Source organism: Porphyrobacter sp. MBR-155, from assembly GCF_040547625.1.
GTDB lineage: Bacteria > Pseudomonadota > Alphaproteobacteria > Sphingomonadales > Sphingomonadaceae > Erythrobacter.
In genome coordinates this window covers 57,144-111,192 of the sequence record NZ_JBEPQB010000005.1, presented here as the reverse complement: position 1 = coordinate 111,192, position 54,049 = coordinate 57,144, and the positions used below count along the sequence as shown (strand labels likewise).

Below are 54,049 nucleotides of genomic sequence, written 5' to 3'. Positions count from 1 at the left end.
CGAATAGGCGCGCGCCGGATCGTCTGACGGCTTGCCCGCCATCAGCGCCGCGCCTTGGGCAAGGCAGTTCATCAACAGCGTGCGGTGATGCGCCGGGTCCAGTTCATCCCCCGGCGCGATGCTGGCGATGAAATCGACCGGGATCAGGTGCGTGCCCTGATGCAGCAGTTGGAACACGGCATGCTGCGCGTCGGTGCCCACCCCGCCCCATGTCACCGGCGCGGTCGGCCCGTCCACGGGGGTGCCATCCACGGTCACGCTTTTGCCGTTGGATTCCATCTCCAGCTGCTGAAGATAGTCGGGCAGCAGCGCGAGGCGTTCATCATAGGCGAACACCGCGCGGGTCTGGCAGCCCTTTAACCGGGTGTAGAACTGATCCACAAACGCCGCGAGCAACGGGGCATTGGCGCGGCCTTCGGTGTTGCGGAAGTGATCGTCGACCGCCTTCGCGCCGGCCAGCATCGCGCGGAATTCATCCATCCCCACCGCCAGCGCAATCGGGAACCCGATCGACGAAAACAGCGAATAGCGCCCACCCACGCTTTCGGGGAACGGCAGCACGCGGGTTTCATCGACGCCCCATTCCACCGCCTTTTCGGGCGCAGCGGTCAGCGCGATCACCCGCCCGCCGGGGTCTTCCACACCGTTATCCGCCAACCACTTCAGCGCGCTGTTCGCATTGGTCAGCGTTTCGATGGTGGTAAAGGTTTTGGACGCGAGCGCGATCAGCGTCGTTTCGGGGTCGCAGGCAGCAAACGCCTGTTCCAGCGCGAGGCCATCAATGTTCGACACCACATGGACATCGACCAGCGCCAGATCGCGGGTCAGCGCGTCAATCGCCAGCGCCGGGCCGAGCGCCGATCCGCCGATGCCAACCGCGATGCAGTGGCGAATTTCGCCCAGCGCACCTTCATGGATCGCCTCAACCAGCATCCCCATGCGCGCGAGCAGCGCTTCGGCTTCTTCGACCTGCGCAGGCGTGCCGCTGCCGCGCAGCGCGCCGTGGGTCGCGGCGCGGCCTTCGGTGACATTGACGATCCCGCCATCGAAGAGCGCATCGCGCGCAGCCGCAAACCCGCGCGCCTCGGCCAAAGCCTCAAACGCGGTCAGCGCGGCATCATCCAGATGGGTTTTGGAAAAATCGATCCTCATGCCCGTTTCCGCCGCGCTGCCGGGCGCGATTGGCCAGCTGATTTGCTGGGTCAAGGCTGCGGGCCGCGCCGGATCAGCGGCGAACAATTGGCCGAGCGTGCGCGGTTCCAGCGAACGCAGCCGCGACCAGGCCTCGCCCACTGCTGGCTTGCCGTTTGCTTCGCCCGATCCGTTCATCACTGTTCTCCTTTGCGCAGGTGTGCGGAGCCGAGTAAGGGCATGGGCGATGGATGTTAAGACCCAATCTCTCGGCAATGTGTTGCCCGATAATGCCGACGCGGCGGCGCCTGCGCGCGATAGCTGGGGCAGTTTCGTCTGGTTCCTGGCCAAACTGCTGCTGGTGGTGCTGGTGTTTCGCACCCTGGTGTTCTCGCCGTTTTCGATCCCGTCGGAAAGCATGCTGCCCCGCCTGATGAACGGCGATTACTTGCTGGCGGCCAAGTGGCCCTATGGTATTTCGCGCCATTCGTTGCCCTTTGATCTGCCACTGCCCGATGGCCGCCTGTTCGCCAGCACGCCCGAACGCGGCGATGTGGTGATCTTCAAACACCCGGTCGACGGACGTGATTATATCAAGCGGGTGATCGGCCTGCCGGGTGATGCGGTGCGCATGGTGGGCGGGCAGGTGGTGCTGAACGGCACACCGATACCGCACGAACCTATGGCTGATGCGCTGATTGCCGAATCGCCCAATACCGGGTGCGCATGGGGCCGCGCGCCTGTGCAGTTGGATGATGGCAGCGCGGCCTGCCGCTACGCCCGTTTCCGTGAGACTTTGCCGGGCGGCAAAAGCTACGAAGTGCTCGATTTCGGGATGACCCCGGCTGATGCGCTTGCCCCCGTCACAGTCCCGGCGGGCGCGCTGTTCGTGATGGGCGACAATCGTGACAATTCGCGCGACAGCCGCTTTCCGGCAGCCGCAGGCGATGCGGTGGGATTTGTTCCGCAAGACCTGCTGGTGGGCCGCGCCAGCATCATCGTGTGGTCGACCGATGGCAGCGCCGATTGGGCAAATCCGTGGACCTGGTTCACCGCCGCACGCTGGCACCGGATCGGAGACGCACTGTGAGCGCGCTTGACCCGGCGACGCGTGAATGGCTCGAAGCACAAGGCTTTGCCGTGACGGATGAGGCCGCCTGGATCGAGGCGCTGACCCACGGCAGCTTCAACGGATCGGGCGGCGCGGCGGCGGTAACTTCCAAAGATTACCAGCGGCTTGAATTTCTGGGCGACCGGGTGCTTGGCCTGTCGGTGGCGAGCTGGCTATTCCGCGCGGGCGACGCGCCCGAAGGCAAGCTGTCACAGCGGCTCAACGCGCTGGTCAGCGGCGCCACTTGCGCACGGATTGCCCGCGCCATCGGCCTGCCCGCGCATATCCGGTTGGGCAAGCAAGCGCGCGATGATGGCGGGGCGGATAGCGACAAGATCCTTGGCGATGTGATGGAGGCGCTGATCGGCGCGTGTTTTGTCCAGCACGGGTTCGATACCGCGAAGGCGGTCATCTACCGCCTGTGGGCGAGCGAGTTGGAAGGCGACTTGGGCAGGTCGAAACATCCCAAAAGCGCGCTGCAGGAATGGGCCGCAGGCAACCGCCGCGCCACCCCCGTTTACGAAGTGGTGGGGCGCAGCGGGCCTGACCACGCGGCGCGATTTACCGTGCGGGTCAGCGTCCGCAATGTCGGTGAGGCCGAGGCCACCGCCACCAACAAGGGCGAGGCTGAAAAGCTGGCCGCGAAGGCTTTTCTGGAGCAATTCGGTTGAATGATTTAGTGAATTTGCCACATCGAAACCGACAGGTTTCGCAAGGCCAAGCGGCCGCCCGCAGCCGCTTTGGAGCGAAGCGGAAAATCAGCGGCGAGGAAGTCATGAAATGACCAAACAAAAATGTGGCATGATCGCCGTGATTGGCGCGCCCAATGCGGGCAAATCAACTTTGGTGAACCAGCTTGTCGGCCAGAAGGTCGCCATCACCAGTGCCAAGGCGCAGACCACCCGCGCGCGGATGCTGGGGATTGCCTTGCACGAACTGGCAGGCACGCGGGTGCAGATGATTCTGGTCGACACCCCCGGCATCTTTGCCCCGCGCCGCCGGTTAGACCGCGCGATGGTAAGCGCCGCGTGGGAAGGTGCCGAGGCGGCGGACGCGGTGCTGCTGTTGGTCGATCCGATCAAGCAACGCCGCCACGAATTGGAGCCGCTGCTGGAGGCGTTGGCGAACCGCCCTGAACGCAAGATTCTGGTGCTCAACAAAGTCGACCGCGCCAAGAAAGAACCCCTGCTGGCGCTGGCGCAGGAACTGGCGGGCAAGGTCGATTTTGCCGAAATCTATTTCGTTTCCGCGCTGAATGGGGACGGCGTGCCCGAGTTGAAAGACGCGCTGGCGGGCATGATGCCCGAGGCTGAATGGATGTATCCCGAAGATCAGGTGTCAGACGCTTCAGAACGCCTGCTCGCCGCCGAAATCACCCGCGAACAGCTTTACCAACAGCTCCACGAAGAACTGCCCTATGACAGCGCAGTGCGGCCCGAAAGTTACACGGTGCGCAAAGACGGCAGCATCGAAATCCACCAGCAGATCGTGGTCGCCCGCGAAACCCAGCGCGCCATCGTGCTCGGCAAAGGCGGCGCGCGGATCAAGGCCATCGGCGAAGCGGCGCGCAAGGAATTGTGCGAGGTGCTGGGAGTAAAAGTGCACCTGTTCCTCCACGTCAAACAGTCGGAAAACTGGGCCGAGGACAAGGAGATTTTCGAGGAAATGGGGCTGGATTGGGTGCGGTGATGGGGTCGTGACTATGCCGAACCAGAGCCAAAACTCATTGGAGCGCTACATCCGAAAGACATCGGTTTACTTCATCCGTAGCGCATACGCGGTCGAGGTTACGCCTTGGACCACGAAAACCGATGTGGAAGCAGCCCTTTTTTTGCGGGGTGTGATTGTTTCAGCGCACGCGAGTATCGAAACACGCCTTGCTGAAGCCTGTGACCGCTTTGCTCAGTTTGAGACGGCTCAAGAGACCGTCAAAATCCCCTATTCCTTGAAAGACAAAATAAGCTACCTTCAACGCTTCTTTCGCCAACCACCTTTCGATAGCCATAAAATGACGGCTGAACGTTTCTTTCAAAGAGTTTTATCGGGAGCAGAGCTTCGGCATCAGATTGCCCACGCTAGAATGGAAGTCACAGATATCAGGTGGGGAGTGGATTTTTACGACTTCGTCACCCCCAAGAAGATGCCAACCGAATGCCGGCACTTGCGTCTATCTGTTGATGTGCTTGAAAAGGAAGCTTGGAGAGCAGCCCGCTTAAGCCGAATTTGTCAAATGCTATTGGGGCACTTGGACAGTCTTGATATTCTACCACCCTTCATTCCAGACGACTTCAACCGTCGATCAAAGGCTGCGTTCGAGCAGTCGATGCAGTGAAAAGCGTCGAAATAATCACCCCCGCCCCAGCTTCTCCATCCCTACTTCGTCATCGCGAGGCCCGCAGGGCCGTGGCGATCCATTAATCGAGGCGTACATTCAGCGGCCAAATTGCCACGGATCGCCGCATCCCCCGGCCCAAGTCCGCCGACCGCGTCTCCGGCGTAAAGCCTGTCCTCAAAGCCAGCCGCCATCGCGGAGCATTCAAACGGTCACACCCGCATCGGCATCAGCACATAGAGCGCCGGGCTTGCCTCGTTTTCGCGGATCAGCGTCGGCGCGCCTGCGTCGGCCAGATGCAGTTCGACCGTGTCGGCATCGATCTGGCCAAGGATGTCCTTGAGGTAATTGGCGTTAAAGCCGATCTCCAACGCTTCGGCGCGGTATTCTGCTGCCAGTTCCTCAGCCGCGGTGCCGTTATCGGGCGATGTCACCGACAGCGTGACGCGGTCCTGATCCAGCCCGATCTTGACCGCGCGGGTTTTCTCCGTCGCGATGGTCGCCACGCGGTCAACACCGGCGAAAAACAGTTTCGGATCGACTTTGAGCAGCTTGTCATTGCCGGTCGGGATCACGCGGCTGTAATCGGGGAAGGTGCCGTCGATCAGCTTGCTGGTCAGCACCACCCCGCCTTCACCGCCCATGGTGAAGCGAATCTTGCTGGCCGACAGGTCGATCAACACGTTACCATCGAGCGCTTCTTCGAGCAGCTTGCGCAGTTCGCCCACGGCTTTGCGCGGCACGATCACATCGGGCATCCCGGCGGCGCCTTCGGGCCGCGCCAAGGTGAACCGCGCGAGCCGGTGGCCATCGGTGGCGGCGGCTTTCAGCAGCGGTTCGTTTTCATCGGTCACGTGCAGGAAAATGCCGTTGAGGTAATAGCGCGTTTCCTCGGTCGAAATCGCGAAGCGGGTGCGGTCGATCAATTCAGCCAGCACGCGCGCGGGCAGTTCAAAACTGGTCGGCAGGTCGCCTTCGACGATCACCGGGAAATCATCGCGCGGCAGAGTCGGCAGTTTGAAGTTCGAACGGCCCGCCTTGACCTCAAGCCGGTTGTCGCTGGTGGTCAGGCTGACCTGACTGCCTTCGGGCAGTTTGCGCGCAATATCGAACAGCAGATGCGCCGACACGGTAATCGCGCCTGCCTGTTCGACCGACGAAGCCGACATTGATTCGACCACCTGCAGATCAAGATCGGTCGCCATTACGCGAACATTGCCGCCGTCGCTGGCGTCGATCAGCACGTTCGACAGGATCGGAATGGTGTTGCGCCGTTCAACCACCGACTGCACGTGGGAGAGGCACCGCAGCAGGGTCGCGCGTTCAATCGTGGCCTTCATCGCTTGTCCCTATCGTTCCCTTGTGTGGCAGAAGGACGAAGGAATCGCCCTCAAGCGCCAGAAAGTGCGTAAAACCTTAGCGCCGCTGACAATACGGGCAAGTTGGCGGCTTTGCGAGGGGCGTTTCCGCTGGGGATAAGGGGCCAAAACACCGCCCGCTGATCAGCCCAGCATCGCCATCCCGCCGTTTACGTGCAGCGTTTCACCCGTGACATAGGAGGATTCGCGGCTGGCAAGAAACGCAACCGCAGCGCCGATCTCGCTGCCTTCACCCATGCGGCCCATCGGAATGCGGCCATTGATCGCGGCCTGTTGTTTTTCATCGAGCGCTGAGGTCATCGCGGTGCGGATGAAGCCGGGGGCGACGCAGTTGGCGGTGATCCCGCGGCTGGCGACTTCCTGCGCAAACGCCTTGGTCATGCCGGTCAGGCCAGCCTTGGCCGCGCAATAGTTCATCTGGCCCGGATTGCCGGTCGCGCCGACCACGCTGGTGATGTTGATGATCCGCCCGAACCGCGCCTTCATCATCGGCTTGGCCGCGGCGCGCATCAGGCGGAACGCGGCTTCTAGGTTGATGCGGATCACCTGATCCCATTCATCATCCTTCATCCGCATCCCCAGATTATCACGCGTGATCCCGGCGTTGTTGACGAGGATGTCCATCGTGCCGAGCGTATCGAGCATCGCCGGGATCAGTTCTTCGACCTGAGTAGCGTTCCCCAGATCGCAGGTAATCTCGACATGGCCATCGTGATCGTGATGCGGATAGGATTCGTTGAGTTCATCGCGAAACGCCCGCAGTTTGGCCGCGTTTGATCCCGACAGCGCAAGCCGCGCGCCCTGGCTGGCGAGCGCGTGGGCGATCGACGATCCGATCCCGCCGCTCGCACCAGTGACCAGCGCATTCATGCCCTTGAGTGAAAACATCACACCAATTCCTTCGCAAACGCTTCAATATCCTGCATCGTCACCAAGCTTGCAACCTGCGCTTCGCGGTCGATCCGGCCAACCATCGGGCCGAGCACCTTCCCGCCCAGTTCGACGAAGCTTTCCACCCCATCGGCGCGCATGGCAAGCACGCTTTCGCGCCAGCGCACCCGGCCAGTGACCTGTTCGATCAGCAATCCGAGTTCTACTTCGGGATCGGTGACGCGCGCGGCGGTGACGTTGGCATAGAGCGGCAGGGTGAAGGCCGCGGGCGGGGTTTGGGCCAGGGCCTCAGCCATGCGTTCGGCGGCGGGTTGCATCAGCGCGCAGTGGAACGGCGCGGACACCGGCAGCAGGATGCCGCGCTTGATCCCGAACTCCTTGACCAGCGCGACGGCGCGCTCAATCGCCGCGGTGTGGCCGGAAATCACCACCTGCGAAGGATCATTGTCGTTCGCTACCTCACAAACGCTGATTGCGCCTCCCGCGTGGGGCCCCTGCGCCGCGGCCTCAGCCAGCGCCTTGGCCTGATCAATATCCGCCCCCAGCAGCGCCGCCATTGTTCCTTCGCCCACCGGCACGGCGGATTGCATCGCCAGCCCGCGCAGTTTGAGCAGCCGTGCGGTGTCGGAGAGGCTGAACGCACCAACCGCACACAGGGCGGTGTATTCGCCCAGCGAATGGCCCGCGACGCAGGCGCCGTGTTCGGTCAGTTGCACACCGAAATCGCGTTCCAGCACCCGCAATGTCGCCATCGCGTTGGCCATGATCGCAGGCTGCGCATTTTCGGTGAGGGTCAGGTCGGCTTCCGGCCCTTCGCGCATCAGTGCTGAAAGCTTTTGCGACAACGCCTCGTCCACCTCGCCAAACACCTCGCGCGCGGCCGCGCTTGCGTTGGCGAGATCTGCCCCCATGCCGATTTTCTGGCTGCCTTGACCCGGAAAAATAAACGCGCGCATCATGTGATCCTGTGCTGGTTTTTGGCCCCATTCTTGGTTTGGGGCGCGCGGTTAAGTCCGCGCGGGCGGGCTGGCAAGTCCGAAGGGCACAACCCTGTTGGCAGAATTGTGCCCGATCAACGCGCGCCCCAGATAGGGAATGCCCGCGCGCGAACACCAGAAACGGGCGATATCTTCTTCGTTCTGGCCGAATTCGACATAGTTTTCGGGCACGTCGGTGATCGCGCCCAACCGCAGCCCGGCAAGCCGGGGAAGCGTTCCGGCGAGATGAAAAAACATCCGGTCGATCGCGTAAAGGTGTTCGGACACCTCCTCAACCATCACCACATGGCCGGTCAGGTCAGGCATCAACGGCGTGCCCGCCAGCATTGCCAGCGTGATGAGATTGAACGCGGCAGCAGGCGTGGTGCCATCCAGGCTCGGTTCAATCCCGCTGGTATCCCCGCCGAGCCAGTCCAGCACCCGCCGGATCGCCGCGCGCCCACCTTCCGAACGCGCGCTGACCGGCATCGAGCCATGGACGCTCTGCCCGATTCCGGCGCGGTAGAGCGCCGCCAGCAGGTATCCGCAATCGGAAAAGCCGACATAAGTCTTGGCCCGCGCGGATGCGTTCATCTGTGCAACCGCAGCTTCGGCAATGCGGTTTGAACCGTAACCGCCCTTGGCAAACCATACGACATCGAACGCCGGATCATTGGCGCATTCGAGCAGCGCGGTCAGTCGCCGCAGATCATCCCCGGCAAAATGCCCGGCCCGTTCAAAAGACTGATCGTGAAACGTCACGCGGTGCGAGGGATATTCCGCCGCCACCAGCGCCAAGAGCGCATCGCGGTGCTCATGGGTGATCGGGGTCGCAGGCGCACAGATCGCGATATTCGTCATGCGCGGCAACCTATGGCGCTTGTCAGTGATGGCGCAAGTCAATAACCACGCCTGCTATGGATAACGGGATCGAGCCAGGGACGCAGCCGGAGCGCCCGCTATTCTTTTGCGGCATTGGCGGATCGGGGATGCTGCCGCTGGCGCAGATTGCGCGCGGGCTTGGCTATCGGGTCGCCGGATCGGATCGCAGCCGCGATCAGGGCCGCACGCCTGAAAAATTCGCATGGCTGGACGCCAATGATTTCGCGCTGTTTCCGCAGGATGGCAGCGGCATTACCTCCTCAGATCAAGTGTTGATCGCGTCAGCCGCGATTGAGGACAGCGTGCCCGAAGTCGCCCGCGCGCGCGAACTTGGCTGCGCACGATTGAGCCGGGCGGAGCTGCTATCGCAGTTGTTCAACCGCGCCGCGTGCTCGATTGCGGTTGGCGGCACCTCGGGCAAATCGACCGTCACCGGGATGATCGCGTGGATCATGCACCACGCCGGACGCGATCCCACGGTGATGAACGGCGCGGTGATGAAAAACTTCATTACGCCTGCCGATACCTATGCCAGCGCAAAAATCGGGCAAGCCGATATGTTCGTGAGCGAGGTCGATGAAAGCGATGGATCGATTGCGCTTTACCGCCCAACCATCGGCGTGCTGCTGAATGTCAGCCTCGACCACAAGAGTATCGAGGAACTGCGCGTTCTGTTCGGGGATTATATCGCCGCATCGCAAACAGCGGTAATCAATCTCGACAGTCCCGAGGCTGCTGCGCTTGCGGCGCGCGCGCGCTCCGCAGTTACCTTTGGCATCACCGCGTCCGGTGCCGACATTACCGTGGAGCCGGATTCGATCGAACAGGGCGCATTCGGCATTCGCGCAGTCGTGATCGACAACCGCAAGCGCGAGGTGCTCCCGCTGATCCTGCCGATGCCGGGCCTGCACAATCTTTCGAACGCGCTGGCAGCGATTGCCACGGCGAGCGCCGCCGGGATCGGCGTTTCCCAGGCCGCCTTTGCCTTGCGCAGTTTTGCAGGATTGGCGCGGCGATTCGATGTGACCGGCACCAGTGCGCAGGGCATCACGGTGATCGATGATTTCGGCCATAATCCGGAAAAATGCGCGGCCACCTTGCGCACGCTGAAGGCGACGCCCGGACGGGTGATCGCGTTTTTCCAGCCGCATGGCTATGGCCCGCTGCGCCAGATGGGGGCGGAACTGGCGCAGACCTTCGCCCGCGAATTGGGCGCGGATGACCTCACGATCCTGTGTGATCCGGTCTATTTCGGCGGGACGGTTGATCGCAGTGAAGGCAGTGAACGGATCGTCCAACTGATCGCGCAGGCCGGCGGTAAAGCCGAACACATCCCGGCGCGCGAAGATTGCGCGCAACGCATCATCGCCATTGCCCAGCCCGGCGACCGGATCGTGGTGATGGGCGCGCGCGATGATACGCTGACCCAGTTCGCCCAATCAATCCTCGCCCGCTTGCCATGACGCTTTATCGAAATGCGGTGCGCCACGCATGGCGGATGATTGCGGCGTTGGTGATTGCGGTGCTGTTGGTGGTGGGGGTTGACCGGTTTTACGGCCATTCCACCATCGCCTTTGCAGCGGCGATCATGCTGCTGTTGATCGCCAATGCCCCGATGCTGCGGTTTAACTGCCCGCAATGCGGCAAGAACGCGTTCTTCCGGGGAATCCTGGTTGTCCTGTGGCCCAATCGGAACTGCACCCGCTGCGGGCATGATCTGGATACTTAACCGACCGGCCGAAACCACGGGTTCCGGCACCATCACAAAGGCTATTTTTCGAGCGTCAGGCGCCCTTCCCCCTCCCGCGCGATCGCCCGCTGGTATGCGGGGCGCGCGGTCAACCGGGCGCGGTAATCCTTGAGGCTTTGCGGCACGCCATCATCCAGCCCCACGCTTTCAGCCAAAACCAGCGCATAGCCGACGCAGATATCGGCCACGGTAAAGCGATCAGCGCACAGGAATTCGCGGGCTTGAAGCCGCTGTTCAACCTTCACCAACCGCTTGTGGAACCACTTGGCATAGGCGTGCCCAGCCTCGGCCCAGCCCTTGTCCTTCTCGAAGATGGCAAACCGCATATAGACCGTCTGCGGAAAGGTGATCGTGGCATCGGCGTGGTATGTGTAATCGCAATATTCGCCGTAATCGCGTTCCCCCGGCGCGATGGCCAGCGGGGTGTAACCATCGCGGGTGGCAAGGTAATGCGCGATGGCGCAGCTTTCGGTCATCCGCGTGTCGCCATCCACCAGCAGCGGCACGGTGCCCAGCGGGTTCAGTTCCAGAAACTCTGGCGCCAGATAGCGCGGCGGAAACGGCAGGATGTTGAGGTCGATATCGACACCCGCTTCCTCTGCGGCCCATGTCGCGCGCAGGCCGCGTGACCGGGCGCAGGTGTAAAGGGTTGGCTTTGTCATAAGTGCAGACCTAATGCCCCTCACCAGCGCCGACACCCAGCACTTTGTGCAGGATAAAGGCAATCGCTGCGCCCAACACCAGCCCGATCGCCGCCGACAGCGCGGCATAGGTCAGCCAGCCTGCCACCCCGCCCAGCGCCCCGGCAGCAGCGGCCACAGCGCCCTCTGCCCCGTGGATAATGTCATAAATCGCATGGAAGCCCACTTCGTGGGTGCCGTGGACGATGATCCCGCCGCCAACCCACAACATCGCCGCCGTGCCCACCACCGACAGCGTGGTCAGCAGCCGGGGCACGAACCGCAGCAGGAAATGGCCGATGGACTGCTTCCAGCCATCCACCTGTCTGGTCAGGTGCAAGCCGATGTCGTCGATCTTCACGATCACCGCCACAGCGCCGTAAACCGCGACGGTCACGACGATGGCGACAAGCGCCAATGCCAGCCCGCGTTCCCACCACACGTCAAGGTCAATCGCCGCGAGCGTGATTGCCATGATTTCCGCCGACAGGATGAAATCGGTGCGGATCGCGCCGCCCACCCGCTCGTTTTCGAACGCCACCGGATCGGTGATTTCGTCCTCAAGCGTTACCCCGTGTTTGGCCTGCCCCAGCTTTTCCAGCACTTTTTCAGCGCCTTCGTAACACAGGAACGCCCCGCCGATCATCAACAGCCAGATGATCGCTCCCGACAGAAACTCCGACAGGATCAACGCGCCCGGCAGCAGGAACAACAGCTTGTTTTTCAGGCTGCCCTTGGTGATTTTCCAGATGATCGGCAATTCACGCGCCGGTGAAAGCCCGGTGACGTAACCCGGCGTGACCGCCGCATCATCGATGACAACGCCTGCGGTCTTGGTGCCAGCCTTGCCCGCAGCAACGCCGATATCGTCAATTGAGGCCGATGCCGCCTTGGCGATCACCGAAATATCATCCAGCAGCGCAACCAGTCCTGTAGGCACGTTCCATCCCCCTCAACGCGAATCGCGTTATCCAAACCCTGCGCCTGCCCGTCCGCTTCATCGCCGACAAGTCTTGCAATCACCAACGAAAGCTGTAAGGGGCCGCGCTTCGCATGGGAACCGCCCAGCGATGTATCGAAGAAAGCCGGAGGGGCCCCGTTCAGTCGGAACGGATCAGCCAGCGATCGGCAGGGAAGTGAAAGGACGCGAGATGGCTCTTTACGAGCACGTCTTTCTCGCACGTCAGGATCTGAGCCAGGCTCAGGTTGACGCGCTGGCAGCGCAAGCTACCGAAATCATCGAAGCCAACAGCGGCAAGGTCACCAAGACCGAAACCTGGGGCCTCAAATCGCTCGCCTACAAGATCGAGCGTAACCGCAAGGCGCATTTCGTGTTGCTCAACATCGATGCCCCCGGCTCGGTGGTTGCAGAGCTTGAACGCCAGACCCGTATCAACGAAGACATCATCCGCTACATGACCATCCGCGTGGACACCCACGAGGAAGGCCCCTCGGTAATGATGCGCAAGAACGACCGCGAGCGTAAGCGCCGCGAAACCCGTGAGGAGCGCGACTGATGGCCCGCCCGTTTTTCCGCCGCCGCAAATCCTGCCCGTTCGCGGCCAAGGATGCCCCCCAGATCGATTACAAGGACGTGCGCCTGTTGCAGGGCTTCATGTCCGAACGTGGCAAGATCGTGCCATCGCGCATCACCGCCGTTTCCGCCAAGAAGCAGCGCGAGCTCGCCCAGGCGATCAAGCGCGCGCGCCAGATCGGGCTGCTGCCCTTCATCGTGAAGTAAGAGGAGAAAGAACATGGATATCATTCTCCTCGAACGGATCGAGAAGCTTGGGTCGATTGGCGACGTTGTCAGCGTGAAGGACGGCTACGCCCGCAACTTCCTGCTCCCGCAGAAAAAAGCGCTGCGTGCCAACGACGCCAACCGCAAGGTGTTCGAAGCCAACCGTGATCGGCTTGAAACCGAAAACGCCGAACGTCGCGCCGGTGCTGAAAAGCAGGGTGAAGCCGTGGCAGGCGCAGAAGTGGTGCTGATCCGCGCCGCATCGAATGCGGGCCAGCTGTATGGCTCGGTCAGCGTGCGCGACATCGTTGCCGGCCTTGCCGATCAGGGTCACACCGTTGACAAGCGCATGGTCATCCTTGGCGCGCCGATCAAGAATATCGGTATGCACAATGTCACCATTGCCCTTCACCCCGAAGTGCGCGTGACGGTGAAGGCCAATGTTGCGCGGTCGGACGACGAAGCCAAGCTGCAGAGCGAAGGCGTGGACGTTCTGGCGCAGATGTTCGAAGACGAACAGCGCGAGATCGAAGAACAGGCCGATGCCACCCGCATCGACACCAGCCTCGAACCGGGTGAAATCCCCGCCGAATTGCTGGAAGAACGTGACGGCGACGACGCCTGATTGCTGGCGGCCTCAAGGCCACCACACATCACGCCACACATAACAAGGGCGCGGGGATCGGATCGATCCTCGCGCCCTTTTTGTAAACGGGGTTGGCCCGCGTCCAGCCTGACTTTGAACTTTCCCTTCAAGGAGCTATGCTGCTGCCATGATCGATATTCCCAGCATTCTCGCCCAGCTGCAGCAGCATTATGACCAATCCGTGCGCACCTTGCGCGACGATGTGATCGCCTTTGGCCGGGCAGGCACGATTCCGCCGCAGCGCAAGCGTGAGGATGGCAGCTATTCCTATCCGCAGATCACCTTGCGCTATGCCGGAATTGGCGCCCCGGTTGATCGCAGCCGGGCGTTTGGGCGGCTGGAAATGCCGGGCACCTACGCGACCACCATCACCCGGCCCGATCTGTTCGCCGGATACCTCACCGAACAGCTGCAACTGATCGCCAGCGAATACGAAATCGAAGTTTCGGTGGGCCGTTCGCGGCAGGAAATCCCGTTCCCCTACGTGCTTGATGGAGAGGCGGGTGCGGCGATGGTCGGCATTTCCGCGCAGGACATTGCGAAACACTTTCCCTCGACCGATCTTGCGCTGATCGGCGATGAGCTTGCCGACGGGATCGAGCTTGACGACGCGCGCGACATGCCGCTGTCGCTGTTCGATGGCCTGCGGACAGATTACTCGCTCGCACGGCTCAAGCACTATACCGGCAGCGAAGTCAGCGATTTTCAGGACTTTATCCTGTTCACCAACTATCACCGCTATGTCGATGAATTCGTGAACTGGGGCGCGCAGCAGATCGGCACGGATGGCTATGTCGCGCTGACCGGGGCAGCCGGGCTCGATATCCGCGAACCCGCTGCGAACGCGCAGGATCAACTCAACGACACCGCGTGGCGCCGCCACCAGATGCCCGCCTATCACCTGATCCGTGAGGATGGGCGCGGGATTACGCTGGTCAATATCGGCGTCGGCCCATCCAACGCCAAGACGATCTGCGATCACCTCGCGGTGCTGCGTCCGCATGCGTGGCTGATGATCGGCCACTGCGGGGGCTTGCGCTCCACCCAGAAGATCGGCGATTTCGTGCTCGCCCACGCCTATTTGCGCGATGATCACGTGCTCGATTCGGTGTTGCCACCCGAAATCCCGATCCCGCCGATTGCCGAAGTGCAACAGGCCTTGGCCGGGGCGGCAGAGGCGGTTTCTGGCACGCAGGGGGCCAATCTCAAACAACGGCTGCGCACCGGCACGGTGGTGACGACCGATGATCGCAACTGGGAATTGCTCTATTCCAGCAGCGCCAAACGTTTTTCGCAAAGCCGCGCGATCGCCATCGAAATGGAAAGCGCCACCATCGCCGCGCAGGGTTATCGCTTCCGGGTGCCCTACGGCACGCTGCTATGCGTCAGCGACAAGCCGCTGCATGGCGAAATCAAGCTGCCGGGGCAGGCCAACCAGTTCTACGAAGAAGCCATCGCCGCGCACCTGCAAATGGGCATCGTGGCGTGCAAACGCCTGCGCGACGAAGGCGACCGGCTGCATTCACGCAAATTGCGGGCGTTTAACGAGCCGCCGTTTCGGTGAGTATGGTCAGGCGACCGCCGTTGCCTCCAACTCGATCATAATCGCGGGGTCATACAACCGCGCCACTCCTAATAGAGTGCAGGCAATCTGCGCACCTGCCTCTATGTGCAACGCAGTCGTCTGCTCCGCAGTCGCCATGAAGGCATCAACATCGGTGGTGTAGATATTCATCCGCACAAGATTGGCCGGAGTCATACCCGCCGCGTCAAGCGCATCCACGAGGCAGGCCCACGCTGCCTTGTATTGCGCCACGATATCGCCCGGATGCAGCGCCGCGCCGTCCGCGTCCGAAGCGGTCTGCCCGGAGAAATAGACCGTGCGGCTGGCCCCGCTGACCTCTACCGCATGGTTCAACCCAAAGTGCTGAAGCCACGGCGTCGGATTGTGAGTTTTGATCTGCATTTTTCTGTCCCCTCCCTGTCAAATATCATGCCAGACCTAACCCGTCCCCTTGGTCTTGGTCTGCCCATCCTTGGCATTGGCCGCGATGAAATCCACAATCATCCCGGCGATATCCTTGCCGGTCGCGCTTTCGATGCCTTCCAGACCGGGCGACGAGTTCACCTCCATGATCACCGGGCCGTGATTGCTGCGCAGCATATCGACCCCGCACACGTTCAGTCCCATCCGCTTGGCCGCGCGCACTGCGGTTGAGCGTTCTTCGGGGGTGATCTTGATCACATCCGCGCTGCCGCCGCGGTGGAGGTTTGAGCGGAAATCATCGGGCGCGCCGGTGCGCTTCATCGCGGCGACCACCTTGCCCCCCACCACCAGCGCGCGGATATCGGTGCCGCCCGCTTCCTTGATGAATTCCTGCACCAGAATGTTGACGTTGGCCCCGCGAAACGCCTCGATCACCGATTTGGCGCTGCTCATCGTTTCGGCCAGCACCACGCCGATGCCTTGGGTGCCTTCGATCAGCTTGATCACCACCGGCGGGCCTTTGACCGCGCGAATGATCTCCTCTGCCTGCTTGGGGTCGTTCGCATAGGCCGTCAGCGGCAGGCCCAGCCCATGCTTGGCGAGAATCTGCAAAGACCGCAGCTTGTCGCGGCTGCGGCCAATCGCGACGCTTTCGTTCAAAGACCAGCTTCCGCGCATTTCAAACTGCCGCAGAATCGCGAGGCCATAATTGGTGATTGATGCCCCGATGCGCGGGATCACCGCGTCATAGGCCTCAACCGGCGCGCCATTATAGAACACCTGCGGCCGGTGGCTGGCGATGTGCACGGTGCAGCGCAGCGTGTTGAGAATGTCGAGCGTATGACCGCGCGCCTCCGCCGCCTCTTTCAGGCGCCGGTGCGAATAAAGATTGGCATTGCGCGCCAGCATCGCGATTTTCATGGGATACCTTTCAGTTCCGGCATTCTACCGGACGTTGCGCCCCTTATCCCCAATTGCCGGTGATTGCAGCCACGAATGTCCGCTATCAACCACCATCCTTCGTCTTAGTGCGGTGCGCCCGATCAGCATCGGGAATTGCATCTGGGAACGATCCGCCAGGCTGATTTCCGCCCGGAAGGTGAGATTACCGATGGTCAGCGGCGTCTTGATGACAAACCGTTCCTGCCGATCGCCATTGGAACTGGTGATGCCGCGAATATCGACGTGCACCGCCTCGCATTGGTGGCGCACGCCGCCCCAATCGACCGCGAACCGGACGAAGCGTTCGCCGTCACGCGAAAAATCGTCGAGCACGATGGCCTGCAACGACGAAGTGCGCGCGCCGGTATCGATCTTGGCCGGAATATCGTTCAGCCCAAGTTCGGGCAGGCTGACAAGTTCGCGCCAACCCACCACCGGCAATGTGCGAAGGCCGTTCAAGGCAGGATCGCCATCCCGTCTCCGCCTTCGCCAACCTTGAGGCGGCGCAGCACCATGCCGCTGGCGTAATCAACCTCGGCCACGGTATCGCTGGCGGTTTCAGCAACGTAGATGCGCTCCCCGTCAGCCGACCACAGGATCGTCACCTGAAACCGCGCCTGCGCTCCCTCAGCGCCGGCAACGGCGATGGTGCGGATCACTGTGGCACTGGCGGTGTCGATCACGCTGAGGCTGCCATCCTGCAGATCAGAGGTGATCGCCACATCGCCCTGCGGCCTTACCGCAATGCGCAGCGGGAACCGCCCGGTCGCCGCCGTCTCGCGCACTTCCATCGTCACCGGGTCAAGCGCGAAAGCCTGATTAGAACCGCGCGCGGATACCCATAGCGTGCTGCCATCGGGCGAAAGCGCGATGCCCTCGGGCTGTTCGCCCACCGCCACCGACAACGGCGCGCGACGGGTCAGCAGATCAACCCGCGTGACGGTGCGCGAGCCAAGATCAGTCGTCCATGCAATGCGCGCATCGGGCGACACGGCGAGCATATGGCTGCCGTCTTTCCCGGTGCCGAATTCAAACAACTCGCGTGCATCGTCCAAGGGATTGCGAATCCAGAATAGTGATCGCCGCCCCTCAGCCGTCACATAGAGATCGCCGTTATCGTGCCAGACGATCCCGTGCGGGCGGGCATTGTCACCCAGTTCGATGCTGACCGCAGGTTCAAGACTGCCGGTGTCGAATATGTCCACGCTCGTCCCGCCATAACAGGCGAGCGCGACGTGGCGGCCATCGGGCGAGGTCGCGAGTTCGTGCGGGTTGGTGCAGCTGGGCAGGCGCAACACTTCCTTGCCGGTGGCCAGGTCGACCTTTGACAGGGTGTTGCCGCGCTTGGCCGCGACAAACAGCGTGGGCGGCATTTCCCCCGCCGCCGCCGCTGTCTGCGCAACCTCGGCCATCGGCGCGCAGGCGGTCACCGCCAGCAGCGCGCCCGCCGCGATGATGCCGCCCCCGCTACGCATCACCAGCCCGCCTTCTCGCCCTTGTTCTGTTCTTCCAGCCATTTCATCAGCGGGGCAAAATATTCGACCATCGCGGTGCCGTTCATCTGCCGTTCGCCAGTGAAGGCTTCGAGCGCATCGGGCCACGGCTTGGACGCGCCCATTTCGAGCATCGCGTTCAGCTTCGCGCCGACATCCTTGTTGCCATAGAACGAACAGCGGTGCAGCGGCCCTTCCCATCCGGCGGTATCGCAGGCGGCCTTGTAGAACTGGAACTGCAACAACCGCGCGAGGAAATAGCGGGTGTAGGATACGTTGCCGGGAATGTGATATTTCGCGCCCGCATCGAACCCGTCGGCGCTGCGCTCAACCGGGGGGACAACGCCCTGATATTCAGCGCGCAGGTCGTTCCAGCCGGTGTTGGTCGCGGTTTCGGGGATGCTGCCATCGAACAGCCCCCAGCGATAACGATCCAGCAGCAGGCCAAACGGCAGGAAAGCCACCTTGTCCATCGCCTGACGCAGCAACAGCCCGATATCCTTGTCGGCGCTGGGCACCTGATCGGGTTTCAGCATATCGATCTGCACAAGATATTCGGGCGTGATCGACAGCGCGATCATATCGCCGATCGCTTCATGGAAGCCATCATTCGCGCCGTCCATATGCAGCAGATCCTGCTGGTTATAGGCGCGCTGGTAGTAATTATGGCCAAGCTCGTGGTGGATGGTGGTGAAGTCGTCGGCGTTCTGTTTGATGCACATCTTGATGCGCAGATCATCGACATTGTCGATGTTCCAGGCCGAGGCGTGGCACACCACTTCGCGGTCAGCCGGCTTGGTGAATTGGCTGCGTTCCCAGAAGGTTGCAGGCAGCGGCTCGAAACCCAACGAGGAGAAGAACTGCTCGCCCACCTTGGTCATGCCAACCGCGTCAAGGTTCTTCTGCGCGATCAGATCGGTCAGGTCATAGCCGATATCGCCTGCGCCTTCGGGGGCGACCAGCGGATAGATATTGCCCCATTCCTGCGCCCACATATTGCCGAGCAGATCGGCGCGGATCGGGCCGGTGCGCGGCTGCACTGCGTCGCCATACTTGTCGTTCAACTTCGCGCGAACATAGGTGTGGAGCGCGATATAGAGCGGTTTGACCTCCTGCCACATCCGCTCGGTTTCGGCAGCGAATTGATCCGGGCTCATGTCATAGCCCGAACGCCACATCGCGCCCAGATCGGCAAAACCAAGCTCCTTTGCGCCTTCATTGGCGATGCCGATCATGCGGGTGTAATCTTCGCGCATCGGCGCGCCGACATTGTCGTGCCAGCTCGCCCACATTTCCTGCAGCTCTTCGGGCGACCGTTCGAGATTGCCCATCTCGGCCTCGATATCCGATCCGTTGATCGGTTCGCCGTTCAACGTCCCCTTGCCGCGCCCATAGGCAGACCCCAGTCGGGTGGCGATATCGTTCATTTCCTCAGCCGCGCCGGGGGTGCCAGGCGCGGGCATGGAAATGCCGTTGCGCAGCATATCCAGCTTGCGCGCGGTTTCATCGTCCAGCCCGGCGACCTGCGCATAGCGTGCGGCCTCGTTGGCGTAGGCGACCCGCTTCAAGGTCAGCTGCGCGCCATATTTGGCCGCCATCACATCGCTGTCATGGTTGATATAGGTCGCGTTGAGCCACGAGATATGCCCATATTCTTTCGAAAACGCAGCAAGGTCCGCCTCAACTGCGGCGATCCACGCCTGCGCGCCTGCGGGCGTAAGCGGATATTGTGCACTTGTTTGTTCGGCAGTGTCCGGCGTTGCTTGCGCGGCGAGCGGCGTGGCAGCGGCAATCGCAAGTGCGGCAGCAGCGCCCTTGAGCATCGGGCGCAGCAGCGGGGTAGAAAGTTTCATGGCAGGGGTTCCCATAAGTCGATTCAATGACAATGGGACGCGGTGTGGACTGCCACGCCGCCTGAATCAAGCCATCAGAAAGCGCACAATCCCCTCACCCAGTTCAGGCTTGGTCGCCGAATCGAGGTGCCCGCCGGGGATTTCGGCATAGGTCGCGTTGGCCAGCAGCGCGGCGAGATCCTGCGAAGAGCCATTATCCTCATCCCGATCGCCGCTAATCACCAGCGCGGGGCAGGTGATGTTGGCAAGAGTGGCAAGGTCAAGATCCTCAAACGCGCCCAGCAACAGCCGCGCCGCCGTCCGGTCAACGCCTTGGGATTTGAGGAACTGGCGCGATAACCACGCCGGATCATCACGGGTGATGGTGTCGAATTCGTCGATCACGCGGGTAAAGAACCCCGCGCGCCGTTTCCAGTCGGCCAGGCCCGATACACCCATCCCGGCGATTACCAGACGGCGCGGGGCGAACACGCCAGTGGCGCAGCCATGCACCGCCGTGCGCGCGCCCAGCGAAAAGCCGCCGAGGTCATATTCACCCTCACCCAGCCCCAGATGATCGATCAGCGCGGCTATATCGCGCACCAGCACTTGGCGTGGGTAGGCAGCCGGATCGTGCGGGGCATCGCTATCGCCGTGCACCCGGAAATCGGGCATGATCACCCGAAACCCAGCCGCTGCCAGCCGCGCATCGTGGCCCCACTTGATCCAGTTCATCTGTGCGGAGGAAAACAGCCCGTGCAACAGGATGACAGGCCGGCCCTCGCCCGCCGTGTGGACGGCGATGCGGGTGCCGTCGAAGGAGGCGAAGTGATCACTACGGATGTTCATGCCAGCCCCACAAACTGCACCCATTCCTGCGCGCTACGCGGCTGTTCGTCCATAACCTCTGCGCCTTCCGGCAAACCAATCCAAGGCTGCTTACTCTTGACCCAAACGTGCGCAGCCGGAACGAAGGACGCGCTATTGTCGAGTGTTCCACATCTCAGGCTTGCCATTCCTTCCCGAGAATCGTTCGTCGCGTAGATCCGCGCCTTGCACTTCGCACAACCAAAGATACGCGAATGCGCGCCGCTTGGTTGGCGATATTCGCCCGTGTCGAGTTCGCCAGTAATTTCTAGGTCGGAGAGCGTAAACAACATGTGTTCGGAAAACGCGCTACCCGTGCGGCTCTGACAATCGGTGCAATGGCAAGCATAGGGATTGAGGCGCACACCGGGATTGAGTTTGTAACGCACAGCGCCGCATAGGCACCCTCCCAGCAATTCGCCCTTCATCGCCGCGCCAACCCCTGCTGCTCCATCCGCCATTTGACCATGTCGATCCGGTCCTGCCCGAAAAACGGTTCGCCTTCGAACACCAGTGTCGGCACGCCCCAATGGCCCGCTGCTTCCAGCGCGGCCTGATTGGCGGCGATTTCTGTGTCGAGCGCATCCGGCTCAGCCGCGACCTCGGCTTCGAGCTTCGCCCAGTCCAGCCCGGCGCGCGCGGCTGCATCGGCAAGGTGCGAACCCTCGTGCCAATCCACCGCCCCGCCCCAGATCAGCTGCGCGGCCTCATGCGCGAACACCAGCCCCTTGCCCTGCCGCGCGGCGGCCTGCGCAAGACGGGTGATCCGGCGGATATAGGGTTGTTCGGCGGCAATCTTGCGGGTCGCCATGTCCTGAACAATCGGATCGGGGCGCGGCGGGCCGAAGGGAATGCCATGGAACTGCGCCACACGAAACATATCGCGCATTGTGTAGCCCAGCCAGTTCGGGTGGTTGCGCTCAAAGAAATCGGGCTGACGCAGCGCCAGCGGATAGACCGGGCGCAGCGCAATTTCGAGGTCATATTCCTCGGTCATCGCGCGATACCGCCCGACCGACAGATAGGAATAGGGCGAGCGGAAGCTGAAATAAAGTTCGGCGTTCAATGTCATGCGTGTGACCTCACCGGAAAAAACATTGCGTGCCTGCATACAGCATCGCCACCGCATCGACTTCAATAAAGCCACCGATCCGATCCCCGAGCGCAAATTCTTCGCCAAGGGTGCTGTCAGCGACCGGCGCGAACCCCGGCGCGGCCTGCGCCGCGCTGCGCGGGCTGCCCAATTGCACATTGCCTGCCACACGGACGGTTCCGCTCGCCGGGGCATCGCCATCCTGCGCGCCGTGCCAGTTCCAGCCGACCAATCGGCCTTGCTGGAAATGCGCGGTCAACCCGCCGGCAAAATCGGTAAAGGTGATCGGCCCCGCGCCGCATTCGTCGTTGGAACCGGTGCGCAATGGCGCGCCCAGCGCCCGCGCGAGCGCGGCCTCAACCTCGGCCTGACCGGCAGCGAAAAAGAACGCCTCCGGCCCAGCGGCCAGCCCTTCGGAACGCAGTTCGACGACATTGGCGGGCACAGCCTGCACCGCCACGTCGCCCTGCTGCCGTTCAGCCGGGCTCGGCACATCGCCGCTGTCACAGCCAGCAAGGGCGAGCACGCCAGCAAGGGTAACAACAGCAAGCCGCATCGTTTACGCCTTCTTCAAATGCCGCCGTCCTAGCAGTTCCGCAATCTGCACCGCGTTGAGCGCAGCGCCCTTGCGCAGGTTGTCGGACACGCACCACAGGGTGATGCCGTTTTCGACCGTCGGGTCTTCGCGCACGCGGCTGATGAAGGTCGCGGCGTCGCCGACGCATTCGACCGGGGTGATATAGCCGCCGTCCTCGCGCTTATCGATCAGCATCACGCCGGGGGCTTCGCGCAGGATATCCATGGCTTGCTCAGCGCTGATCTCGTTTTCGAACTCGATATTCACCGCTTCGGAATGGCCGACGAACACCGGCACCCGCACGCAGGTGGCGCTGAGTTTGATCTTGGGGTCGAGGATCTTCTTGGTTTCGACCATCATCTTCCATTCTTCCTTGGTCGAACCATCATCAAGGAAACTGTCGATGTGCGGGATCACGTTGAAGGCGATCTGCTTGGTGAACTTGGAAGGCTCCACCGGATCACCGACAAAGATCGCGCGGCTCTGCTGGAACAGTTCGTCCATGCCCGCCTTGCCCGCGCCGGACACCGATTGGTAGGTCGAGACAACCACCCGCTTGATCGTGGCGAAATCGTGCAGCGGCTTCAATGCCACCACCAGCTGCGCAGTCGAACAGTTGGGGTTGGCGATGATATTGCGCGCGGTGTAGCCATCGATCGCGTCGGGGTTCACTTCGGGCACGATCAGCGGCACGTCCGGGTCCATGCGGTAAAGCGAGGAATTGTCGATCACGATGCAGCCCGCAGCCGCCGCCTTGGGCGCATATTCCTGCGCCGGGCCGGAACCTGCAGCGAACAGCGCGATGTCCCATCCGGCCCAGTCGAAATGCTCGATATTCTTGCATTTGAGCATCTTGCCGGTGTCACCGAATTCGACTTCGCTGCCGACCGAACGACTCGATGCGACGGCTGCCACCTCGTCGCACGGAAACGCGCGCTCGGCGAGCACCTGCATCATTTCGCGCCCAACATTGCCGGTCGCGCCGACCACTGCCACCCGGTAACCCATCTCGACTCCTGACCATCATTTCCGCCAGCCCGTCACCCTGAACTTGTTTCAGGGTCTATCCAGCCGCACACACCGAGGCTCTATGGTGCGGGATGGATGCTGAAACAAGTTCAGCATGACGAATAGCTATGTTTTGCCTCGCACCTATTCCGGCGGCGTCACCCCGTGGCTTTCCAGAAAGCGGAAAATACTGTTCCAGACGTGCGGCCCGACCTTCTCTCCCGACACGCGGTGGGTGTAGCCGGGATAGAGCATCATTTCGAACGGCACGTTGTTTTCCTGCAGCACGCCGATGAGTTCCGACGAGTTTTCAAACACCACATTGTCATCCGCCATGCCGTGGATCAGCAGCAACGGATCGCTGATTTTCGTGGCATCGGGAATGGCGCTGGCCTTTTCGTAAGCCTCTGGCACCTCACGCGGATCACCCATGTAGCGTTCGGTATAGTGGGTGTCGTAAAGTTCCCACCGCGTCACCGGCGCGCCCGCGATGCCCGCCGCATACAGGCCGGGGTCAGCCTGCAACTGTTTCAGCGTCATATAACCGCCATACGACCAGCCGTAGATCGCGATCTTGGCCGGATCGACGAAATCGAGGCCTTTCAGAAACTCCGCCCCCGCCTTCTGGTCGCGCACTTCGACCCCGCCCATCGCGCGGTAGATCGGCTGTTCAAAGTCCACGCCGCGATTGGCCGATCCGCGATTGTCGAGCACGAAGTAGATATAGCCCTTGTCGACAATCGCCTGTGCCAGCGCCCCGCCCCAGCCTTTCGTCACCATCTGCGGCCCCGGCCCGCCGTAATGGCTGAAGAACACCGGATAGCGCTTACCCGGCTCCATCTTGGGTTTGATCATCATCCAGTGCAGCGGGGTTCCATCCTCAGCGGCAATCGTGCCGTATTCGGGGGTGGTGCGCCCGGCGAGGAAGGGCGCATAGGGATGTGTCCCCGCAACCGCGTTCTCCTCGATCCAGGCGACGCGCTTGCCGTCTGGCGTCACCAGATAGGACTGCGGCGGTTGATCGGGCTTCGACCGCGTGATGTAGAGCATTCGCGCTGCCCCATCCATGCCTGCCGCATTGGTGAAGGCGGGGTCGGTGAGCAGTTCGGTTTCGCCCGTTCCATCCAGCCGCGCGCGATAAATCTGTTGGGTGAGGACGCCCGCCGTCGCCTGATAGGTGAAGGTTCCCGCCGCCTGATCAACCCCGACCAGCGCGGTGGTGGGCGATGTGCCGCGCGTCAACTGCGCCCACTGCCCATCGGCATAGCGATAGAAATGCCCATAGCCGCTGCGCTCGGACCACCACAGCAGGCTGCCGTCCTTGAGGAAGCGGTAATTGTCCGACAGGTTCACCCAGTAATCGGGGCGCGCGGCTTTTTCGGTGAACAGCACCATGCTCGCGCCGGTCGCCGGGTCAACCCGCAGCACATCGATCCGCGTCTGAGCGCGATCCTGCCGCTGGACATAAATCGCGCTGCCATCGGGCGCCCAATCGACGCGGGCGACGTAAATATCGAGATCGAGGCCGAGATCGACCTTCACCTGACCGCCCCCATCCGGGTTCATCACGAACAGTTCAACCACGGCATTATCGGTGCCCGCCGCCGGGTAGCGTTGATCGAACACCTTGGTGCCCTTCGCCCCGATCGCCGCACGGGTGACGATACCGACGCTGGCTTCATCGGTGCGCTGAACCACGATGCGGCTGTCATCGGGCGACCACCAGTAACCCGCCAGCCGCGCCATTTCTTCCTGCGCAACGAATTCGGCTTCGCCCCAGCGGATGGTGTCGCCTTCCTGCGGGGTGATCGGCACAGCCTCACCGCCCACCGGGCCGACCCACAATCGCCGGTCGCGCACGAAACTGACTAAACCGCCCCGGCTCGACAATTTGGGGTTGAGTTCGGTGCCCTCGGTATCAGTCAACTGGGTGACGGTGCCATCCAGCCTAGCGAGAAACAAATCTCCGTCCAATGGCACCAGCACGCCAGAACCGTCGCTGGCCCACTGATAGTTGATGATCCCTTTCAGACTGCCAACCCGCGCGCGTTCACGCTGCATCTTTTCGTCTTCGGACAATTCGCGGCCGCTGCCCAAGCCTTGCGAATCGACCAGCATCCGCCATTCGCGGGTTTGGATGTCAAAGCCCCACAGATCGTAGCGGTCGCGATCATCGGCGCGGTTGCGCAGCAGGGTGAGGAAGCGGCCATCGGGCGACAGCTTCACCTGACGCGGCGCAGGGCCATCAAGGCCGGGGCTGGCGAACAGGCGTTCGAAGGTGAGAGTGGGGGTGTCAGTGGTCATCGCGTCCTCCGCGAACGCAGGGAAACTGAGCAAAACCGCAGCAGCAGCCAGTATCGAACGCATCCAAAGCTCACCTCGTCATTGCGAGCCGCCCGAAGGCGGCGCGGCAATCCAGTGGCGGACGTCGCCGCGCTGGATTGCTTCGTCGCTGTGCTCCTCGCAATGACGAGCGCGAATGGCAAGGGTCACAAAGCAAAAGGGCGGCACCTTGCGGCACCGCCCCGAAATTTGCTGGCTGGAAAGCCTTACGCCTTGGGCGTGTTGTCGCGCCGTTCAACGATACGCGCGCTCTTGCCGGTGCGGCCGCGCAGGTAATAGAGCTTCGCACGGCGCACCACGCCGCGGCGCACCACGGTGATGCTTTCAACGATCGGCGAATAGAGCGGGAAAACGCGCTCCACGCCTTCGCCAAAGCTCATCTTGCGCACGGTGAAGTTTGAACCCATGCCGCGGTTCGAACGGGCGATCACGACGCCTTCGTAGTTCTGAACACGCTCACGGTTGCCTTCCTTCACCTTCACGCCAACGCGAACGGTGTCGCCTGCGCGGAAAGTCGGGATGTCCTTGCCGGACTTGGCGATTTCTTCGGCTTCAATCTGCTGGATCAGGTTCATGGCCTGCGTTCCTTGTCTTTTCGCTGCGCGCCAGAGGCAGGCTGGACCCGAGCGCCCTCATGGCGCTCCCACAAGTCCGGCCTGCGTGACCGTGTGTCTTCCTCGCTACGCAGCTTGCGCCAAGCAGCGATTTTCGCATGATCCCCCGATCGCAGCACTTCGGGGATCGTGCGCCCTTCCCATTCCTGAGGTCGGGTGTAGTGCGGGTATTCGAGCAGGCTTTGTTCAAAGCTCTCCTCATCCCCGCTGGAAGCCGCGCCCATTACGCCGGGAAGCAGCCGAATGCAAGCGTCAAGGATGGTAAGCGCAGCCATCTCGCCGCCGGACAGGACGATGTCGGCAAGGCTGACCTGTTCGATCTCCGGGCGGGCGTCGAACAGGCGTTCGTCAAAGCCTTCAAACCGCCCGCACAGGATGATGACGCCGGGGCCGCTGGCGAGTTCGCGGATGCGGGCTTGGGTGATCGGTTTGCCGCGCGGAGTCATGGCGAGGATGGGGCGCAGATCCTCCCCGGAACGGGGAGGGGGACCATTCAAGGCCTTGGCCGCAGAATGGTGGAGGGGACTCTCGACCGGGCGCGGCGCCTGAGGCGACTCCCCTCCGTCAGCCGCCTGCGGCGTCTGCCACCTCCCCGTTCCGGGGAGGATGGCATGGTCCAAAGCCCGCGCCAGCACATCGCACTTGAGCACCATCCCCGCCCCGCCGCCTGCGGGCGTATCATCGACGGTGCGGTGCTTGTCGGTGGCAAAGTCGCGGATTTGCACCGTTTCGCAGGCCCACTTGGCCTCGGCCAGCGCACGGCCCGCGATAGAATGCCCAAGCGGCCCCGGAAACATCTCGGGATAGAGCGTGAGGATGGTGGCGGCGAAGGTCATTTAGTCGAAGACCGAATAATCCGGTTGGGCCGGTTTGCGTCTCGTCATTACCAGCGCGAGCGGGAAAGCTACAGCCGACAAGATTGCCGTGGCCACAGCGACCCCAACAATCGAAACAATTTCCGCACCCTCATCGATAAGCGCAGCATACGCTGGGATAGTGATCAAGACACCGAGTGTGGCCGCCGCATAGAGCGCCCGGCGGGCGGGCGAGCTTCGCTTAAAAGCAAAATTCGCGATAAATCCAAACAGCAACGCCAACCCTGCAAAGACGGCGAATCCCATAAACCACGAAATCAGTACCATGCTACACCCTCGCCCGCCTGCACAATTACGCGCACATCGGGGGCAAATTGACCGATATTGAGCTGAACTCTGTTCATCCCCGCCGCTTACGCGCAGCGCTTAGCTACCGCAACCGCCGCCGCCGTAACTGCAGCTACGCCTTGCTGGCCTTGTGGCGCAGCGCATGAACGGGTTCCCACGGGGTGCCGACCAGCACTCCGGTGCCGAACAGCGCCACGGCCATCGCCGCCTCACCGGCTGGCGGCGCGCTGCGCAGGTGCGGCGCATTGGCGCGCAAGTCCTTCACCGCCTCGATCCCGGCGGCGGTGCGCCGGTCGAACCTGACCCAGCGGAACACTGCCAGTGCCACCGTCAACACCAGAAGCGCCGCAAGATACTCGGTCGGCTCGCTCAGGGTGCTTCCGGCGCGCAGACGGTAAATGCCGAACGCGAGTAACGCGCCGAAGGGGGCAATCGAAAGCCAGCGCAGGCGATTGAGCTGATCGGGCCGCATCATCATCCCCTGACGTCGCAGCCGGGCCGCCACCCGGATGGCGTGAGCGGCAAGAAGATCCTCGGCCTCAGATCGGCTGAAAGGTTCGCGCAGCCCAAGCAGCGCCCGCCCCGCAGGGCTTGCGGGCAGGCCCGGATCGGTGACGCCAAGTGTGCCCTTGCCGGAATCCTTCAGCCCGCCGCGCGCGTAAAGATCGGCGATCACCGAATCGGTATGGGTGGCGCGCCCTCCTGCCAGCATGGCGAGGTCTTCGGCATCAGGCGATTCGCCGCGACGCCCGGCGGCGCGCAGATGCGCCGGGATCCAACATGCCGCACACGTGCACAACACCAGCAGCATGATATAAAACAGCAGGAAATCGCTGCCCGTCCAGGACGAGAACAGCTGCATTCTATTAACCTTCCTGCGAGCCAACCCGTTACGAAAACGAGAAAGCCCGGCGCCAGCGCGACCCGGCGTGGAAGGAAGATACCATCAGACAGGTTAATAGGCACCTGATATGGGCTGCTGTGCAGTTGGGCGGCAATGCGGTGCCACAAAGCGCCGTTTGTGCCGGCAGCGCCTATTCCTCGGCGTAAGCGTGAGCGATCACCAGCCGTTCTGCATCCCATGCAATCACCGCTGCCGGGATCATCGGCACCATGAAGGTCTTTGGCCCCTTTTCAGGCGCCGGTTCGCGGGTGATTTCGATGATGTCGGTCGCGCCGAAATTTTCGATCGCGAGCACGCGGCCAACTGCCTCGCCCGTGTCAGTCACAACCGGCAGGCCAAGCAGGTCAGCGTGGTAAAATTCGCCCTCAGCCAGCGGCGGCAGCGCCTCGCGCGGCACGGTCAGCGCGGTGCCGCGCAAACGTTCGGCATCGGCGCGGCTGCTGCATTCGGCAAAGCGCGCAACGCCGCCGCCCTTGCCGTCATCGCGGATTTTGAGCAGCGTCAGCGCGCCATCGTTGAAACTTTTGTGATGGGAGAGCGCAGACACGCCCTCCCCGAACAGCTTCAACCGCACTTCGCCCGCCACCCCATGCGCGCCCGCGATGGCGGCAAGGGTGATGGGTTTGCCGGTCATATCCCACCCCCGTTCGGGCTGAGCCGGTCAACGCCCTGCACTTCTTCCGGCAAACTTGCCGAGGAAAAATGCAGTTCTTCAACCGGCTCAGGACGAACGGAGTTTGGCATCAGCGATCAGCCTTAGGCCTGCTCTTCGCCAGCGGCTTCGTCCGCAACGGGAGTTTCCTCAGCGGCAGCAGCTTCTTCTGCTGCGGGCGCTTCTTCTGCGGCGGGCGCTTCTTCTGCGGCGGGCGCTTCTTCAGCGGCAGCGGCTTCTTCAACGGCAGCTTCTTCTGCAACCGGAGCTTCTTCAGCGGCGGGCGTTTCCTCGGCAGCCGGGGCTTCCTCAGCGGCGGGCGCTTCTTCAACGGCCGGCGCGGCAGCTGCAGCCTTGGCTTCTTCTTCTGCAGCGCGAGCGGCTTCTTCGGCCTCAACGATCTTGGCGGCCTTTTCTTCGGCGCGATCCTTGGCCTTTTCGCCCGGTTCACCCTTCTTCGGGTTCACGCGCGCTGCGCGCTCCTTGATACCGGCGGCGTCAAGGAAACGCGCCACACGGTCGGTCGGCTGCGCACCAACGCCAAGCCAGTAACGCGCGCGATCTTCGATCAGCTTCACCCGTTCCGGGCTGTCCTTGGCCAGCAGCGGGTTATAGGTGCCGATCTGTTCAAGATACTTGCCGTCGCGCGGACTGCGGCTGTTAGCAGCCACGATGCGATAATAGGGGCGCTTCTTGGAACCGCCGCGTGAAAGCCGGATGGAAATCGACATGGAATTTTACCTTTCGAATTGAATTGATGAAAAACGTTGAAATCAAACTTATTTCTTATTGCGCGGTGGGCCGCCAAGACCGGGCAAACCGCCCCCGGAACCCATTCCGCCAAAACCACCGGGGCCGCCAAGGCCGGGCATCCCGCCAGCACCGCCGCCGCCGAACATTGACGCGAGGCCTTTAAGCCCGCCCAATTTCTTGATCTGTTTCATGGCGCGGGCCATTTCCTGATGCATCTTCAGCACCTTGTTGACCGTCTGCACATCGGTGCCACTGCCCGCCGCAACCCGCTTTTTACGCTTGGCATTCATCAGATCGGGATTGGCGCGTTCCTTGGCGGTCATCGATCCGATGATCGCTTCCATATGGATCAGCACCTTGTCGTCCATGCCCGAATTGGCCATCGCGGCCTTGGCCTTCTTCATGCCCGGCATCATGCCAGCGAGCATCCCCAGCCCGCCCATCGACCGCATCTGCTTAAGCTGCATCGCGAGATCGCTGAGGTCGAACTTGCCCTTTTCGATATTGCGGGCGAGCTTTTCGGCGTCTTCTTCCTTGATCGTCGCGGCGGCGCGTTCGACCAGGCTGACAACGTCGCCCATGCCAAGGATGCGATCAGCCACGCTGGCGGGGCGGAACGGTTCAATTGCGTCGAGTTTCTCACCCGTCCCGGCAAACTTGATCGGCTTGCCCGTCACCGCGCGCATCGAAAGCGCCGCGCCGCCGCGTGCATCGCCGTCCATCCGGGTCAGCACCACGCCGGTCAGCGGCACTTCGCCGCTGAAGCTCTGCGCGACGTTGACCGCGTCCTGACCGGTAAGCGAATCGACCACCAACAGCACTTCGGTGGGGGCTGAAACGCTGGCGACGGCCTTCATTTCGGCCATCAGCGCATCATCAACGTGCAACCGGCCCGCGGTATCGAGCAGCAGCACGTCAAAATTCTGGAGCCGCGCAGATTCCATCGCGCGGCGCGCAATATCGACCGGCTGCTGGCCCGCGACGATCGGCAGGGTGGCAACCTCAACCTGTCCGCCCAGCACCGCCAGCTGTTCCTGCGCCGCCGGACGATTGACGTCGAGCGAGGCCATCAGCGCTTTCTTGCCGTGGCGTTCGCGGATCAACTTGGCGAGTTTCGCGGTCGTGGTGGTCTTGCCCGAGCCTTGCAGGCCGACCATCATGATCACCACTGGCGGCTTGGCGTCGAGGTTCAGCCCTTCGGTTTCCGCCCCGCCCAGCGTTGCGATCAATTCGTCATGAACGATCTTGATCACCTGCTGACCCGGCGTGACCGAGCGCAGCACGTCCTGACCCACGGCCTTTTCAGTGACCGCATCGATGAAACGGCGGGCAACCGGCAATGCAACGTCAGCTTCGAGCAGCGCGATCCGCACTTCGCGCATGGCATCGCGCACGTCCTGCTCACGCAGCGCGCCGCGGCCTTTCAGCTTGTCAAATACGCCGCCTAAACGGTCGGACAGCGTGTCAAACATAACGATGCACTCCGCCGACTGAGGCCGCTTTTCTGTGATCGGCGCGTTTGCGAACCGGAAAAGCGGTTCCCACTTTTCCTGCAAACACGCCACGGCCTTTCAGCTTGTCAAATACGCCGCCTAAACGGTCGGACAGCGTGTCAAACATCGCCAGCAACTCCTTGCGAACGCAGCAGCATCCGCATCATGCGAAAAACGCCGGCGGACGAAACCTCGTCGGCCAGCGTTGCGGACTTCACCATCGAAGCACCGACTTTGTCTGAATGACTGGTGGAGCCTAGCGGGATCGAACCGCTGACCTCAACACTGCCAGTGTTGCGCTCTCCCAGCTGAGCTAAGGCCCCGAACCAGTCATCATGCGAACCCGGCTTTGCGCCCAGTTCGCGGGAGGCGGCCATTATAAGGGCCGCCCGCCGTTTGCAAGAGAGAAATCAGGATTCGTGCTCGTCGTCGTCCCCGGTGGTGGCAACACCCAGATCATCGTCACCGCCAAGATCAACGTCATTGTCGGGCGAATCGCCGTCCTCGTCGAGATCCTCAAGTTCGTCGTCGCCGCCAAGATCGGCGTCAGCTTCGACGTCTTTCTTCTTTTCTTCCTCGAACGGAATCGGCTGCTTGGATTTGAGCACGGGTTCGGGCGACCACGTCTCTCCACATTCGATACAAGTCACCGGGGCATCCTTGCCCAGATCGTAGAATCGTTCCCCGCACTTGGGGCAGGTACGCTTGGTACCCCATTCAGGCTTCGCCATTATCATTCCTCAAAACACGCCGACCCCAAGACAAGGGCGGGCAGAACGGCTGAAAAATCGTTGGTGGATTGATCAAGAAATTGGGTTCCGGCAAGCCCTTTATCAAGAGCGCGGCCAGTATGCGCGGCGCGCCTTGCCAGAAGCGCGGGGCGCTGTCAAAGACCGCCGCCATATGACCAGCCATACCTTTGCGCCCTCAGCCCCGCTTACGGGCACTATCCGCGTTCCCGGCGACAAGTCGATCAGCCACCGCGCGTTGATGTTTGCCGGGCTAGCTGTGGGTGAGAGCCGGATCACAGGCCTGCTCGAAGGCGAGGACGTGCTCGCCACGGCGGCGGCGATGCGGCAGTTCGGCGCGCAGGTGGAACGCACGGTGGACGGCGTGTGGACAGTCCACGGAGCGGGCGTGGGCAGTTTGCTCGAACCCAAGGCCGCGCTCGACATGGGCAATTCGGGCACGTCGACCCGGCTGTTGATGGGGCTGGTTGCCAGCCACGCGATCACCGCGACCTTTGTCGGCGATGCCAGCCTTTCGGGCCGCCCGATGAACCGTGTTATCGCCCCGCTGGCGCAGATGGGCGCTTCGATTGAGGCTTCGGCGGGCGGTACCCTCCCGCTGATGCTGCGCGGCGCGGCGCCTGCCGTGCCGATCACCTACCGCCTGCCGGTGGCGAGCGCGCAGGTCAAAAGCGCGGTGCTGCTGGCGGGCCTCAACACCCCCGGCATCACCCGCGTGATCGAACCGGTGCCAACCCGCGACCATACCGAGCGGATGCTGGCAGGCTTCGGCGCGCGGCTCGAAGTGGGCGAGGACAGCGGCGAACGTGTTATCAGCATTCACGGCGAAGCAGAGTTGAGGCCGATGGACGTGACCGTTCCCGGCGATCCCTCCTCCGCGGCGTTCTTCATGGTCGCGGCGAGCATCGTGCCGGGCAGCGATCTGACGATCCTGAATGTCGGCATGAACCCGACCCGCGCCGGATTGCTGGCAGTGCTGCGCCAGATGGGCGCGGATATCGAGGAACTGAACCCCCGCGAAGTCGGCGGCGAGCCGGTTGCCGATCTGCGCGTGCGGCATTCGCTGCTGACCGGCATCGACGTCGATCCCGGACTCGCACCCAGCATGATCGATGAATTTCCGGTGCTGTTCGTCGCCGCAGCACTGGCAAACGGCACCACCCGCACCACCGGACTGGTCGAACTGCGGGTCAAGGAGAGCGACCGGCTCGCCACCATGGCCGCCGCGCTGACGCTGGCTGGCGCGCGCGTGGAGGAGCACGCAGACGGCCTTACCATCCACGGCACCGGCGGCGAGATGTTGCGCGGCACGCCCAGCGGTGCGAGCGTCGCCACGCGGCTCGATCACCGCATTGCCATGAGCATGGCTGTGGCGGGCCTTTTCTCAAGGGATGGCGTCGAAGTGGACGACACCCGTCCTATAGCGACCAGCTTCCCGACATTCGAAACAATGCTTGCCGAAAGGACTTCATGACCGATTACATCACCCCCTTGGCCGCCGATCTGATCGGCTTTGCTGGCAGTTTCTGCATCGTCGCCGCCTATGCCTACAGCAATGTGGTGAAGGCCATGAACATGGTGCTTTTCAATCTGGTCAATTTCATCGGCGCGGCGCTGCTGACCGTTTCGCTAATGGTCAATTTCAACCTGCCAACCCTGGTTCTGGAAATCGTGTGGATGGGCATCGCATTGTTTGGTCTGACACGGGCATTGCAGGGTCGACGGAAAAACCCGGCATGATCATTGCCGTCGACGGCCCCACCGCATCGGGTAAGGGCACCATTGCCAAGGCGTTGGCCGATCATTTCGGGCTGCCGCATCTGGATACCGGGCTCCTCTATCGCGCAGTGGGACGGCAGGTGGCGCTGAACGGCGGCGATCCTGATGATCCCGCCGATGCGCTGGCCGCCTGCGTCTTTTCCGATGCGCTGCTGGACGATGATACCCTACGCTCGGAAGAAGTTGGCGGCCTCGCCAGCCGCGTGTCGGTGCATCCGGCTGTTCGCCAAGCGCTGTATGAACGCCAGCGCGCGTTTGCCACCCAGCCCGGCGGCGCGGTGCTGGACGGGCGCGATATCGGTACCGTGATTGCACCTGATGCCGACGTGAAGCTGTTCGTCACCGCCAGCGTCGCGGAACGCGCGCGCCGCCGCTGGCTTGAACTGCAAGGAAGAGGGATCGATGCAGCGCTTGCCGCAGTCGAGCGCGATATTGCCGCCCGTGACGCCCGCGACATGGGCCGCAACGATGCTCCTTTGCTCGCCGCGCCTGATGCGCTGGTGATCGATACCACCCACCTTGGCCGCGATCAGGCGATTAATGTGGTGGTCGACGCCGTTTGCACGCGTTTGGGTGCGTCCTGAAAGGGGCTTTCCTACGCGCCGCCGATGCAGGAAAGTCCTGGCAGGGCACGTCCGCCCATCTTCGTCGCGATGCAGCTTGTCCCGACCCCATGCGGCGGCCAGCGATATTTTTGCGTTCTGAACAGTGTAACATGTGTCTCCTACATATCGGACTGCGAAGCCCGCATCCGGGCGGGATCGGGGGAAAATCCTTGCATTTCGCGCCGCTCTCGCCTAGGCGCGCGTCCGTTCTCGCAATCCTTACGGTTGAAGGACCTTCGCGTTTTCGCATTCGGCGACGCGGAGAACTCGGCCTCTTGCCCTGCCAGCCCCCGCAATGGTGCGTGGGAAGCAGTTTAAGACCCCGGAAAAACCGGTGGCCGGTAGCACAACGAATAAACAGGACTGACCTGACTTATGGCAACCCAAATGCCCACCCGCGCCGATTTCGAGGCGATGCTTAACGAACAACTCGGCGGTGCCGGCGAAGACGGTTTTGAAGGCCGCGTCGTCATGGGCACTGTCACCGCGATCGAAAACGGCTTTGCCGTGATCGACGTTGGCCTCAAGAGCGAAGGCCGCATTTCACTCAAGGAATTTTCACGCGGCGATGACGACCACGGCCTGACCGTTGGCGGCGAAGTCGAAGTGTTCGTCGACCGCGTCGAGAACGCTGACGGCGAAGCGATGCTGAGCCGTGACCGCGCCCGCCGCGAAGCCGCGTGGGACAAGCTGGAAAGCGAATTCGGCGAAGGCAAGCGCGTCGAAGGCCGCATCTTTGGCCGGGTCAAGGGCGGCTTCACCGTCGATCTTGATGGCGCAGTGGCGTTCCTGCCCGGCAGCCAGGTCGATATCCGCCCGGTGCGCGACGTGCAGCCGCTGATGGACATGCCGCAGCCGTTCCAGATCCTCAAAATGGATCGCCGCCGCGGCAATATCGTCGTATCGCGCCGTGCCGTGCTCGAAGAAACCCGCGCCGAACAGCGCAGCGAATTGATCAACGACCTCGTCGAAGGCCAGATCATCGACGGCGTGGTCAAGAACATCACCGATTACGGTGCGTTCGTTGATCTGGGCGGCATCGATGGCCTGCTGCACGTCACCGACATGAGCTACAAGCGCGTCAATCACCCCAGCGAAGTCATCAATATCGGTGACACCGTGAAGGTGCAGATCGTGCGCATCAACGCCGATACCCAACGCATCAGCCTCGGCATGAAGCAGCTCGAAAGCGATCCGTGGGATGGCGTGGCCGCCAAGTATCCGGTTGGCGCGAAGCTGACGGGCCAAGTGACCAACATCACCGAATACGGCGCCTTCGTCGAAATCGAAGCTGGCATCGAAGGCCTTGTCCACGTTTCGGAAATGAGCTGGACGAAAAAGAACGTTCACCCCGGCAAGATCGTTTCGACCTCGCAGGAAGTCGAAGTCATGGTGCTCGAAGTCGATAGCGACAAGCGCCGGATCAGCCTCGGCCTCAAGCAGGCCCAGCGCAATCCGTGGGACGAATTTGCCGAAAAGAACCCCGTTGGCGCGGTGGTCGAAGGCGAAGTCAAGAACGCGACCGAATTCGGCCTGTTCGTCGGCCTCGATGGCGACGTCGATGGCATGGTTCACATGTCGGACATCGCATGGGGCATTTCGGGCGAGGATGCGCTGGCGCTTCACCGCAAGGGCGAAATGGTCAAGGCCGTGGTGCTCGATGTCGATGTCGACAAGGAACGCATCAGCCTCGGCATGAAGCAGCTTGAAAAGGGTGCGCCGACTGCCGAAGGCGCCTCCACCGCAGGTGCGCTGCGCAAGAACCAGACCGTTACCGTCACTGTGCTCGAAGTGCGCGACGGCGGGCTGGAAGTGCAGGTTGGCGAAGACGGTGCGACCGGCTTCATCAAGCGCGCCGATCTTGGCCGTGACCGTGACGAACAGCGTCCTGACCGTTTCCAGGTCGGCAGCAAGATCGATGCGATGGTGATTGGCTTCGACCGTTCGAAGAAGCCCAACTTCTCGATCAAGGCGCGTCAGATCGCCGAAGAAAAGGAAGCCGTGGCACAGTTCGGTTCTTCCGATTCGGGCGCATCGCTGGGCGATATCCTCGGCGCCGCGCTGAAGAAGAAGGAAGATTGAGGTTAGCGGTGCGCTCCTGCGCAAGCAGGAGCCGCCTTTAAGCCTGATCGAAAGGCCCGCCCGCTCAATCGAGCAGGCGGGCCTTTTCCTTTGGCAGCTGGGCCTGTAAGGTCAGCGCCATGATCCATGTTCACCAATTCCCATGCCTTAGCGACAACTACGGCTACCTCGTCCACGATACCGACAGCCATCAAACCACGGCGATCGACACCCCTGACGCCAGAGAATATCTGCTACAGGCCGAACTGAAAGGCTGGCGCATCACGCAGATCTGGAACACCCACTGGCACCCCGATCACGCAGGCGGCAATGAAGCGATAATGGCCGCGACTGACTGCACCATTACCGGCCCGGCAGAAGTCGACGGCAAATTCCCGATCGATCGCATCATCGCCCACGGTGACACGGTAAAACTGGGCGCGGTCGAAGCGCAGGTGATCGACGTTTCCGGCCACACCAACGGCCACATCGCCTATTACCTTCCCTCTGCGGGAGTCGCGTTCGTCGGTGACAGCGTCTTTGCATTGGGCTGCGGACGCATGTTCGAAGGTGAGCCGAAGCAGTTCTGGGACAGCCTTTCGCGCATCAAGGCCTTGCCGCCCGAAACCGTGCTGTATTGCGCGCACGAATACACCGCATCGAACGCAAAATTCGCGCTCCATGCCGATCCTGATAACACCGCCTTGCAGGCCTATGCCGAAGAAATCGCCGCCAAGCGCGCGCGTGATGAATGGACAGTGCCAACCACGCTGGAACGCGAATTGGCGACCAACCCGTTCCTGCGGGCTGATGATCCGGCGTTAATGGCCAAGTGGGGCGGCAGCGCTCCGCATGAAACCTTTGCAGCGCTGCGGGCGGCGAAGGACAATTTCTAGCACCATGCAGGCCCTTCGGGTCGAGTGCCTTTCAGACGACCTTTCCGGTGTCACTCTTGCTGACGTCCCTGCCCCTATCCGCGCGCCCGGCGAGGTGCTGATCCGGGTCCGCGCGGCGTCGCTCAATTTTCCCGATCTGCTGATGACGCAAGGGGGCTATCAGTACAAACCCGCACCGCCCTTCACCAGCGGGCTGGAACTGGCGGGCGAAGTGCTTGAGGCCGAACCGGCCAGTAGCCATGCCCCGGGTGATCGGGTCATGGGCGGCAACAAAACGGGTGCCTTTGCCGAACTTGCCAGTATCCCGGCGGACAAGTTGTCTGTGATGCCGCAGGGCATGGACTTTGCCGCCGCCGCTGCGATGGGTGCTGCCTATGCCACCGCCTATACCGGGCTGGTTGAACTGTGCGGCGTGAAGCCCGGGCAATGGGTGCTAGTGCACGGCGCAAGCGGCGGGGTAGGACTTGCCACCTGCGACCTCGCCCGCGCTCTTGGAGCCCGTGTGATTGCCTCCACCGGCAGTCCCGACAAGCGCGAGCGCATCGCGGCCCTTGCCCGCCCTGATGCGATGCTGTTGGCCGAGGGTCGGTTCCGCGAACAGGTCGCCCAGATTACAAACGGTGCGCTGGCCGACATCGTATTCGACACTGTCGGCGGCGACGTGTTCGACGAATCGACCCGCTGCGTTGCCTTTGGCGGCAAGCTGGTTGTGGTCGGCTTTACCTCAGGCCGGATCGCGGAAATTGCGACCAATATCCCGCTGATCAAGGGATTCAGCATCATCGGGCTGCGCGCTGGAGAGTACGCGCGCCGCTTCCCCGAGCGCGGGCGGGCGGTGCAACAGGCCATCACCGCGCTGGCCGAGGCCGGGACAATCACCCCCTCGATTGATCGCATCCTGCCGCTTTCCCGCTGGCGCGAAGGCTTTGCGGCGATGGCGCAGCGCGAATTGGTGGGCAAGGTGGTGTTTGTGCCCGGCGCGTAGCCTCTCGAACGAAAAAGGGCGGCCACGACGGGCCGCCCTTTTCACAATGCAATTTCAGATGCACTCAGAGCGAGGCAATCACTTCGTCGGTCAGCGTCCGATCTGCCGCGCTGTCGTGACGCGCGGCAATCAGCTTGCGTGATGCAGCAGCAGAGGCGGTCACAGCGCGCGCCTTGACCTCGGCAATCGCGGCACGTTCGGCGGCGGCGATCTTGTCTTCGGCCATGCGCTGACGGCGCGCGACCATCGCCGCGCTATCGGCTTCAGCCCGCGCGAGGATCGCGTCAGCTTCGGCCCGGGCGCCATCAAGCAGCACTTCGGCGTCCTTTTCGGCGCTGGCGATTTTGGCGGCGTATTCATCGCGCAGGGCCTCAGCCTCGGCGCGCAGCGTCTTGGCTTCTTCCAACTGCGTGCGAATTACGGCGATTTTGGCATCTAGTCCGCCAGCGATCATGCCGGGGACTTTCTTCCACACCATGATCACGATCAGCACCAGCATCGCTAGTGCAACGATCTGGAACGGCGCGAGGCCGAACAGTTCGGGCTCTGCATGAGCGCCCGCAGGCGCGTGATCGACTTCGACCACAGCCTGCGTCGCATCAGTCGGAAGTGCTGCGATCGGATTAGCCATGAGCCATTGCCTCCTTGACCGCCTTGGCTGCCGCAGGCTTCGTCACTGAAACGCCTGCGAGCCGTTTGACGATATCCTGCGCAGCCTCAACCGCTACATCCTCGATCTCAGCGAGCGCATTCTTGCGCGCTTCGGCGATCTCGGCCTCGGCCTTGGCCAATTTGGTGTCGAGCCGTTTTTGCGCGGCGGCGAGCTTCTTTTCGGCCTTGGCTGCGGCGTCGGACTTGGCCTTCGCGACCAGTGCCTGCGCCGCAGCCCGGTTGTCATTTTCGCGCTTGCGCCACGCCGCTTCCTCGTCGTCCGCTCTGGCGCGCGCAGCCTCGGCAACGGCCAGATCGGCGGCGATCTGACTGTCACGGTCGGCAACCGTGCTCATGACCTTGGGAACCATCCCGCGGCCAACGACAAAAAAGGTGAGGCCAAAGAACACCAGCAACCAGAATATCTGGCTGGCATAGGTGTCCGCTAGCTGGGCTATCTGGGGCATTGGGCTACGTCCCGGAACAAAAGCGCTAAGTCAGGCGGGCCGATCCGGTTGCGAACCGGCCCGTAAGATGTCGTATAATCAGGCGACGAAAATCAGGATCATCGCCACCACGAAGGCGAGCAGGCCGAGCAGTTCGGTCACAGCGAAGCCGACGAACAAGCGGCCCTGCTGGCCATCTGCGGCGCCCGGATTGCGGAGCGCGCTCGACAGGAAGCTCCCCCAGATATTGCCCACGCCGATGGCGGCGAGGCCGGTCCCGATAGCAGCGAGACCCGCACCGATGAGCTTTGCAGCTTCCATATCCATATCATTGATTCCTTTCGGTTCTTAATTCGTAAGCGTTGAGGGATTAATGCAGATTTTCTGCATCATTTATGTAGAAAACAGTGAGCAGCGCGAAGACATAGGCCTGGATGCCCGAAACCAGGATTTCCAGCGCGCAGATGCCGATCATCAGCAAGAAGCTGGGCAAACCAACCACCCCGCCCCACAATGCGCCGGCATTGGAGCCGTCAATCACAAAGCTGGACAGAACTTCGAGCAGCACATGGCCCGCCATCATCGCGACAAACAGTCGCAGCGCGAGGCTGAACGGGCGCAAGATGAACGAGAACAGTTCGATCACGAAGATCAGCGGCACCATCAGTAGCGGCGTGCCGTGCGGCACGAACAGGCCGAAGAAGTGCAGCCCGTGCTTCCAGAAACCGACCACCAGCACGATCGAAATCGTGATCAGCGCGAGCACCCCGGTGACGGTGAAATGGCTGGTGAAGGTAAACGGATGCAACCCAACCACGCCCAGCGGCAACAGGCCAAGAATGTTGGCAAACAGGATAAACATGAACAGCGAGAAGACGTAGGGCACATATTTGCGACCGGCATCGCCGATATTCGCCTGAAGCATGTCGTCGATGAAGCTGGTGAAAAACTCCACCGCCATCTGCCAGCGCCCCGGCACCAGCTGGCGCTTCATTCCGCCAAGCACAAAGCCGAACAACACGATCGTGGTGACCAGCATCCACGCCGCACTGTTGGTGAAGGAAATGTCGAATCCGGCCAGTTCCAACTCAGCCAATGGCTTGATGGTGAACTGATACATCGGATCAACTTTGGCCGGTTCGGCTGCCACAGCGGCTGACACTTCGGTTAGGTCCCTAAATTGTTGATCATCCGGCCCGCTGATTAATCCTCTTGCGGAGGATCGGCGGGCCGTATGTTCGCCATCCGAAAAATATTCCTGAAGGCCACGATTATTCCGATGAATAATCCGGTCAACAGTCCCCAGGGCAGGGTTCCGGCAAAATGGTCAATGACCCAGCCAAAAACCAGACCGCCGAGAATCCCTCCGAGCAAATCCGCAAGCACCCGGCTACCGCTGCGATAATTCGCATCGGGAGCGGAAACCTGCGGCCGGTTGCGTTCATCTTCACGCTCGCGTGCGGCCTTCAGCCGCGCTTCGAGCGCATCGATCCGCGCATCCTCCTGGATAGGTTCTCGGGCGGGTTCCTCATCGCTCATGCCGGGCTCCGTAAGGGAAAGCCAAGCCACGCGCAACACGGTGCCCGCCGAGGGCGCCGTCCCCTTAGAAGGGGGGCCCAATAGTGTCAACATGGGGGCGTTCTTGATTACCGAGATAAGAACGCAAACAGATTACGGGCAGCGCGCGTCGCGGATCGGGGCAGCGTCTGTGCGGGTCTGCCAGCTACCATCGGGAGTGCGATATTTTTCACCCGGGGTGGTGCGCGCGACGGCCTGACAACCGGCGGTCAGCGCATAGGCTTCCAACGTGGCGTTGTTTTCCTTGGCCTTTTCGGCATAAACCGCGCGGCGTTTGATGTTGATATCATCCACCAGCCGCTGCAACGCCGGGTCAGCCGCGCCGACAATCCCAAGGTATCCATCGGCCTGTTCGCCGACCTTGCCCGCAGCGCGTGCGGCGGCATAGGCAGGATCGCGCTGCGCCTGCGCCGGTCCGGCGGCAAGGCCGAACACCGTCAGCGCGGCGATTCCGGCTAGCATTGCATTGCGCATCATCATTCCTCCTGATCGCAGCATCTTCCGGTTCAGAAGATGTCCGCGTTTTCATCAATCGTATTGGCGGCGTCTTGCGCCAGCCGGTAAATCACTTCCTGCCGGATGTTGATGTTGAGCTCGATCACGATCGGTTCGTCCGGGGCGGCGATATTGATGCAGCCGCCCAGCCCTGCCGAAAGGATCGCAGCCCCGGCCATCATCGCCCGGCGTGAACGTCCTGTGCCTTGCCGCGTCATCCGCGCTTGCCCTCCCCGTGTTGCGTTCGGGGATGTGGCAGCGCGCGCTGTTGCGGTCAATTCGATGTGCGTCATGGCTGATCTTCGCTTTCAGGAAGTTGAACAGGTTTTGCAGCAGGATTGGCGGGAACGAACCGGCCACCTTCGGCCTTGAGCAGCCCGCGATCGACCGGATTGCCGAGGAAATCGACATCCCACAATGATCGCACCATCGTGGCCAATTCGTAGAAATTTTCCGAACGGACGTTGACCTTGAAACGGATCGGCAGCTTTGCCAGGCGGCGTGTGACAAAGTTCTGGCTGGTGCCTTCCCCCTGCCGCACACCGTCAAAATCGAAATTGGTGATAATCTCACCCGCCAGATCGCCGTTCAGGCCGACGCTCATCTGCCGGTAATCGAGCGAGCGCAGCGCCGAAAAGGCGTAATTGCCCATCGCGCCGAGGTCTTCGTAGGTGAGTTCGCCAATATAGGCGACATTGCCGCCGGGCGCGCGGCTGACCACCAGGCCGCCGATGATCCGTCCATTGCCATCGGTATCGAACACAATCGGCACGGTGCCATCAAAGGTACCGGTCGCACCGAGATTGGTGAGTTCCATCTGCGCCACAAAAGTGGCGGCATCCAGACCGATAATCTCGAACACGTAGCGGCGTTCTTCCGGCTGGCTGAAATCCATTGCCAGCGGGTGCATCCGCAATTCGCCGCCCATGAAGGGGAAGCGCGCGTCTTCAAGGTTGAGCAGCGTGCCGTCCTTGACTTCAAACTGCACGGAGCCATCGAGCACTTCGATCCCCGGATTGATCGCGGCGATGCGCACACGCTGATCGGGTGCGGTGGTGAGGTTGAGCAGGTCGGTGAACCGCACCTCGCCCGCAAGTCCCCGAACCGGGCCGAATGCCGCGGCGAAATTGACGCCATCGCTGGCAAAGGTGCCGTTGCTGGTGATGTCATCGCCAATCCAGTCGATCCGGCCATCGCCGCTGACCGAGCCATCGGCAAACGCGATCACCCCCTTGGCAAGATAGGACAGGTCTTCGGGCTGGAGGCTTTTGTCGAACACGATGCCGGGAACAGATAGCCGTGCGTTCCCGCGTGCGGTTTCAAGTTGGTGGGTGATTGCCACCGATGTCACCACTTTGTCTGACGCGGGGTGGCGCAGCGTCGCGTCGGCGGTGATCGCGTTGCCATCGAACAGCAGGCTCGCACCGCGCGCGATAAGCGGTTCAAACCGGGGTTCGCCTTCTACGACGCGGTCGGTCAAGGTGAACGCGCCGTCTCCCACCCGCAACACGCCATCGGAAAATGACCAGCGCCCGGCCAGCGCGCCGATATCGAGCGGGACGACCTCCATCTGCGCCGCACCGCCCGCAAATTCGCCGCTGATTTCGCCTGTCAGGCTGCCGGTGAGGCTGGCAGCGGACAGACGTATCTCGCTGCCGGGCGAGCCGATCTGCGCAGCCAACGCGGAAATAGCGAAGGGCGAAGGGTAGCGCAGCATCACCGCATCAGCGGCAAGGTTTGCAGGGCTATCGCCAAGGGTGCCGGCCAGCGCGAGTTTCCCCGTGCTTGCGGCCAGCCTGAGGTCAGTATCATAAGCCAGCATCGGCCCGCCGCCTTCGGGGCATAGCGTGATCGCCTGACCAGCAAGCCGCAATCCGGACAGTGCCAACGCGCCGAACCGCACCGGCATACACCGACGGCCCACCGCAAGCCCGCCACGCGCCGACCAGGTGCCCTCCATCGGCAAGGTGAGGTCAGTTACGCCGCCGCTCGGCAAATCGCCGCTCGCGGTGATCAACCCGGCAAAGTCGATGACGCCGCCGCGCATCTGCCGCAACGTCATACGCGGGATCGCCAGCCGGTTCGCGCCCGCCGCGTAGTCCGCCATTGCCAGCCGCAGCGTCCAGCCATCTCCCGGCTCCTGCTCGATCCGGCCATTGATGCTGGGCAGGCCTTCGCCGCCCGCAAGGATATTGCCGCGCAGCCCGGAAAGCCCCTCACCCGCGATCCCGGCATTGATCTGCGACAGCGCCAGCACCCGCGTGCCCGCGCGGCTGGTCAGCGCAGCTTCGGGGACGATCAGCGCAATCTCGCCGCGCTTGTGCCGCACAATCGCCTCGGCGGAGAAGCGCGATCCGGTCAGCGCATCATCCACCCCGCCCCGCGCCTTGGCGAGCAGTGGGGCCAGCAACGTGCCTTCCAGCCCGCGCTCGGCAGCGGCAAGGCTGGCGGTGAGATCGGCGGCAGGAACAAGCCCCGCACCGCGCAAGGTGCCTTCCCACTGCCCCCGGCTGGCATCGCTCGGCCCGCGCCACGCGCCATCGGCGGATAGGCTCGCCAAACGGCCCTGCGGCGCAGTGACATTGGCAAGCGCAAGATCATGCGCGATTGCCAAACCGCTTTCGCCCCAGTTTATCTTGGCGGTGCCGGACAGGGCCTCGCCTGAAACCCCCGCCATGGCGATTCCGCCACCCTCGACGACAAGATCGGCTTCGGCTCCGGCAAAATCGCGCTTTAATGACAGCACGGTGCCGATATCGGCGCGCGCCATGCTGGCCCCGCCGCAAGCGAGATCGCCGATCCGCAACGGGCCGGAAAGGCTAGGCGCGCCGCTTGCCATGGTCAGCTGGCCATAGAGCGTCGCGCGCTCCGCCCGGCAGCCTTCAACCCCGATCCCCGGCGCGGTTGCCGCGAGCGTTCCGGCAAAGCCATCATCGAGCCGCCCCGCCCCGTCGAGCGTGATGCCCACCGCGCCAAAATCACTTTGGATCAGCGCGCGTGCATCATTCACCACCACATCAATTGCGGGCAGCGCAGGCGGTTCGACGCTATCGGTAAACACCAGCGGATCAAGCGCGCCGAGGCTGAATACGCCGTCCTGATAGGTGCCAAACACCCGCGTGCCGTCCAGCGTCACCCGCCGCACCTCCGGCCCGGCCCAGCCCACGCCAAGTTCCACCACCATCCGCCGCGCGGTCAGATCAGGACGCGCCGGATCGCCCACCACCAGATTTTCGATCACCTGCATGCGCGGGCCGATGGCGATGATGTCGTAAGTGGCCGGCACGCCATTGGCGGCGAGATAATCGTCGATAAAATCGCTGGCGATGCGTTCCCGGTCAATCCATGCTGCGCTGCCCGCGACCAGCGCCGCAATCGCGCCGCCAGCAGCGATGCGGGTACGCCAGCGGCGCGGCCAGAACCACCGCCGCGCGCCATCCTGGGCACTCTCTATCTGCTGCTCATCCGCCACCGGCATCGTCCCCAACCCTTGCGCGCATCATCGCTCAAAGGCAATGAGCAGGCAGGATCAATTCCTGCCGGGGGTCGCATTGCCGGAAGCTGAAGACCATTTCGATTTTGGAGGCGAACCGCCTGCCCGTTCGGACGCGGGTAAATCCGCAGGCGACGGTCACCGCGCGCGCCTGCGCGAACGGTTGCTGAGCGGCGGAGCCGAGGCGCTCGCGGATTACGAAGTGCTCGAATACCTGCTGTTCGCCGCGATCCCGCGCGGGGACACCAAACCCATCGCCAAGGTGTTGATCACGCAGTTCGGCAGCCTTGCAGGCGTGCTTAACGCCGATCCCAAGGCGTTGCAGCGCGTGAAAGGCGTGGGCGAGGCCAGCGCCGCCGCGATCAAATCGGTCAGCATCGCGGCGCGGCGCATGACTCGCGGCGAAATCATCAAAAAGCCGGTGCTGGGTTCCTGGCAGGCGCTGATCGATTACCTTACCACCGATATGGCGCATCTGACGGTGGAGCGCGTGCGCATCCTTTACCTCGACACCAAAAACCGGCTGATCGAGGATCATCACCTTGGCGATGGTTCGATTGACGAGGCCGCGATCCATCCGCGCGAGGTGATACGCCGGGCGATGGATCTGGGGGCGGCAGCGATGATTCTGGTGCACAACCACCCCAGCGGCAGCCCCGAACCCAGCCGCGCCGACATCCAGATCACCCAACGCATTGCTGAGGCCGGACGCCTGCTCGGCGTGACTGTCCATGATCACGTCATCATCGGTCGCGAAGGGCATGTCAGTCTGCGGGCGAAGGGGTTAATTTAGAGGGTGCTTAATCATCCTCACCGGTGATCAGGCGCACGCCCGAATGCTGCGCGAAGAAACTCCACGCCCAGTTAATCACTACCGTGACACGGTTTCTGGTGCCGGTGAGAAAGCCGATATGCACTAGGCCCCACAGCCACCACGCCAGCGCGCCTGACAGCTTGAACGCGCCAAAATCGGCCACCGCCGACTTGCGACCGACCGTCGCCAGACTGCCTTTATGGCGATAGCGAAACGGACCGGGGCAAGGCTTGCACAGCAATTCGGCTTCTACCACGCGGCTGACATAGGCACCCGCCTGTTTGGCAGCCGGGGCAAGGCCGGGTACCGGGTCACCATTCCATGCATTGCTGCCGGCGGTATCACCGATAGCAAAAATATCATCGATGGGTTTGCCATCCTTGTCCAGCACCCGCATCAGGTCATTCACCAACACTCGGCCAGAGCGATCATCCTTGGCACCCAGCCACCGTGCCGCCGGTGATGCGGCAACGCCTGCCGCCCACAGCACCGTTTCGGTCTCGATCACCGTATCGTCGCCGATCCGCACCTGCGCTTCGGCAATTTCGGTCACGCGACTGTTGGTGCGGATTTCAACGCCCAGATTTTCCAGCGTTCTGGTCGCCCGCTGCGACAGGCTTTCCGGAAATGACGGGAGAATGCGCGGGCCGGACTGAACCAGAATGATCCGCGCACTGGCCGGGTCGATCATGCGAAATTCGCGCGCGACGCTGACTTTAGCGAGTTCGGCAATCGCGCCGGCCAGTTCAACCCCGGTCGGCCCGGCGCCCACGATGACAAAGGTCAACAACCGCTCCACCCGCGCCGGATCGCCAGCGGCTTCGGCGAGTTCAAATGCGTTGAGGATTTCTCCCCGCACCGCCACCGCGTCCTCGATGGTTTTCAGGCCCGGCGCATAGGGGCCCCATTCATCGCGCCCGAAATAGCTGTGCGTCGCACCGGTCGCCAGCACCAGACGGTCATAGAACAATGTGCAATCCTGATCGAATGTAACCGTCCGGGTGGCGGGATTGATCGCATTCACCTCTCCCTTGATCACGCGGACATTGCCATCGCCCTTGAACATGCTGCGGATCGGTGTGGCGATGTCTGCCGGATTCAGCGTTGCCGTGGCAATTTGATACAGCAGCGGTTGAAACAGGTGATAATTGCGCTTGTCGATCAGAGTTATCCGCACCGGCAGACGTTTAAGCTTGGCCACGGCTGCAAGCCCGCCAAACCCGGCACCCACCACCACGATATGCGGCCATCTTTCAGGAATATCGGCATAGGCGCGATCAAACAGGATGTTCTTGTCGAGCCACGCCAGAATAGCCCTATCAAGCGACAGGAAACCTGCCCCCTTGGCCTCGTAAATTCCGAGAAACAGGAACGGAAACAGCGTAACCGCCGGATGCGCGCCGATGATCATGTAGGCGAGGATGAGTGGGAACAGGGTATAGGAAACGATCACCGCGCCAAATCCGGTCAGGAACAGCACTGCGAATATCACCGCCAGCCAGCCCGGAAAACCGGCAAAGATTGTGGTTGGCAGCCACGTCTGAACTGCGACCGAGGGCTGAATCAACTGCGCATGATTGAGCAAGCTGACCGCAATCCAGACGCGCGTAATCGCCATGATAACTGGAGCGAGGCGCTCGCGCGCAAACTCCGATGCCACAATCGCCGGACGCGCCAGCGGCAAGGCGCTTTGCTTGATCCCTCCGGCCACCGCGCGGTCAATCGAGATCACCCCAGGCCCGTGGAAAACATACCAGATCAGAATCGCGCCAGCGATCAGGTTGCTGGTTGTGGGGATGTAAACCGCCTGACTGACAATCGTCAGCGCCGCCATTGCCAGCGCCGCCGGACGGGTCATAAACCCTGCGATAAGCAGCGCCGGGCCGATCAGTTCGATCGCAAGACCGGTTGTCGCAGCGCTCACCGGGTCCATCCAGCCAACTGGATATTCATTCGCCGCAAGGAAAACCGCGCCGTCCCAATTGCTCAGTTTGACCAGACCCGACCGCAAAAACCACATGGCAATCAGAAACCGGATTGCCACATCGCCGAACGGCCAGAACGCTTCGGTCCCATCAAGATACCATTTGACCCAGCGCCGCATGGTGACGCGGACAAACGGCGGATAGCGTTCTTCCTGAAGTTTCTGGGCAACGGTGTTAGGCGCGGTCGCCCCGGCTACGGATTGCTGGGCTGACCTTGGCATTACATATTCCTCCGGTCTGAGCCTTCGCGCCGGACCGTAGAGGCGTTACAACTGCGGCACAAGAATCAGGCTGATGCGTGGACAGCGCCTTTCCAGCGGCGCGCGCACCCTTGCCAATCAAGCCCCGCCGCAATAGCGCCCCACCCGGCGCCCGTGCGCCGCCACTGCCCCGTCTGGAAGGAACGTCCCAACCATGGTCCCCCGCTATGCCCGCCCGCAAATGACCGCCTTGTGGGAACCCGAAGCGAAATATCGCATCTGGTTCGAGATTGAGGCGCACGCCACCGAGAAGCTCGGCGAACTTGGCGTGGTGCCGCCATCTGCCGCCAAGGCGCTGTGGGACTGGTGGGCAACCGACCCGGTGATTGATGTTCCCGCCATCGACGCAATCGAGGCGGTGACCAAGCATGACGTGATCGCCTTCCTCACCTGGGTGGCCGAGCAAGTCGGTGATGAAGCGCGCTTCATGCATCAGGGGATGACATCATCGGACGTGCTCGACACCACTCTGTCGGTGCAGTTGACGCGCGCGACCGATATTCTGATCGCCGATACCGACGCGCTGCTGGCGGCGATCAAGACCCGCGCGATGGAGCACAAATACACGCCGACCATCGGCCGCAGCCACGGTATTCATGCCGAGCCCGTCACCTTCGGGCTGAAACTGGCGCAGGCCTATGCCGAATTTGACCGTTGCCGTGCGCGGCTGATCGCGGCGCGGGCGGAGATTGCGACTTGCGCGATCAGCGGCGCTGTTGGCACCTTTGCCAATGTCGATCCGGCGGTTGAGGCGCATGTCGCCGAGAAACTCGGCCTCGCCATCGAACCTGTTTCCACGCAGGTGATCCCGCGCGATCGCCACGCAATGTATTTTGCCACGCTCGCGGTGGTGGCGGGCAGCATTGAACGGCTCGCGGTCGAAATCCGTCACCTGCAACGCACCGAGGTGCTGGAGGCGGAGGAATATTTCTCCCCCGGCCAAAAGGGATCGAGCGCGATGCCGCACAAGCGCAACCCGATCCTCACCGAAAACCTGACCGGTCAGGCGCGCATGATCCGCGCCTATGCCCTGCCCGCGCTGGAGAATGTCGCGCTGTGGCACGAACGCGATATTTCGCATTCGTCGGTGGAACGCTTCATCGGGCCGGATGCGACCATCACGCTCGATTTCGCGCTGGCGCGGCTGACCGGGGTGGTTGAAAAGCTGCTGATCTATCCCGAACGGATGCAGAAAAACCTCGATGCGATGGGCGGCCTCGTCCATTCGCAGCGGGTATTGCTCGCGCTGACGCAGGCAGGCGTGAGCCGCGAGGATGCCTATGCTCTGGTGCAGCGCAACGCGATGAAGGTGTGGGAATCGGACGGGAAACTGTCGCTGCTCGATCTGCTCAAGGCTGACAGTCAAGTGACGGCGGCGCTTTCGCCTGCCGAGCTGGAGGAGAAATTCGACCTCGCCTACCACTTCGCCCAGGTCGACACGATCTTCGCGCGGGTGTTCGGGTAAGATCGGCGATGCTGGACTCGGGAGCCAAATCGCCTAGGCTTGGTCAATCAATGGGCCATTGGGAGAGGCGTGCCTCGTGAAAATCCTTCGCACCATCATCTGGATACCAATTGCAGCCTATCTCGCTTTGATTGTTGGCATCAATTGGGGCGAGCCACAAAGGGTCAGGATCTGGATGACCTCTAGCGATGCCATAGGGGCGGACTGGCCCGTAGGATTCATTGTGATTGCCTTCCTTATGATCGGGGCAGTGCCAACATACCTGTATCACCGGAGTGTGCGATGGACCCTAGAAAGACGCATCCGGGCGCTGGAAAATTCGCTCAAGAACATGGCGCTGGCGCGGCAGGCCGAAACGGCAGTGCCAAACGCGGCACCAATCGTGGACAGCCCTGTGGATAAGGCAGGGGCAAAAGCGGGAGAGCCCGCCGACCCGTTCAACCCGTCAAACCCCGGCAGCGCGGGGGACGGCAAGTGAGCAATCCGATCTTCCTCGCGCTCGATATTCCGCAGCTGGAACCAGCCAAGGCGCTGCTATCCAAGGTCAAGGCGCATATTGGCGGGGTCAAGCTGGGGCTGGAGTTTTTCTGCGCGCACGGCAGCCACGGGGTGCACGAAATTGCGCATATGGGCCTGCCTATCTTCCTCGATCTGAAGTTCCACGACATCCCCAACACCGTCGCTGCGGCGATGCAGGCGATCCATGTCTATCAGCCCGCGATTGTCACCGTCCACGCCAGCGGCGGGCGCGCGATGATGGAGGACGCCAAAGCGGCGGCGGCCGATGGCTGCAAGGTGGTGGCCGTCACCACCCTCACCAGCCTTGATGCCAATGATCTGACCGCCACCGGGGTTTATGGCAGCGCCGAAACGCAGGTGATGCGGCTGGCCGAACTCGCCCATGCGGCCGGATTGGACGGCGTGGTGTGTTCGGGACAGGAAGTCGGCTTCGTGCACAAGGCGTGGAAGGACGGATTCTTCGTCGTCCCCGGCCTGCGCCCCAACGGCGGCGGCACCGGCGATCAGAAACGCGTCGTCACCCCCCGCGCCGCGCGCGACAATGGCGCGAGTGTGCTGGTAATCGGCCGCCCGATCAGCCGCGCGGAAGACCCGGTTGAGGCGGCGCGCGCGATCGAGGCGACGCTTTAGCGGCGATTGCTTATGCCCACTACAATCAAGATCTGCGGGGTTTCAACGCCCGAAGCGCTCAGCGCCTGCATCGCCGCGCGCGCCGATTGGTGCGGGCTGAATTTCTATGCCCCCTCCCCGCGTTATGTCACCGGCACGCAGGCCGCCCGGCTGGCCGAGGTATCCGGCACCGCGATCCGCCGTACGGGCGTGTTTGTCGATGCCGATGACGCGGCAATCGGTGATGCGGTGGCAGCCGGAAGGCTCGATGCAATTCAGCTTCACGGCGATGAAACGCCCGAACGCGCCGCCGCCGTGCGGGCGCGGTTCGGCTTGCCCGTATGGAAAGTGCTGTGCGTGGCGAGCGCCGATGATATCGCGCGCGCTGATCGATATGCCGGGACGGCGGATTTCATCCTGTTCGACGCCAAGACGCCCAAGGGCGCGATGCCCGGCGGCATGGGGCTGGTGTTCGATTGGTCGCTGCTGCGCCAGTATAAGGGCGCGCTGCCGTGGGGCCTTGCAGGCGGGCTGACCCCGGTCAATGTTGCCGAGGCGGTGCGGCTGACCGGCGCGCCGTTGGTGGATACATCGTCGGGCGTGGAAAGCGCGCCGGGCATCAAGGACGTGGACAGAATCGCCGACTTCTGCAAAGCGGCACGGCTATGAACACGCACCCCAATTCCTTCCGCACCCAGCCCGATGATCGCGGCCATTTCGGCCAGTTTGGCGGGCGCTATGTCGCTGAAACGCTGATGCCGCTGGTGCTCGATCTGGAGCGCGAATATCGCAAGGCGCAGGCCGACCCGGCGTTTGCCGCCGAGTTCGACGACTTGCTGGAACATTACGTCGGCCGCCCCTCGCCGCTCTATTTCGCGCCGCGCCTGACCGAGGAGTTGGGCGGCGCACAAGTGTGGTTCAAGCGCGATGAGCTCAATCACACCGGCGCGCACAAGATCAACAATTGCATCGGCCAAATCCTGCTGGCGATGCGGATGGGCAAGACGCGGATCATCGCGGAGACTGGCGCGGGCCAGCACGGCGTGGCGACCGCCACCGTCTGCGCGCGGTTCGGCCTGCCTTGCGTAATCTACATGGGCGCAACCGACGTGGCGCGGCAGGCTCCCAATGTGTTCCGCATGAAGCTGCTCGGCGCGGAAGTGATCCCCGTCACCAGCGGCGGCGCGACGCTGAAGGACGCAATGAACGAAGGGCTGCGCGACTGGGTCGCGAACGTCCACGACACATTCTACATCATCGGCACGGCGGCAGGCCCGCACCCCTATCCGGAGATGGTGCGCAATTTCCAGAGCGTGATCGGCACAGAAGCGCGCGCGCAGATGCTGTCCCGTGTGGGCCGCCTGCCCGATCTGCTGGTCGCCTGCATCGGCGGCGGTTCCAACGCGCTGGGGCTGTTCCACCCGTTCCTCGATGATGCGGACGTGAAGATGCTCGGCGTGGAAGCGGCGGGCCACGGCCTCGACGGTAATGAACACGCCGCCAGCCTGCTCGGCGGATCGCCTGGCGTGCTTCACGGCAACCGCACCTATTTGTTGCAGGACGAAGACGGCCAGATCACCGAAGGCCACTCGATCAGCGCCGGTCTCGATTACCCCGGCATCGGCCCCGAACACGCATGGCTGAAGGAATCGGGCCGCGTCGATTACACCGCCGTCACCGATGACGAGGCTTTGGAAGGCTTCCAACTGCTCTGCCGCACCGAGGGGATTATTCCCGCTCTCGAGCCAGCCCACGCGATTGCCGCCGTGAAGAAGGTCGCGCCGACCATGCCGAAGGACAGCATCGTGCTGATGAATCTGTGCGGGCGCGGCGATAAGGACATCTTCACCGTGGCTGAGAAGCTGGGAGTGGAACTTTGATCTCCATCCCTCGTCATTGCGAGGAGCCGAAGGCGACGCGGCAATCCAGAGCGACCGACCGCCGCCCCGGATTGCTTCGCTACGCTCGCAATGACGAATCATTCGCCGTCATCCCGGGCTTGACCCGGGATCCCGCTGCCTCTCTCCGCAGCGACGCAGTAAGCTGGACCCCGGATCAAGTCCGGGGTGACGAAGGTTTTGTAGGGTGCGCGTGAGATCGTGACCAAAGCCCGGGCGAAAATTCGGAAGAAGCGACGCCGCGAGCATAGTGAAGAACCGCAAGTGCCAAGCTGGGGCCCGGGACTCCTTCAGTTCATCGTCATGTTCACGATCATGGCGCTGCTGAAAGGTCTTTTGTCCAGTGACGGTTTCAGCGGCAAAACTTTCCTCTGGGCCATCCTTGTTGCCGCCACACTGACCGCGATCAACGAATGGCAAAGACGCCGCAAAAAGGCCAAAGTGAAAAACCAATGACCCGCCTCACCTCCACCTTCGCCGTCCGCCAATCCGCGCTCGTCTGCTTCATCACCGCAGGCGATGGCGACACCGCGGCCAATCTCGATGCGCTGGTCGAAGGCGGCGCGGATGTGATCGAGCTCGGCATGCCCTTCACCGATCCGATGGCTGATGGCCCCGCGATCCAGAGCGCCAACCTGCGTTCACTCGGCGCAGGCACCACCACTGCCGACGTGCTGCGCTACGCCACCGACTTCCGCGCCCGGCACCCTTACGTGCCCCTCGTTCTGATGGGCTATGCCAACCCGATGGTGCGGCGCGGGCCGGAGTGGTTTGCCGATGCCGCCGCCGCTGCGGGCGTTGACGGCGTCATCTGCGTCGACATTCCGCCCGAGGAGGACGACGCACTCGGCCCGGCCCTGCGCGAGCGTGGCATCGCCCCGATCCGCCTCGCCACGCCGACCACCGACGCGGCGCGCCTGCCGCAGGTGCTCGCCGGGTCGGAAGGCTTTCTGTATTACGTTTCGGTCGCCGGGATCACCGGTAAACAGCAGGCTGTGCAGGCCAGCATTGAAGAAGCCGTGGCGCGGCTCAAGCAATCGACCGATCTGCCCATCGCCGTCGGCTTCGGCGTGCGCACGCCCGAACAGGCCGCCGCGATCGCCAAGGTGGCGGATGGCGTGGTGGTTGGCTCAGCCTTGGTGGAAATCTGCGGCGAATATGGGGCGGATGCTCCGGCGCACCTGCGCAAACTCACCGCCGCGCTGGCCGACGCCGTTCACACCGCCCGTTAATTTCGTCATTGTGAGCATAGGCAATCCATGAACAGACATCGCAGCATATGGTCACGACGCGTCATGGATTGCTTCGCCTACGGCTCGCAATGACGACCAAAAGAGTTTAGGACACCCCCATGAACTGGTTCACCCGCGTCCGCAATTCGCTCGGCTTTTCGTCGGGGAAGAAAACCACAGAGAAGGATCTGTGGATCAAGTGCCCATCCTGCCAGGAAATGTTGTTCGTGGCAGAGTATGAGGACAACCTCTCTGTCTGCCCGAAATGCGAACATCACGGGCGGATCG

The 54,049-nt window shown here is 62.5% G+C and carries 62 protein-coding genes and 1 tRNA gene (2 of these 63 only partly in view); 25 read left to right on the top strand and 38 right to left on the bottom strand.

Annotated elements, in window-relative coordinates; translation table 11 throughout:
* Nucleotides 1–1,329: the 5' portion of a glucose-6-phosphate isomerase gene (gene pgi / locus ABIE62_RS06970; RefSeq protein WP_354324700.1), read on the bottom strand. Its footprint begins 234 nt before the window's first position; 1,329 of the gene's 1,563 nt are visible here — the first part of the coding sequence; its start codon is at nt 1,327–1,329; its stop codon lies off the left edge, out of view.
* Nucleotides 1,330–1,378: 49 nt separating this feature from the next.
* On the opposite strand from pgi, the gene lepB reads away from it, so the two are divergent.
* From lepB to ABIE62_RS06950, 4 genes are all read left to right on the top strand, one after another.
* Nucleotides 1,379–2,221: a signal peptidase I gene (gene lepB / locus ABIE62_RS06965; RefSeq protein WP_354324698.1), complete on the top strand. Its 843-nt coding sequence runs from the start codon at nt 1,379–1,381 to the stop codon at nt 2,219–2,221.
* Nucleotides 2,218–2,913: a ribonuclease III gene (gene rnc / locus ABIE62_RS06960; RefSeq protein WP_354324697.1), complete on the top strand. Its 696-nt coding sequence runs from the start codon at nt 2,218–2,220 to the stop codon at nt 2,911–2,913. The genes lepB and rnc overlap by 4 nt, the downstream gene beginning before the upstream one ends.
* 109 nt (nt 2,914–3,022) lie before the next feature.
* Nucleotides 3,023–3,931, top strand: coding sequence for a GTPase Era (gene era / locus ABIE62_RS06955; RefSeq protein WP_354324695.1), 909 nt, complete (start codon nt 3,023–3,025; stop codon nt 3,929–3,931).
* Nucleotides 3,932–3,944: 13 nt separating this feature from the next.
* On the top strand, nt 3,945–4,574 hold the full coding sequence (locus ABIE62_RS06950) for a hypothetical protein (protein WP_354324693.1): 630 nt from the start codon (nt 3,945–3,947) through the stop codon (nt 4,572–4,574).
* 212 nt (nt 4,575–4,786) lie between these two features.
* Here the strand turns inward: ABIE62_RS06950 and dnaN are convergent, their stop codons facing one another.
* From dnaN to ABIE62_RS06930, 4 genes are all read right to left on the bottom strand, one after another.
* Nucleotides 4,787–5,914, bottom strand: a complete 1,128-nt coding sequence (gene dnaN, locus ABIE62_RS06945) for a DNA polymerase III subunit beta (protein WP_354324691.1) — start codon at nt 5,912–5,914, stop codon at nt 4,787–4,789.
* A gap of 162 nt (nt 5,915–6,076) precedes the next feature.
* Nucleotides 6,077–6,841 carry a 3-oxoacyl-[acyl-carrier-protein] reductase gene (gene fabG / locus ABIE62_RS06940; RefSeq protein WP_354324689.1) on the bottom strand — a complete coding sequence of 255 codons (765 nt, stop codon included), beginning with the start codon at nt 6,839–6,841 and terminating at the stop codon, nt 6,077–6,079.
* Entirely contained in the window at nt 6,841–7,800 is a 960-nt protein-coding gene (locus tag ABIE62_RS06935) for an ACP S-malonyltransferase (protein WP_354324971.1), read from the bottom strand. Before ABIE62_RS06935 ends, fabG begins: the two co-directional genes overlap by 1 nt.
* Nucleotides 7,801–7,851: 51 nt before the next feature.
* Nucleotides 7,852–8,682 carry an LD-carboxypeptidase gene (locus ABIE62_RS06930; protein ID WP_354324688.1) on the bottom strand — a complete coding sequence of 277 codons (831 nt, stop codon included), beginning with the start codon at nt 8,680–8,682 and terminating at the stop codon, nt 7,852–7,854.
* A gap of 56 nt (nt 8,683–8,738) precedes the next feature.
* Between ABIE62_RS06930 and ABIE62_RS06925 the strand changes: the two genes are divergently transcribed.
* Entirely contained in the window at nt 8,739–10,166 is a 1,428-nt protein-coding gene (locus ABIE62_RS06925; protein ID WP_354324686.1) for a glutamate ligase domain-containing protein, read from the top strand.
* Complete coding sequence (locus ABIE62_RS06920) at nt 10,163–10,432, top strand: hypothetical protein (RefSeq protein ID WP_354324684.1); 270 nt, start codon at nt 10,163–10,165, stop codon at nt 10,430–10,432. The genes ABIE62_RS06925 and ABIE62_RS06920 overlap by 4 nt, the downstream gene beginning before the upstream one ends.
* A gap of 41 nt (nt 10,433–10,473) precedes the next feature.
* Here ABIE62_RS06920 and ABIE62_RS06915 read toward each other — a convergent pair whose 3' ends face one another.
* Nucleotides 10,474–11,115 (bottom strand): glutathione S-transferase family protein, encoded by a 642-nt coding sequence (locus ABIE62_RS06915; RefSeq protein WP_354324682.1) that lies wholly within the window; start codon nt 11,113–11,115, stop codon nt 10,474–10,476.
* A gap of 10 nt (nt 11,116–11,125) precedes the next feature.
* Nucleotides 11,126–12,073: a DUF808 domain-containing protein gene (locus tag ABIE62_RS06910; protein ID WP_354324680.1), complete on the bottom strand. Its 948-nt coding sequence runs from the start codon at nt 12,071–12,073 to the stop codon at nt 11,126–11,128.
* A 211-nt stretch (nt 12,074–12,284) separates the two neighbouring features.
* On the opposite strand from ABIE62_RS06910, the gene rpsF reads away from it, so the two are divergent.
* The 4 genes from rpsF to ABIE62_RS06890 all read left to right on the top strand — a co-directional run bounded on the left by rpsF (nt 12,285) and on the right by ABIE62_RS06890 (nt 15,084).
* Nucleotides 12,285–12,650 (top strand): 30S ribosomal protein S6, encoded by a 366-nt coding sequence (gene rpsF, locus ABIE62_RS06905; RefSeq protein WP_354324678.1) that lies wholly within the window; start codon nt 12,285–12,287, stop codon nt 12,648–12,650.
* Nucleotides 12,650–12,874, top strand: coding sequence for a 30S ribosomal protein S18 (gene rpsR / locus ABIE62_RS06900; protein ID WP_354324676.1), 225 nt, complete (start codon nt 12,650–12,652; stop codon nt 12,872–12,874). Before rpsF ends, rpsR begins: the two co-directional genes overlap by 1 nt.
* Nucleotides 12,875–12,887: 13 nt before the next feature.
* Nucleotides 12,888–13,499, top strand: a complete 612-nt coding sequence (gene rplI / locus ABIE62_RS06895; RefSeq protein ID WP_354324674.1) for a 50S ribosomal protein L9 — start codon at nt 12,888–12,890, stop codon at nt 13,497–13,499.
* Between the two features lie 148 nt (nt 13,500–13,647).
* Entirely contained in the window at nt 13,648–15,084 is a 1,437-nt protein-coding gene (locus ABIE62_RS06890; RefSeq protein WP_354324673.1) for an AMP nucleosidase, read from the top strand.
* A gap of 6 nt (nt 15,085–15,090) precedes the next feature.
* Here the strand turns inward: ABIE62_RS06890 and ABIE62_RS06885 are convergent, their stop codons facing one another.
* The 22 genes from ABIE62_RS06885 to ABIE62_RS06780 form a co-directional block, all read right to left on the bottom strand.
* Nucleotides 15,091–15,486, bottom strand: a complete 396-nt coding sequence (locus tag ABIE62_RS06885; protein WP_354324671.1) for a RidA family protein — start codon at nt 15,484–15,486, stop codon at nt 15,091–15,093.
* 36 nt (nt 15,487–15,522) lie between these two features.
* Nucleotides 15,523–16,428, bottom strand: coding sequence for a 30S ribosomal protein S6--L-glutamate ligase (gene rimK / locus ABIE62_RS06880; RefSeq protein ID WP_354324670.1), 906 nt, complete (start codon nt 16,426–16,428; stop codon nt 15,523–15,525).
* 24 nt (nt 16,429–16,452) lie between these two features.
* A complete protein-coding gene (locus tag ABIE62_RS06875) occupies nt 16,453–16,908 on the bottom strand; it encodes an ATP-dependent zinc protease family protein (protein ID WP_354324669.1) in 456 nt (151 codons plus the stop codon).
* Nucleotides 16,905–17,966: a Vgb family protein gene (locus ABIE62_RS06870; protein ID WP_354324667.1), complete on the bottom strand. Its 1,062-nt coding sequence runs from the start codon at nt 17,964–17,966 to the stop codon at nt 16,905–16,907. The genes ABIE62_RS06875 and ABIE62_RS06870 overlap by 4 nt, the downstream gene beginning before the upstream one ends.
* Nucleotides 17,924–19,795 (bottom strand): M2 family metallopeptidase, encoded by a 1,872-nt coding sequence (locus ABIE62_RS06865; RefSeq protein ID WP_354324666.1) that lies wholly within the window; start codon nt 19,793–19,795, stop codon nt 17,924–17,926. The genes ABIE62_RS06870 and ABIE62_RS06865 overlap by 43 nt, the downstream gene beginning before the upstream one ends.
* A gap of 66 nt (nt 19,796–19,861) precedes the next feature.
* The gene (locus ABIE62_RS06860; protein ID WP_354324664.1) at nt 19,862–20,623 is read right to left on the bottom strand and encodes an alpha/beta fold hydrolase; all 762 of its coding nucleotides are present in this window, start codon (nt 20,621–20,623) and stop codon (nt 19,862–19,864) included.
* Complete coding sequence (locus ABIE62_RS06855; protein WP_354324662.1) at nt 20,620–21,069, bottom strand: GFA family protein; 450 nt, start codon at nt 21,067–21,069, stop codon at nt 20,620–20,622. The genes ABIE62_RS06860 and ABIE62_RS06855 overlap by 4 nt, the downstream gene beginning before the upstream one ends.
* Entirely contained in the window at nt 21,066–21,713 is a 648-nt protein-coding gene (locus tag ABIE62_RS06850) for a 2-hydroxychromene-2-carboxylate isomerase (RefSeq protein ID WP_354324660.1), read from the bottom strand. Before ABIE62_RS06850 ends, ABIE62_RS06855 begins: the two co-directional genes overlap by 4 nt.
* A 10-nt stretch (nt 21,714–21,723) precedes the next feature.
* Nucleotides 21,724–22,290 carry an aspartate-semialdehyde dehydrogenase gene (locus tag ABIE62_RS06845; protein WP_354324658.1) on the bottom strand — a complete coding sequence of 189 codons (567 nt, stop codon included), beginning with the start codon at nt 22,288–22,290 and terminating at the stop codon, nt 21,724–21,726.
* A 3-nt stretch (nt 22,291–22,293) separates the two neighbouring features.
* Nucleotides 22,294–23,319, bottom strand: a complete 1,026-nt coding sequence (locus tag ABIE62_RS06840) for an aspartate-semialdehyde dehydrogenase (RefSeq protein WP_354324656.1) — start codon at nt 23,317–23,319, stop codon at nt 22,294–22,296.
* Between the two features lie 144 nt (nt 23,320–23,463).
* Entirely contained in the window at nt 23,464–25,686 is a 2,223-nt protein-coding gene (locus ABIE62_RS06835) for a S9 family peptidase (protein ID WP_354324655.1), read from the bottom strand.
* Nucleotides 25,687–25,868: 182 nt separating this feature from the next.
* A complete protein-coding gene (gene rplS, locus ABIE62_RS06830) occupies nt 25,869–26,237 on the bottom strand; it encodes a 50S ribosomal protein L19 (RefSeq protein ID WP_354324653.1) in 369 nt (122 codons plus the stop codon).
* Nucleotides 26,234–27,112, bottom strand: coding sequence for a tRNA (guanosine(37)-N1)-methyltransferase TrmD (gene trmD, locus ABIE62_RS06825; RefSeq protein ID WP_354324651.1), 879 nt, complete (start codon nt 27,110–27,112; stop codon nt 26,234–26,236). Before trmD ends, rplS begins: the two co-directional genes overlap by 4 nt.
* Complete coding sequence (locus tag ABIE62_RS06820) at nt 27,113–27,418, bottom strand: hypothetical protein (RefSeq protein WP_354324650.1); 306 nt, start codon at nt 27,416–27,418, stop codon at nt 27,113–27,115.
* Between the two features lie 133 nt (nt 27,419–27,551).
* Entirely contained in the window at nt 27,552–28,301 is a 750-nt protein-coding gene (locus ABIE62_RS06815; protein WP_354324648.1) for a TIGR04222 domain-containing membrane protein, read from the bottom strand.
* A gap of 172 nt (nt 28,302–28,473) precedes the next feature.
* Nucleotides 28,474–28,977 carry a ribosome maturation factor RimM gene (gene rimM, locus ABIE62_RS06810; RefSeq protein WP_354324647.1) on the bottom strand — a complete coding sequence of 168 codons (504 nt, stop codon included), beginning with the start codon at nt 28,975–28,977 and terminating at the stop codon, nt 28,474–28,476.
* Nucleotides 28,978–29,099: 122 nt separating this feature from the next.
* On the bottom strand, nt 29,100–29,726 hold the full coding sequence (gene rpsP / locus ABIE62_RS06805) for a 30S ribosomal protein S16 (RefSeq protein WP_454184800.1): 627 nt from the start codon (nt 29,724–29,726) through the stop codon (nt 29,100–29,102).
* Between the two features lie 48 nt (nt 29,727–29,774).
* Nucleotides 29,775–31,220: a signal recognition particle protein gene (ffh, locus tag ABIE62_RS06800; protein WP_354324645.1), complete on the bottom strand. Its 1,446-nt coding sequence runs from the start codon at nt 31,218–31,220 to the stop codon at nt 29,775–29,777.
* Complete coding sequence (locus ABIE62_RS06795) at nt 31,213–31,368, bottom strand: hypothetical protein (protein WP_354324644.1); 156 nt, start codon at nt 31,366–31,368, stop codon at nt 31,213–31,215. Before ABIE62_RS06795 ends, ffh begins: the two co-directional genes overlap by 8 nt.
* A 120-nt stretch (nt 31,369–31,488) precedes the next feature.
* A tRNA-Ala gene (locus tag ABIE62_RS06790) sits at nt 31,489–31,564 on the bottom strand.
* A gap of 87 nt (nt 31,565–31,651) precedes the next feature.
* The gene (locus ABIE62_RS06785) at nt 31,652–31,972 is read right to left on the bottom strand and encodes a TIGR02300 family protein (protein ID WP_354324643.1); all 321 of its coding nucleotides are present in this window, start codon (nt 31,970–31,972) and stop codon (nt 31,652–31,654) included.
* Nucleotides 31,959–32,156, bottom strand: a complete 198-nt coding sequence (locus tag ABIE62_RS06780) for a hypothetical protein (RefSeq protein WP_354324642.1) — start codon at nt 32,154–32,156, stop codon at nt 31,959–31,961. Before ABIE62_RS06780 ends, ABIE62_RS06785 begins: the two co-directional genes overlap by 14 nt.
* Between ABIE62_RS06780 and aroA the strand changes: the two genes are divergently transcribed.
* The 6 genes from aroA (at nt 32,145) to ABIE62_RS06750 (ending at nt 38,316) form a co-directional block, all read left to right on the top strand.
* Nucleotides 32,145–33,464: a 3-phosphoshikimate 1-carboxyvinyltransferase gene (gene aroA, locus ABIE62_RS06775; protein ID WP_354324641.1), complete on the top strand. Its 1,320-nt coding sequence runs from the start codon at nt 32,145–32,147 to the stop codon at nt 33,462–33,464. The genes ABIE62_RS06780 and aroA overlap by 12 nt on opposite strands.
* Entirely contained in the window at nt 33,461–33,730 is a 270-nt protein-coding gene (locus ABIE62_RS06770) for a CBU_0592 family membrane protein (protein ID WP_354324639.1), read from the top strand. The genes aroA and ABIE62_RS06770 overlap by 4 nt, the downstream gene beginning before the upstream one ends.
* The gene (locus ABIE62_RS06765) at nt 33,727–34,353 is read left to right on the top strand and encodes a (d)CMP kinase (RefSeq protein ID WP_354324637.1); all 627 of its coding nucleotides are present in this window, start codon (nt 33,727–33,729) and stop codon (nt 34,351–34,353) included. Before ABIE62_RS06770 ends, ABIE62_RS06765 begins: the two co-directional genes overlap by 4 nt.
* A 396-nt stretch (nt 34,354–34,749) precedes the next feature.
* Nucleotides 34,750–36,456 carry a 30S ribosomal protein S1 gene (gene rpsA / locus ABIE62_RS06760; protein ID WP_354324635.1) on the top strand — a complete coding sequence of 569 codons (1,707 nt, stop codon included), beginning with the start codon at nt 34,750–34,752 and terminating at the stop codon, nt 36,454–36,456.
* A 119-nt stretch (nt 36,457–36,575) separates the two neighbouring features.
* On the top strand, nt 36,576–37,331 hold the full coding sequence (gene gloB, locus ABIE62_RS06755; protein ID WP_354324633.1) for a hydroxyacylglutathione hydrolase: 756 nt from the start codon (nt 36,576–36,578) through the stop codon (nt 37,329–37,331).
* A gap of 4 nt (nt 37,332–37,335) precedes the next feature.
* On the top strand, nt 37,336–38,316 hold the full coding sequence (locus tag ABIE62_RS06750; protein WP_354324631.1) for an NADPH:quinone oxidoreductase family protein: 981 nt from the start codon (nt 37,336–37,338) through the stop codon (nt 38,314–38,316).
* Between the two features lie 64 nt (nt 38,317–38,380).
* On the opposite strand, the gene ABIE62_RS06745 is transcribed toward ABIE62_RS06750, so the two are convergent.
* The 8 genes from ABIE62_RS06745 to ABIE62_RS06710 form a co-directional block, all read right to left on the bottom strand.
* Complete coding sequence (locus tag ABIE62_RS06745; RefSeq protein WP_354324630.1) at nt 38,381–38,947, bottom strand: F0F1 ATP synthase subunit B family protein; 567 nt, start codon at nt 38,945–38,947, stop codon at nt 38,381–38,383.
* Entirely contained in the window at nt 38,940–39,434 is a 495-nt protein-coding gene (locus ABIE62_RS06740) for a F0F1 ATP synthase subunit B family protein (protein ID WP_354324628.1), read from the bottom strand. The genes ABIE62_RS06745 and ABIE62_RS06740 overlap by 8 nt, the downstream gene beginning before the upstream one ends.
* Nucleotides 39,435–39,512: 78 nt before the next feature.
* On the bottom strand, nt 39,513–39,740 hold the full coding sequence (locus tag ABIE62_RS06735) for a F0F1 ATP synthase subunit C (protein ID WP_354324627.1): 228 nt from the start codon (nt 39,738–39,740) through the stop codon (nt 39,513–39,515).
* A 43-nt stretch (nt 39,741–39,783) separates the two neighbouring features.
* Entirely contained in the window at nt 39,784–40,563 is a 780-nt protein-coding gene (locus tag ABIE62_RS06730) for a F0F1 ATP synthase subunit A (protein WP_354324970.1), read from the bottom strand.
* A 53-nt stretch (nt 40,564–40,616) separates the two neighbouring features.
* Complete coding sequence (locus ABIE62_RS06725; protein WP_354324968.1) at nt 40,617–40,952, bottom strand: AtpZ/AtpI family protein; 336 nt, start codon at nt 40,950–40,952, stop codon at nt 40,617–40,619.
* Between the two features lie 132 nt (nt 40,953–41,084).
* Nucleotides 41,085–41,468, bottom strand: coding sequence for a YdbL family probable chaperone protein (locus ABIE62_RS06720; protein WP_454184803.1), 384 nt, complete (start codon nt 41,466–41,468; stop codon nt 41,085–41,087).
* Nucleotides 41,469–41,497: 29 nt separating this feature from the next.
* Nucleotides 41,498–41,668, bottom strand: a complete 171-nt coding sequence (locus ABIE62_RS06715; RefSeq protein WP_354324965.1) for a YnbE family lipoprotein — start codon at nt 41,666–41,668, stop codon at nt 41,498–41,500.
* 107 nt (nt 41,669–41,775) lie between these two features.
* Entirely contained in the window at nt 41,776–44,964 is a 3,189-nt protein-coding gene (locus tag ABIE62_RS06710; RefSeq protein ID WP_354324626.1) for an intermembrane phospholipid transport protein YdbH family protein, read from the bottom strand.
* 37 nt (nt 44,965–45,001) lie between these two features.
* Here ABIE62_RS06710 and radC point away from each other — a divergent pair, with 37 nt between their 5' ends.
* Nucleotides 45,002–45,772: a RadC family protein gene (gene radC / locus ABIE62_RS06705; RefSeq protein WP_354324624.1), complete on the top strand. Its 771-nt coding sequence runs from the start codon at nt 45,002–45,004 to the stop codon at nt 45,770–45,772.
* A gap of 7 nt (nt 45,773–45,779) precedes the next feature.
* Here radC and ABIE62_RS06700 read toward each other — a convergent pair whose 3' ends face one another.
* Nucleotides 45,780–47,999: an FAD-dependent oxidoreductase gene (locus ABIE62_RS06700; RefSeq protein WP_354324623.1), complete on the bottom strand. Its 2,220-nt coding sequence runs from the start codon at nt 47,997–47,999 to the stop codon at nt 45,780–45,782.
* A 193-nt stretch (nt 48,000–48,192) separates the two neighbouring features.
* Between ABIE62_RS06700 and purB the strand changes: the two genes are divergently transcribed.
* The 8 genes from purB to accD form a co-directional block, all read left to right on the top strand.
* Nucleotides 48,193–49,503 (top strand): adenylosuccinate lyase, encoded by a 1,311-nt coding sequence (gene purB / locus ABIE62_RS06695; RefSeq protein ID WP_354324622.1) that lies wholly within the window; start codon nt 48,193–48,195, stop codon nt 49,501–49,503.
* A 277-nt stretch (nt 49,504–49,780) separates the two neighbouring features.
* Complete coding sequence (locus ABIE62_RS06690) at nt 49,781–49,981, top strand: hypothetical protein (RefSeq protein WP_354324620.1); 201 nt, start codon at nt 49,781–49,783, stop codon at nt 49,979–49,981.
* Entirely contained in the window at nt 49,978–50,652 is a 675-nt protein-coding gene (gene pyrF, locus ABIE62_RS06685) for an orotidine-5'-phosphate decarboxylase (RefSeq protein WP_354324619.1), read from the top strand. The genes ABIE62_RS06690 and pyrF overlap by 4 nt, the downstream gene beginning before the upstream one ends.
* A gap of 12 nt (nt 50,653–50,664) precedes the next feature.
* Nucleotides 50,665–51,300 (top strand): phosphoribosylanthranilate isomerase, encoded by a 636-nt coding sequence (locus tag ABIE62_RS06680; RefSeq protein ID WP_354324617.1) that lies wholly within the window; start codon nt 50,665–50,667, stop codon nt 51,298–51,300.
* Nucleotides 51,297–52,511: a tryptophan synthase subunit beta gene (gene trpB, locus ABIE62_RS06675; RefSeq protein WP_354324615.1), complete on the top strand. Its 1,215-nt coding sequence runs from the start codon at nt 51,297–51,299 to the stop codon at nt 52,509–52,511. Before ABIE62_RS06680 ends, trpB begins: the two co-directional genes overlap by 4 nt.
* A 219-nt stretch (nt 52,512–52,730) precedes the next feature.
* On the top strand, nt 52,731–52,985 hold the full coding sequence (locus ABIE62_RS06670) for a hypothetical protein (protein WP_354324614.1): 255 nt from the start codon (nt 52,731–52,733) through the stop codon (nt 52,983–52,985).
* A complete protein-coding gene (gene trpA / locus ABIE62_RS06665; protein WP_354324612.1) occupies nt 52,982–53,761 on the top strand; it encodes a tryptophan synthase subunit alpha in 780 nt (259 codons plus the stop codon). The genes ABIE62_RS06670 and trpA overlap by 4 nt, the downstream gene beginning before the upstream one ends.
* 119 nt (nt 53,762–53,880) lie before the next feature.
* A protein-coding gene (gene accD / locus ABIE62_RS06660) for an acetyl-CoA carboxylase, carboxyltransferase subunit beta (RefSeq protein ID WP_354324611.1) crosses the window boundary here: on the top strand, nt 53,881–54,049 show its start. The gene runs 683 nt beyond the window's last position; 169 of the gene's 852 nt are visible here — the first part of the coding sequence; its start codon is at nt 53,881–53,883; its stop codon lies beyond the right edge, outside the window.

What these genes read in the sequence shown, in the direction of transcription:
- lepB (WP_354324698.1), top strand. Translation starts at nt 1,379, where the DNA reads ATGGATGTTAAGACCCAATCTCTCGGCAATGTGTTGCCCGATAATGCC.
- era (WP_354324695.1), top strand. Translation starts at nt 3,023, where the DNA reads ATGACCAAACAAAAATGTGGCATGATCGCCGTGATTGGCGCGCCCAAT.
- ABIE62_RS06950 (WP_354324693.1), top strand. Translation starts at nt 3,945, where the DNA reads ATGCCGAACCAGAGCCAAAACTCATTGGAGCGCTACATCCGAAAGACA.
- dnaN (WP_354324691.1), bottom strand. Translation starts at nt 5,914, where the DNA reads ATGAAGGCCACGATTGAACGCGCGACCCTGCTGCGGTGCCTCTCCCAC.
- fabG (WP_354324689.1), bottom strand. Translation starts at nt 6,841, where the DNA reads ATGTTTTCACTCAAGGGCATGAATGCGCTGGTCACTGGTGCGAGCGGC.
- ABIE62_RS06935 (WP_354324971.1), bottom strand. Translation starts at nt 7,800, where the DNA reads ATGCGCGCGTTTATTTTTCCGGGTCAAGGCAGCCAGAAAATCGGCATG.
- ABIE62_RS06930 (WP_354324688.1), bottom strand. Translation starts at nt 8,682, where the DNA reads ATGACGAATATCGCGATCTGTGCGCCTGCGACCCCGATCACCCATGAG.
- ABIE62_RS06925 (WP_354324686.1), top strand. Translation starts at nt 8,739, where the DNA reads ATGGATAACGGGATCGAGCCAGGGACGCAGCCGGAGCGCCCGCTATTC.
- ABIE62_RS06920 (WP_354324684.1), top strand. Translation starts at nt 10,163, where the DNA reads ATGACGCTTTATCGAAATGCGGTGCGCCACGCATGGCGGATGATTGCG.
- ABIE62_RS06915 (WP_354324682.1), bottom strand. Translation starts at nt 11,115, where the DNA reads ATGACAAAGCCAACCCTTTACACCTGCGCCCGGTCACGCGGCCTGCGC.
- rpsF (WP_354324678.1), top strand. Translation starts at nt 12,285, where the DNA reads ATGGCTCTTTACGAGCACGTCTTTCTCGCACGTCAGGATCTGAGCCAG.
- rpsR (WP_354324676.1), top strand. Translation starts at nt 12,650, where the DNA reads ATGGCCCGCCCGTTTTTCCGCCGCCGCAAATCCTGCCCGTTCGCGGCC.
- rplI (WP_354324674.1), top strand. Translation starts at nt 12,888, where the DNA reads ATGGATATCATTCTCCTCGAACGGATCGAGAAGCTTGGGTCGATTGGC.
- ABIE62_RS06890 (WP_354324673.1), top strand. Translation starts at nt 13,648, where the DNA reads ATGATCGATATTCCCAGCATTCTCGCCCAGCTGCAGCAGCATTATGAC.
- ABIE62_RS06885 (WP_354324671.1), bottom strand. Translation starts at nt 15,486, where the DNA reads ATGCAGATCAAAACTCACAATCCGACGCCGTGGCTTCAGCACTTTGGG.
- rimK (WP_354324670.1), bottom strand. Translation starts at nt 16,428, where the DNA reads ATGAAAATCGCGATGCTGGCGCGCAATGCCAATCTTTATTCGCACCGG.
- ABIE62_RS06870 (WP_354324667.1), bottom strand. Translation starts at nt 17,966, where the DNA reads ATGGCTGGAAGAACAGAACAAGGGCGAGAAGGCGGGCTGGTGATGCGT.
- ABIE62_RS06865 (WP_354324666.1), bottom strand. Translation starts at nt 19,795, where the DNA reads ATGAAACTTTCTACCCCGCTGCTGCGCCCGATGCTCAAGGGCGCTGCT.
- ABIE62_RS06860 (WP_354324664.1), bottom strand. Translation starts at nt 20,623, where the DNA reads ATGAACATCCGTAGTGATCACTTCGCCTCCTTCGACGGCACCCGCATC.
- ABIE62_RS06855 (WP_354324662.1), bottom strand. Translation starts at nt 21,069, where the DNA reads ATGAAGGGCGAATTGCTGGGAGGGTGCCTATGCGGCGCTGTGCGTTAC.
- ABIE62_RS06850 (WP_354324660.1), bottom strand. Translation starts at nt 21,713, where the DNA reads ATGACATTGAACGCCGAACTTTATTTCAGCTTCCGCTCGCCCTATTCC.
- ABIE62_RS06845 (WP_354324658.1), bottom strand. Translation starts at nt 22,290, where the DNA reads ATGCGGCTTGCTGTTGTTACCCTTGCTGGCGTGCTCGCCCTTGCTGGC.
- ABIE62_RS06840 (WP_354324656.1), bottom strand. Translation starts at nt 23,319, where the DNA reads ATGGGTTACCGGGTGGCAGTGGTCGGCGCGACCGGCAATGTTGGGCGC.
- ABIE62_RS06835 (WP_354324655.1), bottom strand. Translation starts at nt 25,686, where the DNA reads ATGCGTTCGATACTGGCTGCTGCTGCGGTTTTGCTCAGTTTCCCTGCG.
- rplS (WP_354324653.1), bottom strand. Translation starts at nt 26,237, where the DNA reads ATGAACCTGATCCAGCAGATTGAAGCCGAAGAAATCGCCAAGTCCGGC.
- trmD (WP_354324651.1), bottom strand. Translation starts at nt 27,112, where the DNA reads ATGACCTTCGCCGCCACCATCCTCACGCTCTATCCCGAGATGTTTCCG.
- ABIE62_RS06820 (WP_354324650.1), bottom strand. Translation starts at nt 27,418, where the DNA reads ATGGTACTGATTTCGTGGTTTATGGGATTCGCCGTCTTTGCAGGGTTG.
- ABIE62_RS06815 (WP_354324648.1), bottom strand. Translation starts at nt 28,301, where the DNA reads ATGCAGCTGTTCTCGTCCTGGACGGGCAGCGATTTCCTGCTGTTTTAT.
- rimM (WP_354324647.1), bottom strand. Translation starts at nt 28,977, where the DNA reads ATGACCGGCAAACCCATCACCCTTGCCGCCATCGCGGGCGCGCATGGG.
- rpsP (WP_454184800.1), bottom strand. Translation starts at nt 29,726, where the DNA reads ATGTCGATTTCCATCCGGCTTTCACGCGGCGGTTCCAAGAAGCGCCCC.
- ffh (WP_354324645.1), bottom strand. Translation starts at nt 31,220, where the DNA reads ATGTTTGACACGCTGTCCGACCGTTTAGGCGGCGTATTTGACAAGCTG.
- ABIE62_RS06795 (WP_354324644.1), bottom strand. Translation starts at nt 31,368, where the DNA reads ATGTTTGACACGCTGTCCGACCGTTTAGGCGGCGTATTTGACAAGCTG.
- ABIE62_RS06785 (WP_354324643.1), bottom strand. Translation starts at nt 31,972, where the DNA reads ATGGCGAAGCCTGAATGGGGTACCAAGCGTACCTGCCCCAAGTGCGGG.
- aroA (WP_354324641.1), top strand. Translation starts at nt 32,145, where the DNA reads ATGACCAGCCATACCTTTGCGCCCTCAGCCCCGCTTACGGGCACTATC.
- ABIE62_RS06780 (WP_354324642.1), bottom strand. Translation starts at nt 32,156, where the DNA reads ATGGCTGGTCATATGGCGGCGGTCTTTGACAGCGCCCCGCGCTTCTGG.
- ABIE62_RS06770 (WP_354324639.1), top strand. Translation starts at nt 33,461, where the DNA reads ATGACCGATTACATCACCCCCTTGGCCGCCGATCTGATCGGCTTTGCT.
- ABIE62_RS06765 (WP_354324637.1), top strand. Translation starts at nt 33,727, where the DNA reads ATGATCATTGCCGTCGACGGCCCCACCGCATCGGGTAAGGGCACCATT.
- rpsA (WP_354324635.1), top strand. Translation starts at nt 34,750, where the DNA reads ATGGCAACCCAAATGCCCACCCGCGCCGATTTCGAGGCGATGCTTAAC.
- gloB (WP_354324633.1), top strand. Translation starts at nt 36,576, where the DNA reads ATGATCCATGTTCACCAATTCCCATGCCTTAGCGACAACTACGGCTAC.
- ABIE62_RS06750 (WP_354324631.1), top strand. Translation starts at nt 37,336, where the DNA reads ATGCAGGCCCTTCGGGTCGAGTGCCTTTCAGACGACCTTTCCGGTGTC.
- ABIE62_RS06745 (WP_354324630.1), bottom strand. Translation starts at nt 38,947, where the DNA reads ATGGCTAATCCGATCGCAGCACTTCCGACTGATGCGACGCAGGCTGTG.
- ABIE62_RS06740 (WP_354324628.1), bottom strand. Translation starts at nt 39,434, where the DNA reads ATGCCCCAGATAGCCCAGCTAGCGGACACCTATGCCAGCCAGATATTC.
- ABIE62_RS06735 (WP_354324627.1), bottom strand. Translation starts at nt 39,740, where the DNA reads ATGGATATGGAAGCTGCAAAGCTCATCGGTGCGGGTCTCGCTGCTATC.
- ABIE62_RS06725 (WP_354324968.1), bottom strand. Translation starts at nt 40,952, where the DNA reads ATGAGCGATGAGGAACCCGCCCGAGAACCTATCCAGGAGGATGCGCGG.
- ABIE62_RS06720 (WP_454184803.1), bottom strand. Translation starts at nt 41,468, where the DNA reads ATGATGCGCAATGCAATGCTAGCCGGAATCGCCGCGCTGACGGTGTTC.
- ABIE62_RS06715 (WP_354324965.1), bottom strand. Translation starts at nt 41,668, where the DNA reads ATGATGGCCGGGGCTGCGATCCTTTCGGCAGGGCTGGGCGGCTGCATC.
- ABIE62_RS06710 (WP_354324626.1), bottom strand. Translation starts at nt 44,964, where the DNA reads ATGCCGGTGGCGGATGAGCAGCAGATAGAGAGTGCCCAGGATGGCGCG.
- radC (WP_354324624.1), top strand. Translation starts at nt 45,002, where the DNA reads ATGAGCAGGCAGGATCAATTCCTGCCGGGGGTCGCATTGCCGGAAGCT.
- ABIE62_RS06700 (WP_354324623.1), bottom strand. Translation starts at nt 47,999, where the DNA reads ATGCCAAGGTCAGCCCAGCAATCCGTAGCCGGGGCGACCGCGCCTAAC.
- purB (WP_354324622.1), top strand. Translation starts at nt 48,193, where the DNA reads ATGGTCCCCCGCTATGCCCGCCCGCAAATGACCGCCTTGTGGGAACCC.
- ABIE62_RS06680 (WP_354324617.1), top strand. Translation starts at nt 50,665, where the DNA reads ATGCCCACTACAATCAAGATCTGCGGGGTTTCAACGCCCGAAGCGCTC.
- trpB (WP_354324615.1), top strand. Translation starts at nt 51,297, where the DNA reads ATGAACACGCACCCCAATTCCTTCCGCACCCAGCCCGATGATCGCGGC.
- trpA (WP_354324612.1), top strand. Translation starts at nt 52,982, where the DNA reads ATGACCCGCCTCACCTCCACCTTCGCCGTCCGCCAATCCGCGCTCGTC.